Origin of the sequence: Streptomyces sp. NPDC001796 (assembly GCF_042892355.1) — a bacterium.
Taxonomy (GTDB): Bacteria; Actinomycetota; Actinomycetes; order Streptomycetales; family Streptomycetaceae; genus Streptomyces.
This window is the reverse complement of record NZ_JBIAUC010000013.1, coordinates 1-56,470: the sequence shown is the minus strand read 5'-3', so window position 1 is coordinate 56,470 and position 56,470 is coordinate 1. Positions and strand designations below refer to the sequence as shown.

General features: G+C 69.9%; 48 protein-coding genes, 1 tRNA gene and 5 pseudogenes (1 of these 54 cut by a window edge). 18 read left to right on the top strand and 36 right to left on the bottom strand.

Going from position 1 to position 56,470, the window contains the following annotated elements:
* Positions 1-424, top strand: the 3' end of a protein-coding gene (locus tag ACFYZE_RS24485) for an Ig-like domain-containing protein (protein ID WP_388998206.1). Its footprint begins 800 nt before the window's first position; the window shows 424 of its 1,224 coding nt (coding positions 801-1,224); the start codon falls outside the window, past its left edge; it ends in the stop codon at positions 422-424.
* Between the two features lie 191 nt (positions 425-615).
* Positions 616-1,389, top strand: coding sequence for a DUF6227 family protein (locus tag ACFYZE_RS24480; RefSeq protein ID WP_388997884.1), 774 nt, complete (start codon positions 616-618; stop codon positions 1,387-1,389).
* A gap of 212 nt (positions 1,390-1,601) precedes the next feature.
* On the opposite strand, the gene ACFYZE_RS24475 is transcribed toward ACFYZE_RS24480, so the two are convergent.
* The 5 genes from ACFYZE_RS24475 to ACFYZE_RS24455 all read right to left on the bottom strand — a co-directional run bounded on the left by ACFYZE_RS24475 (position 1,602) and on the right by ACFYZE_RS24455 (position 7,691).
* Complete coding sequence (locus tag ACFYZE_RS24475; RefSeq protein WP_388997881.1) at positions 1,602-1,868, bottom strand: hypothetical protein; 267 nt, start codon at positions 1,866-1,868, stop codon at positions 1,602-1,604.
* 199 nt (positions 1,869-2,067) lie between these two features.
* On the bottom strand, positions 2,068-4,116 hold the full coding sequence (locus ACFYZE_RS24470; protein ID WP_388997878.1) for a fructose-specific PTS transporter subunit EIIC: 2,049 nt from the start codon (positions 4,114-4,116) through the stop codon (positions 2,068-2,070).
* Between the two features lie 166 nt (positions 4,117-4,282).
* Positions 4,283-5,236 carry a 1-phosphofructokinase gene (gene pfkB, locus ACFYZE_RS24465; RefSeq protein WP_388997875.1) on the bottom strand — a complete coding sequence of 318 codons (954 nt, stop codon included), beginning with the start codon at positions 5,234-5,236 and terminating at the stop codon, positions 4,283-4,285.
* Positions 5,233-5,994 carry a DeoR/GlpR family DNA-binding transcription regulator gene (locus tag ACFYZE_RS24460; RefSeq protein ID WP_388997872.1) on the bottom strand — a complete coding sequence of 254 codons (762 nt, stop codon included), beginning with the start codon at positions 5,992-5,994 and terminating at the stop codon, positions 5,233-5,235. The genes pfkB and ACFYZE_RS24460 overlap by 4 nt, the downstream gene beginning before the upstream one ends.
* 137 nt (positions 5,995-6,131) lie before the next feature.
* Complete coding sequence (locus ACFYZE_RS24455) at positions 6,132-7,691, bottom strand: MFS transporter (RefSeq protein WP_388997869.1); 1,560 nt, start codon at positions 7,689-7,691, stop codon at positions 6,132-6,134.
* A gap of 61 nt (positions 7,692-7,752) precedes the next feature.
* Here ACFYZE_RS24455 and ACFYZE_RS24450 point away from each other — a divergent pair, with 61 nt between their 5' ends.
* On the top strand, positions 7,753-8,715 hold the full coding sequence (locus tag ACFYZE_RS24450; RefSeq protein WP_388997866.1) for a helix-turn-helix transcriptional regulator: 963 nt from the start codon (positions 7,753-7,755) through the stop codon (positions 8,713-8,715).
* Between the two features lie 37 nt (positions 8,716-8,752).
* On the opposite strand, the gene ACFYZE_RS24445 is transcribed toward ACFYZE_RS24450, so the two are convergent.
* Positions 8,753-9,349 (bottom strand): TetR/AcrR family transcriptional regulator, encoded by a 597-nt coding sequence (locus tag ACFYZE_RS24445; protein ID WP_388998203.1) that lies wholly within the window; start codon positions 9,347-9,349, stop codon positions 8,753-8,755.
* A 338-nt stretch (positions 9,350-9,687) separates the two neighbouring features.
* Positions 9,688-10,686 (bottom strand): RNA polymerase sigma factor RpoD/SigA, encoded by a 999-nt coding sequence (locus tag ACFYZE_RS24440; protein ID WP_388997863.1) that lies wholly within the window; start codon positions 10,684-10,686, stop codon positions 9,688-9,690.
* 174 nt (positions 10,687-10,860) lie between these two features.
* Between ACFYZE_RS24440 and ACFYZE_RS24435 the strand changes: the two genes are divergently transcribed.
* A complete protein-coding gene (locus ACFYZE_RS24435) occupies positions 10,861-11,400 on the top strand; it encodes a GNAT family N-acetyltransferase (RefSeq protein WP_388997860.1) in 540 nt (179 codons plus the stop codon).
* A 13-nt stretch (positions 11,401-11,413) separates the two neighbouring features.
* Here ACFYZE_RS24435 and ACFYZE_RS24430 read toward each other — a convergent pair whose 3' ends face one another.
* Positions 11,414-12,220 (bottom strand): dioxygenase, encoded by an 807-nt coding sequence (locus tag ACFYZE_RS24430; RefSeq protein WP_388997857.1) that lies wholly within the window; start codon positions 12,218-12,220, stop codon positions 11,414-11,416.
* Positions 12,221-12,353: 133 nt separating this feature from the next.
* On the opposite strand from ACFYZE_RS24430, the gene ACFYZE_RS24425 reads away from it, so the two are divergent.
* The gene (locus ACFYZE_RS24425; protein WP_388997854.1) at positions 12,354-12,857 is read left to right on the top strand and encodes a MarR family winged helix-turn-helix transcriptional regulator; all 504 of its coding nucleotides are present in this window, start codon (positions 12,354-12,356) and stop codon (positions 12,855-12,857) included.
* Positions 12,858-13,059: 202 nt separating this feature from the next.
* On the opposite strand, the gene ACFYZE_RS24420 is transcribed toward ACFYZE_RS24425, so the two are convergent.
* Both ACFYZE_RS24420 and ACFYZE_RS24415 read right to left on the bottom strand, forming a co-directional pair.
* Positions 13,060-14,586, bottom strand: coding sequence for an MFS transporter (locus ACFYZE_RS24420; RefSeq protein WP_388997851.1), 1,527 nt, complete (start codon positions 14,584-14,586; stop codon positions 13,060-13,062).
* Positions 14,587-14,717: 131 nt separating this feature from the next.
* Entirely contained in the window at positions 14,718-15,362 is a 645-nt protein-coding gene (locus ACFYZE_RS24415; RefSeq protein WP_388997848.1) for a TetR/AcrR family transcriptional regulator, read from the bottom strand.
* Between the two features lie 310 nt (positions 15,363-15,672).
* Between ACFYZE_RS24415 and ACFYZE_RS24410 the strand changes: the two genes are divergently transcribed.
* The gene (locus ACFYZE_RS24410) at positions 15,673-16,944 is read left to right on the top strand and encodes a M6 family metalloprotease domain-containing protein (RefSeq protein ID WP_388997845.1); all 1,272 of its coding nucleotides are present in this window, start codon (positions 15,673-15,675) and stop codon (positions 16,942-16,944) included.
* Between the two features lie 99 nt (positions 16,945-17,043).
* Complete coding sequence (locus tag ACFYZE_RS24405) at positions 17,044-18,708, top strand: IclR family transcriptional regulator C-terminal domain-containing protein (RefSeq protein WP_388997842.1); 1,665 nt, start codon at positions 17,044-17,046, stop codon at positions 18,706-18,708.
* Positions 18,709-18,831: 123 nt separating this feature from the next.
* On the opposite strand, the gene ACFYZE_RS24400 is transcribed toward ACFYZE_RS24405, so the two are convergent.
* The 3 genes from ACFYZE_RS24400 to ACFYZE_RS24390 form a co-directional block, all read right to left on the bottom strand.
* Positions 18,832-19,464: a ScbR family autoregulator-binding transcription factor gene (locus tag ACFYZE_RS24400; RefSeq protein ID WP_388997839.1), complete on the bottom strand. Its 633-nt coding sequence runs from the start codon at positions 19,462-19,464 to the stop codon at positions 18,832-18,834.
* Between the two features lie 133 nt (positions 19,465-19,597).
* Complete coding sequence (locus tag ACFYZE_RS24395; protein ID WP_388997836.1) at positions 19,598-20,830, bottom strand: cytochrome P450; 1,233 nt, start codon at positions 20,828-20,830, stop codon at positions 19,598-19,600.
* A gap of 67 nt (positions 20,831-20,897) precedes the next feature.
* A complete protein-coding gene (locus ACFYZE_RS24390) occupies positions 20,898-21,599 on the bottom strand; it encodes a ScbR family autoregulator-binding transcription factor (protein ID WP_388998200.1) in 702 nt (233 codons plus the stop codon).
* A gap of 242 nt (positions 21,600-21,841) precedes the next feature.
* Here ACFYZE_RS24390 and ACFYZE_RS24385 point away from each other — a divergent pair, with 242 nt between their 5' ends.
* On the top strand, positions 21,842-23,689 hold the full coding sequence (locus tag ACFYZE_RS24385) for an acyl-CoA dehydrogenase (RefSeq protein ID WP_388997833.1): 1,848 nt from the start codon (positions 21,842-21,844) through the stop codon (positions 23,687-23,689).
* Positions 23,690-23,921: 232 nt separating this feature from the next.
* Positions 23,922-23,997, top strand: a tRNA-Arg gene (locus ACFYZE_RS24380).
* Between the two features lie 68 nt (positions 23,998-24,065).
* Here the strand turns inward: ACFYZE_RS24380 and ACFYZE_RS24375 are convergent.
* From ACFYZE_RS24375 to ACFYZE_RS24365, 3 genes and pseudogenes are all read right to left on the bottom strand, one after another.
* Positions 24,066-25,040: pseudogene (locus ACFYZE_RS24375) on the bottom strand (tyrosine-type recombinase/integrase); the annotation flags it as partial.
* Between the two features lie 237 nt (positions 25,041-25,277).
* On the bottom strand, positions 25,278-25,511 hold the full coding sequence (locus tag ACFYZE_RS24370; RefSeq protein ID WP_388997830.1) for a cold shock domain-containing protein: 234 nt from the start codon (positions 25,509-25,511) through the stop codon (positions 25,278-25,280).
* Between the two features lie 43 nt (positions 25,512-25,554).
* Positions 25,555-25,770: a hypothetical protein gene (locus tag ACFYZE_RS24365; protein ID WP_388997827.1), complete on the bottom strand. Its 216-nt coding sequence runs from the start codon at positions 25,768-25,770 to the stop codon at positions 25,555-25,557.
* Between the two features lie 1,223 nt (positions 25,771-26,993).
* Between ACFYZE_RS24365 and ACFYZE_RS24360 the strand changes: the two genes are divergently transcribed.
* On the top strand, positions 26,994-27,161 hold the full coding sequence (locus tag ACFYZE_RS24360; protein WP_388997824.1) for a hypothetical protein: 168 nt from the start codon (positions 26,994-26,996) through the stop codon (positions 27,159-27,161).
* A gap of 2 nt (positions 27,162-27,163) precedes the next feature.
* Here ACFYZE_RS24360 and ACFYZE_RS24355 read toward each other — a convergent pair.
* A pseudogene (locus ACFYZE_RS24355) lies at positions 27,164-27,583 on the bottom strand (transposase family protein); the annotation flags it as partial.
* Positions 27,584-28,105: 522 nt separating this feature from the next.
* Here ACFYZE_RS24355 and ACFYZE_RS24350 point away from each other — a divergent pair.
* Positions 28,106-29,791 (top strand): FAD-binding oxidoreductase, encoded by a 1,686-nt coding sequence (locus ACFYZE_RS24350; RefSeq protein WP_388573953.1) that lies wholly within the window; start codon positions 28,106-28,108, stop codon positions 29,789-29,791.
* Here the strand turns inward: ACFYZE_RS24350 and ACFYZE_RS24345 are convergent.
* Positions 29,770-29,991 (bottom strand): hypothetical protein, encoded by a 222-nt coding sequence (locus ACFYZE_RS24345; RefSeq protein ID WP_388997821.1) that lies wholly within the window; start codon positions 29,989-29,991, stop codon positions 29,770-29,772. The two genes, ACFYZE_RS24350 and ACFYZE_RS24345, sit on opposite strands and share 22 nt — an antisense overlap.
* A gap of 519 nt (positions 29,992-30,510) precedes the next feature.
* Here ACFYZE_RS24345 and ACFYZE_RS24340 point away from each other — a divergent pair.
* Positions 30,511-32,097, top strand: coding sequence for an FG-GAP repeat domain-containing protein (locus tag ACFYZE_RS24340; protein ID WP_388997818.1), 1,587 nt, complete (start codon positions 30,511-30,513; stop codon positions 32,095-32,097).
* A 296-nt stretch (positions 32,098-32,393) separates the two neighbouring features.
* Positions 32,394-32,618, top strand: a pseudogene (locus tag ACFYZE_RS24335) (cold-shock protein).
* Positions 32,619-32,972: 354 nt separating this feature from the next.
* Here the strand turns inward: ACFYZE_RS24335 and ACFYZE_RS24330 are convergent.
* The 4 genes from ACFYZE_RS24330 to ACFYZE_RS24315 form a co-directional block, all read right to left on the bottom strand.
* Positions 32,973-33,548, bottom strand: coding sequence for a pentapeptide repeat-containing protein (locus tag ACFYZE_RS24330; RefSeq protein ID WP_388998197.1), 576 nt, complete (start codon positions 33,546-33,548; stop codon positions 32,973-32,975).
* A gap of 980 nt (positions 33,549-34,528) precedes the next feature.
* Positions 34,529-34,756 (bottom strand): hypothetical protein, encoded by a 228-nt coding sequence (locus ACFYZE_RS24325; protein WP_388997815.1) that lies wholly within the window; start codon positions 34,754-34,756, stop codon positions 34,529-34,531.
* A gap of 119 nt (positions 34,757-34,875) precedes the next feature.
* On the bottom strand, positions 34,876-35,463 hold the full coding sequence (locus ACFYZE_RS24320; protein WP_388997812.1) for a hypothetical protein: 588 nt from the start codon (positions 35,461-35,463) through the stop codon (positions 34,876-34,878).
* 41 nt (positions 35,464-35,504) lie between these two features.
* Positions 35,505-37,211, bottom strand: a complete 1,707-nt coding sequence (locus ACFYZE_RS24315) for a PHP domain-containing protein (protein WP_388997809.1) — start codon at positions 37,209-37,211, stop codon at positions 35,505-35,507.
* A 394-nt stretch (positions 37,212-37,605) separates the two neighbouring features.
* Here ACFYZE_RS24315 and ACFYZE_RS24310 point away from each other — a divergent pair.
* The 3 genes and pseudogenes from ACFYZE_RS24310 to ACFYZE_RS24300 form a co-directional block, all read left to right on the top strand.
* A pseudogene (locus ACFYZE_RS24310) lies at positions 37,606-37,770 on the top strand (transposase); the annotation flags it as partial.
* 189 nt (positions 37,771-37,959) lie between these two features.
* Positions 37,960-39,099: an MFS transporter gene (locus ACFYZE_RS24305; protein WP_388997806.1), complete on the top strand. Its 1,140-nt coding sequence runs from the start codon at positions 37,960-37,962 to the stop codon at positions 39,097-39,099.
* Between the two features lie 146 nt (positions 39,100-39,245).
* Positions 39,246-39,572: an ATP-binding protein gene (locus tag ACFYZE_RS24300; RefSeq protein WP_388997803.1), complete on the top strand. Its 327-nt coding sequence runs from the start codon at positions 39,246-39,248 to the stop codon at positions 39,570-39,572.
* Positions 39,573-39,587: 15 nt separating this feature from the next.
* Here ACFYZE_RS24300 and ACFYZE_RS24295 read toward each other — a convergent pair whose 3' ends face one another.
* The 9 genes and pseudogenes from ACFYZE_RS24295 to ACFYZE_RS24255 form a co-directional block, all read right to left on the bottom strand.
* Positions 39,588-40,229, bottom strand: a complete 642-nt coding sequence (locus ACFYZE_RS24295; protein WP_388997800.1) for a hypothetical protein — start codon at positions 40,227-40,229, stop codon at positions 39,588-39,590.
* Positions 40,230-40,302: 73 nt separating this feature from the next.
* Positions 40,303-40,560: a ferredoxin gene (locus ACFYZE_RS24290; RefSeq protein ID WP_388997797.1), complete on the bottom strand. Its 258-nt coding sequence runs from the start codon at positions 40,558-40,560 to the stop codon at positions 40,303-40,305.
* Positions 40,557-41,900 carry an NADH-ubiquinone oxidoreductase-F iron-sulfur binding region domain-containing protein gene (locus ACFYZE_RS24285; RefSeq protein ID WP_388997794.1) on the bottom strand — a complete coding sequence of 448 codons (1,344 nt, stop codon included), beginning with the start codon at positions 41,898-41,900 and terminating at the stop codon, positions 40,557-40,559. Before ACFYZE_RS24285 ends, ACFYZE_RS24290 begins: the two co-directional genes overlap by 4 nt.
* Positions 41,897-42,634, bottom strand: coding sequence for a ferric reductase-like transmembrane domain-containing protein (locus ACFYZE_RS24280; RefSeq protein WP_388997791.1), 738 nt, complete (start codon positions 42,632-42,634; stop codon positions 41,897-41,899). Before ACFYZE_RS24280 ends, ACFYZE_RS24285 begins: the two co-directional genes overlap by 4 nt.
* Positions 42,635-42,636: 2 nt before the next feature.
* On the bottom strand, positions 42,637-43,578 hold the full coding sequence (locus ACFYZE_RS24275; RefSeq protein WP_388997788.1) for an FAD:protein FMN transferase: 942 nt from the start codon (positions 43,576-43,578) through the stop codon (positions 42,637-42,639).
* Positions 43,575-43,943, bottom strand: a complete 369-nt coding sequence (locus ACFYZE_RS24270; RefSeq protein ID WP_388997785.1) for a hypothetical protein — start codon at positions 43,941-43,943, stop codon at positions 43,575-43,577. The genes ACFYZE_RS24275 and ACFYZE_RS24270 overlap by 4 nt, the downstream gene beginning before the upstream one ends.
* A 209-nt stretch (positions 43,944-44,152) precedes the next feature.
* Positions 44,153-45,550, bottom strand: coding sequence for an ATP-binding protein (locus ACFYZE_RS24265; RefSeq protein WP_388997782.1), 1,398 nt, complete (start codon positions 45,548-45,550; stop codon positions 44,153-44,155).
* On the bottom strand, positions 45,547-46,266 hold the full coding sequence (locus tag ACFYZE_RS24260; RefSeq protein WP_388997779.1) for a response regulator transcription factor: 720 nt from the start codon (positions 46,264-46,266) through the stop codon (positions 45,547-45,549). The genes ACFYZE_RS24265 and ACFYZE_RS24260 overlap by 4 nt, the downstream gene beginning before the upstream one ends.
* 223 nt (positions 46,267-46,489) lie before the next feature.
* Positions 46,490-46,812: pseudogene (locus ACFYZE_RS24255) on the bottom strand (site-specific integrase); the annotation flags it as partial.
* Positions 46,813-46,913: 101 nt separating this feature from the next.
* On the opposite strand from ACFYZE_RS24255, the gene ACFYZE_RS24250 reads away from it, so the two are divergent.
* Positions 46,914-48,731, top strand: a complete 1,818-nt coding sequence (locus ACFYZE_RS24250; protein WP_388997777.1) for an alpha-keto acid decarboxylase family protein — start codon at positions 46,914-46,916, stop codon at positions 48,729-48,731.
* Between the two features lie 76 nt (positions 48,732-48,807).
* Here the strand turns inward: ACFYZE_RS24250 and ACFYZE_RS24245 are convergent, their stop codons facing one another.
* From ACFYZE_RS24245 to ACFYZE_RS24230, 4 genes are all read right to left on the bottom strand, one after another.
* A complete protein-coding gene (locus ACFYZE_RS24245; protein ID WP_388997774.1) occupies positions 48,808-50,016 on the bottom strand; it encodes a cytochrome P450 in 1,209 nt (402 codons plus the stop codon).
* 39 nt (positions 50,017-50,055) lie between these two features.
* Complete coding sequence (locus ACFYZE_RS24240) at positions 50,056-51,450, bottom strand: NAD(P)/FAD-dependent oxidoreductase (protein ID WP_388997771.1); 1,395 nt, start codon at positions 51,448-51,450, stop codon at positions 50,056-50,058.
* Positions 51,440-51,667 (bottom strand): ferredoxin, encoded by a 228-nt coding sequence (locus ACFYZE_RS24235; protein ID WP_200420786.1) that lies wholly within the window; start codon positions 51,665-51,667, stop codon positions 51,440-51,442. The genes ACFYZE_RS24240 and ACFYZE_RS24235 overlap by 11 nt, the downstream gene beginning before the upstream one ends.
* Before the next feature lie 361 nt (positions 51,668-52,028).
* Positions 52,029-54,110: a SpoIIE family protein phosphatase gene (locus ACFYZE_RS24230; protein ID WP_388997768.1), complete on the bottom strand. Its 2,082-nt coding sequence runs from the start codon at positions 54,108-54,110 to the stop codon at positions 52,029-52,031.
* 126 nt (positions 54,111-54,236) lie between these two features.
* On the opposite strand from ACFYZE_RS24230, the gene ACFYZE_RS24225 reads away from it, so the two are divergent.
* Positions 54,237-54,566 (top strand): hypothetical protein, encoded by a 330-nt coding sequence (locus ACFYZE_RS24225; protein ID WP_388997765.1) that lies wholly within the window; start codon positions 54,237-54,239, stop codon positions 54,564-54,566.
* Positions 54,567-54,840: 274 nt separating this feature from the next.
* On the opposite strand, the gene ACFYZE_RS24220 is transcribed toward ACFYZE_RS24225, so the two are convergent.
* The coding region (locus ACFYZE_RS24220) for a hypothetical protein (RefSeq protein WP_388997762.1) at positions 54,841-56,470 on the bottom strand (1,630 nt) is incomplete at its 5' end.

Genomic DNA, 56,470 nt, shown 5'->3' with positions numbered 1-56,470 from the left:
GACGATTCCGGTGTCGACCGGCAGCCCGCAGCACACGACGTACAACGGGCGGATGGTGATCTCGGAGAAGTTCCCGCAGACACGGATGAACAGCCGGACGGTCGGCCTCGGCGGCGAGTACGACATCCCGGACGTGCCGCACGCGATGCGGCTGACGACCTCCGGGACCTTCATCCACGGCAATTACTGGTACAACCAGGGCAATCCGCCCTTCGGTCGCGAGGGCACCAGCCACGGCTGCGTCGGCATGGAGGACGTGCAGGGCGCACGGGGGAACACGATCGCCAAGTGGTTCTACGACAACTCGCTCATCGGTGACGTCGTGATCGTCGAGAACTCCCCCGACACGACGGTCGCACCGGACAACGGCCTCAACGGCTGGAACATGCCGTGGAGCGAGTGGACCGCCGGGAGCACGGTGTGACCGGCCGCCCGACCGGCCCCTGAGCGGCCCTTACGCCAAGGGCATATGACAGCGGATCAGGCCGCGGGGGAACCTGCCGTGCGGCCCGTCCGTTTTCCCACCGTGGGTTTTCCCGGTTCTCAGGCACATGTCCGAGCGAGGGGCTACGGTATGCACCCACAAGGTGACATGCAGCAACGCCGGGAGAAACCTTGAGCGTTCCGTACAAGACGGCAGCGTACGAGCCGGCCGGGTCGCCGGAGTCCCCTGAGGAGCACCTCGCGCGGCTCCTCGGCCGCGCCCTGAACTCCTTCGAGCTGCCCGACGAGACGATCGGGCGCCTGGACTGCGCGCTGGCGCACGACAGTTCACTGCACTCCGCGCACCACAGCGCGGGGCTGCACCGGGAGACGTACCGGCACACCTGGCTGCTCGCGGACGGCACGGCGGTCACCCTGTGGGAGCTCGTCCACAACACGGCGCCGGGCGGCCATCTCGAGCACGAGGTGTACGTGGACGCGGAGGAGCTGCGGACCGCCACGACCCGGCTCCCGCTGCCGTCGGACGCACCGGACTTCGAACTGCCGGTGCCGGCGCAGCTGTCCTTGGTCCCCGAGCCGCGTCACGCGTATGTGCTCGACGACTCGGCGGACCACGCGCGCCGGCTGCTGCGCCGGGCGGAGAACCCGGACCGGCCGGGCGCGGACCTGTCGACGTTACTGCTGGACTCGGCCTTCGCGCACGAGATCACGCAGGCGTTCGGGCGGCCTTGCCGGGCCGGTCAGGCGGGGGCGACGCTGTGCTTCTCGCTGTACGAGCACGCGTTCCTGCTGCGTGACGGCCGGGAGCTGTCCCTGTGGGAGGTCGAGCACACGGCGACACCGGACGGCCGGCACATGTGCGAGGTCTACGCGACCGAGGAGGCGGCCCGGGAGGCGATGGAGCGCCGCGCGGCGACGCTGGGCCAGCCCGCGGACACCGTTTAGTGCCTGTGGCGGCACCAGGGTCTTTCGTTTGGATCAGGCCGGATAAGGGAGCGGGTTCCTGGTGCGTGCAGTTGCAAGGCGGAGGAGGGAGTCAACGCGATGGGGGTCCCCCCGCGCGAGCGTGTTCGAGCGTGGGGAGTCGGCGACCGACGACAACGCCGCAGATGTGCGTGCCAGGCCCCGCGCGCCCGGCCTGATCCGAACAAAAGGCCCTAGCTTCCGGAGTGTCCCTGGGAGCGGCCGTCGCGGAAGCGCCGTACCAGGTTGGCGAAGGCGTCCCGTTCGGCAGGGGTGAGGTGGACCGAGTCCCAGTGGGGGGCCGTCCGTCGCTGCCGGGGCACGCCCCGGAGGGTTCCGCGCCGGATCACGCCCTTGCGGTACTGGCGGTGCATCTGGAACAGGCCGATCACCCAGAGGCCGGTCGCTACGGCGGCGACGACCACGGCGACCACCAGAGGGATCGACTCGTGCGCGGACATGCCCCCAGTAGACACCACCAACCGGGCTTCCAGCACCGGACCGTGACCAATCTCGCAGGTGCGACCACTGTGATGAGTACGACGAGTACGGCGAGTCGAGGCGAAGAAGGGCAAAGAACGAGGTAAGCGCGCCGAGAACGCGGTTGGGCCGCGCCCCTGTTGAGGGGCGCGGCCCAACCGCGTTGTCACTACCGCCGGATCAGGCGGCGACGGGCTGCTTGGAGTCACGGGCCGACACCGACGCTCCCTCGGCCTCCTTCGCGGAGCCCTCGGGGCTCTGCTTGCGCATACCCTTCAGGATCACCACCAGAGCCGTGGTCACACACACGCCGGCGACGAGGGCGATCAGGTAGAGGAACGGGTTGCCGATCAGCGGGACCACGAAGATGCCGCCGTGCGGGGCGCGCAGCGTGGCGCCGAAGCCCATTGACAGTGCGCCGGTGATGGCGCCGCCGACCATGGACGAGGGGATGACGCGCAGCGGGTCGGCTGCAGCGAACGGGATCGCACCCTCGGAGATGAAGGAGGCGCCGAGCACCCAGGCGGCCTTGCCGTTCTCGCGCTCGGTGTGCGTGAACAGCTTGCCGCGCACGGTGGTGGCCAGCGCCATCGCCAGCGGCGGGACCATACCGGCGGCCATCACCGCGGCCATGATCTTCATCGCGGAGTCACTCGGGTTGGAGACCGCGATACCGGCGGTGGCGAAGGTGTACGCGACCTTGTTGACCGGGCCGCCGAGGTCGAAGCACATCATCACACCGAGCAGGGCGCCGAGCAGGATGGCATTGGTGCCGGACAGGCCGTTCAGCCAGTCGGTGAGGCCCTTCTGCGCGGAGGCGATGGGCTTGCCGATCACGACGAACATCAGGAATCCGACGACCGCCGAGGAGATCAGCGGTATCACCACCACCGGCATGATGCCGCGCAGCGCCTGAGGGATGTCGATCTTCTGGATCGCCATCACCACGCCACCGGCGAGGAGACCGGCCACCAGGCCGCCGAGGAAGCCCGCGTTGATGGTGAGGGCGATCGAACCGCCGACGAAGCCGGGCACCAGACCGGGGCGGTCCGCCATGCCGTACGCGATGTAGCCGGCCAGGACGGGAACGAGGAAGCCGAAGGACACGGCGCCGATCTGGAAGAGCAGCGCGGCCCAGCTGTCGCCCTGGGTCCACACGAAGTGGTCCATGACCGAAGGCGCCTTGTTGATCTTGTAGCCGCCGATCGCGAAGCCGAGGGCGATGAGCAGACCACCCGCGGCGACGAACGGAACCATGTAGCTCACACCGGACATCAGCCACTTGCGCAGCTTGGTGCCGTAGCCCTCGCCGGACTCGCCGGCGCGCTCCACGGGCGTACCGCCGGAGGCCGGAGCGGTCACCTCGCCGCGCTCGGCCTTCGCGCGCACCTCGGCGATCAGCTCGGCGGGCCGGTTGATGCCCGCCTTCACGCCGACGTCGACGGTCGGCTTGCCGGCGAAGCGGTCCTTCTCCCGCACGGGGACGTCATGGGCGAAGATCACCGCGTCCGCCGCCGTGATGACGGCCGGGTCGAGCCGGGTGAAGCCGGCCGAGCCCTGCGTCTCGACGACGAGTTCGACACCCGCCTCGCGGCCCGCGTTCTCCAGCGACTCGGCGGCCATGTAGGTGTGGGCGATACCGGTCGGGCAGGAGGTGACGGCGACGATACGGAACGGGCGCCCGTCCGCCTCCTCACCGGCCGCCTCCGAGGAAGCGGCGGAGGTGGCGGGCTCCTCGACCGCCGCCGGGGTCTCGGCCGCCGCCGGAGCCTGAGCCGCCGCGGGAGCCTCGTCGCCGCGGATGAGCGCGGCCGCGGCCGCCGCGTCCTTCACGGACCGCAGCGCGGAGGTGAACTCGGTGTTCATCAGCTGGCGGGCCAGCGATGACAGGATCGTCAGGTGTGCGTCGTCCGCGCCCGCCGGGGCGGCGATCAGGAAGATCAGGTCGGCCGGGCCGTCCGCGGCGCCGAAGTCGATGCCCCGGGCGCTGCGCCCGAAGCCGAGGGTCGGCTCGGTGACGTGCTCGCTGCGGCAGTGCGGTATGCCGATGCCGCCGTCGAGGCCGGTCGGCATCTGTGCCTCGCGGGCGGCCACGTCGGCGAGGAAGCCCTCCAGGTCGGTCACCCGGCCCTGGGACACCATCCGCTCGGCGAGGGCACGGGCCGCCGCTTCCTTGGTCTCGGCGGACAGGTCGAGGTCGACCAGGTCCGCGGTGATCATCTCGCTCATCGCGGGCTCCTTCGCACGCGTATCGCCCGGGGGTTGTCGTGGGCGGTGGTGGGGACGGGGGTGAGGTGAGGTGCTACGGGGAGGGAGGGGGCGGCGGGGCCGGGGGAATCCCGCCTCCTGGTGGCCGCGGCGGGTGCGACCGCCTTCCGCCGCGTCGGGTGCGCGCTCATGAGACGGGCTCCGTCAACACGCGGTCCACGGGTACCTCCGACGTGACGGTGACGGCGGAGAGGTCGAGGTCGGCGGGGGTCGGCATCACGCTGCCGGGCAGCTGGACCGCCGCGGCGCCATGGGCGACGGCCGAGGCAAGGGCCTCCGGGCCGCTGCCGCCCGCGATCAGGAAACCGGCGAGAGAGGAGTCGCCGGCCCCGACGTTGGAGCGTACGGCATCGACACGGGCGCTGCCGAACCATGTGCCGGCGGCGTTGACCAGCAGTTGTCCGTCCGCGCCGAGGCTCGCGAGCACGGCGCCCGCGCCCATCGCGCGCAGCTCCTCGGCCGCCTTGGCCGCGTCGCCCACCGTGACGAGGGGGCGCCCGACGGCCTCCGCGAGTTCCTCGGCGTTCGGCTTGACCACGTCGGGACGCTCGCGCAGCGCCTCGAGAAGCGCGGGACCGGAGGTGTCGAGCACGATCCGGGCGCCCGCGGCGTGGGCACGGGCCACCAGGTCGGCGTACCAGGACGGGGCGAGGCCGCGCGGAAGGCTGCCGCAGCAGGTGATCCAGGTGATGTCGGCCGCCTGGTACTGCGCGCGGACCGTCTCCAGGAGGAGTTCGGCCTCGGCGGGGGAGAGCTCCGGTCCGGGCGCGTTGATCTTGGTGAGGGTGCCGTCGGGTTCGGCGACCGCGATGTTGGAGCGGGTGGCTCCGGCGATCGGGACCGGTGCGACGTCGATGCCCTGGGCGTGCAGCAGATCGGCGACGAGCGCTCCCGGGGCACCGCCGAGGGGCAGGACGGCGACCGTGCGCTGCCCGGCCGCGGCGACCGCGCGCGAGACGTTCACGCCCTTGCCGCCCGGGTCCACCTGTTCGCCGGTGGCCCGGATGACCTCGCCGCGGTCCAGGGAGGGGACCTCGTACGTGCGGTCGAGGGAGGGGTTCGGGGTGACGGTGAGAATCATGCGCGCACTACTTCCGTGCCGCCGCGCTCGATCGCGGTGGCGTCCTCGGGGCTCAGCCCGCTGTCGGTGATCAGCAGGTCCACATCACCGAGGTCGCCGAAACGGGCGAAGTGCTCCTGGCCGTGCTTGGAGGAGTCGGCGAGCAGCACCACCCGGCGCGCGGCGCGGATCGCCGCGCGCTTGACGGCGGCCTCGGCGAGGTCGGGCGTGGTCAGTCCGTGGTCGGCGGAGAAGCCGTTGGCGGCGATGAACACGGCGTCGGCGCGGATCTCTCCGTAGGCGCGCAGCGCCCAGGCGTCCACGGCGGCGCGCGTACGGTGCCGGACGCGCCCGCCGACCAGATGGAGCTGGATGCCGGGGTGGTCCGCGAGGCGTGCCGCGGTGGGCAGGCTGTGCGTGACGACGGTGAGCTGCGCGTCGAGCGGGATGGCCCCCGCCAGCCGGGCGACCGTCGAACCGGCGTCGAGGATCATCGTGCCCCCGCTCGGCAGCTCCGCGAGGGCAGCCTTGGCGATCCGGTCCTTCTCGTCGGCCGCGGTGGACTCCCGTTCAGCCAGGTCCGGCTCGAAGTCGAGGCGCCCGGCGGGGATGGCACCCCCGTGCACCCGGCGCAGGAGGCCCGCGCGATCGAGGGCCTTGAGGTCGCGGCGGATCGTCTCGGCCGTGACCTGGAACTCCTCGGCCAGCGAGACGACATCGACCCGGCCGCCGTCACGGGCGAGCCGGAGGATCTCCTGCTGGCGCTCCGGCGCGTACATGTCTGTTCACCTCCGACCATGCCCGAACGTGTGGTTTCAGGTCGGAGGCTACGTCCGAATTTCCGGAAAGTAAACAGGTTGGTGCTACAGAACGGACACGAACGGGCGCTGTGTGCTGCGCCGGCTTGCGGGCTCGGCTACCGGGCTGCCCCGACGGGTTGCACGCCGTCCGCGGGGTGTGTGCGGTTGCTCGCGCCGTTCCCCACGCCGCTGTCGGGGCGCTCAGCGGCACCGCCCTCGGCATGCTGCGCCGGCCGCTTGGGCAGCGCGAACATCAGCAGGAAGATCACGATCATCACCGCTGCCACCCACCCGAGCGCGTGCTGGAAGGCGTGCACGAAGGCCGGGCCCACCTGTGCGGGGGTCAGCCGGTCACCGATCTCGCCGAAGAAGACCACCGACACGAGCCCGAGGCCGAGCGCGTTGCCCATCTGCTGCACCGTGTTGATCAGACCGGACGCCGATCCGGAGTGCTCGCGGGGCACCTCGGACAGGATCGCGTCCGTCAGCGGGGCGACGATCAGCCCCATGCCCACGCCCATGACCACCAGCGGCAGCGCCATCTGCCATGAGGCGATCGACTGGCCGTACCGGTGGGCCTCCGCCATGTAGAGAAGGACGCCCGCCGCCATCACCAGCGCACCCGCCTGCAGCACCCTGCGGCCGAAGCGCGGGACCAGCTTCTGCACCGACATCCCGGCCGCGGTGGAGACCGCGATCGAGAACGGCACGCCCGTCAGTCCGGCGCGCAGCGCGCTCCAGCCGAGGCCCACCTGCATGTACAGCGTCCAGACCAGGAAGAAGACGCCGAGGCCGACGCCGAACACCGTCTGCACCGCGATGCCCGCCGCGAAGCTCTTCACCCGGAACAGGGACAGTTCGACCAGCGGGGAACCGTCGCGCTCGGTCTTGCGCTTCTCGTACGCCACCAGCGCCCCGAAGACGACGAGCGCGCCCGCCATCGACGCGTATCCCCACAGCGGCCAGCCCAGTTCCCGGCCGCGGGTGAGCGGGTAGAGCAGCATCAGCAGACCGAGCGTGACCAGGGTGACTCCGACGAGGTCGAGGCGCAGCGCCCGCGGAGCCTTCGACTCGGTGATGAAGCGCCGGCCGAGGACGTACGCGGCGACGCCGACCGGCAGGTTGATCAGGAAGATGGGCCGCCACTGAAGCCCGAACAGGTTCCACTCGGTCAGCAGCGCGCCCAGGAGCGGCCCGGAGACGGCACCCAGCCCGACGATCGCGCCGAACAGGCCGAAGACCTTGCCCCGCTCGTGCGCCGGGAAGGTGGCGTGCACGATCGACAGCACCTGCGGCACCATCATCGCGGCCATCGCGCCCTGCAGGATCCGGGAGGCGACGAGCATCTCCGGGTTCGCGGCGAACCCGCACAGCGCCGAGGCGAGCGTGAAGCCGCCGATGCCGATCAGGAAGAGGCGTCTGCGGCCGTGGATGTCGCCGAGTCGGCCCCCGGTGATGAGTCCCGCGGCGAAGGCGAGGGCGTAACCGGCGGTGATCCACTGGATCTGGCTGAACGAGGCGCCCGCATCCCGCTGGATCGACGGGATGGCGATGTTGACGATCGTGACGTCGACGAGGTCCATGAAGGCCGCGGTCATCACGATCGCGAGCGCGAACCAGCGTCGGCGGTCGCCCGCGCCGGCCGTACTGCTGCTGAGTGTCTGGGTGGAGGTCATGTCCGGAAGCTAGGAGTGCATTAGGTCAGATCACGTCCTAGTTCTCCGGCATCCTCGACACATGACAACCGACACTCCGGCCCGGCTCCTCCAGCTGCTCTCCCTCCTGCAGACACCGCGCGAGTGGCCCGGCGGCGAGCTCGCCGAACGGCTCGGGGTGTCCCGGCGCACCGTGCGGCGGGACATCGACCGGCTGCGCGAGCTGGGCTACCCCGTGGAGGCCAGCAAGGGTGCCGACGGCGGTTACCGGCTGGTCGCCGGGAAGGCGATGCCGCCGCTGGTTCTGGACGACGAGGAGGCCGTGGCGATCGCCGTCGGGCTGCGGGCGGGCGCCGGGCACGCGGTGGAGGGCGTGGAGGAGGCCTCGGTACGGGCCCTGGCCAAGCTGGAGCAGGTGCTGCCGAGCCGGCTGCGCCACCGCGTCACCACGCTCCAGGCCGCCACCACCGCTCTGGCCAGCGGCGACGGGGCGAGCATCGCACCGGAGACGCTCACCGTGATGGCCTCGGCGATCGCGGGCCGGGAGCGGCTGCGGTTCGCGTACCGCTCCGGGGACGGCACACCGTCGCGGCGCCTGTCGGAGCCGTACCGGCTGGTGTCGACGGGGCGCCGCTGGTACCTGGTCGCCTACGACCTCGAGCGTGAGGACTGGCGGACGTTCCGGGTGGACCGGGTCGCCGAGCCGTTCGCGACAGGTGCCCGGTTCGCCCCGCGGGAGCTGCCGACCGGGAGTGCGGCGGAGTACTTGAGGCAGTCGGTGTACCGGCGGCAGGAGACCTACGAGTTCGAGGCGACGTTCGCCGCCCCCGCCGACTTCGTCGCCGCACGCACACCCCGGTGGGTCGGCGCCCCCGAGCCGCTCGACGAGCACAGTTGCCGACTGCGGGGTGTGGCGAGCGACTCGGTGGAGTGGCTGGCGGTACGGCTCGCACTGGTGGACTGCGAGTTCACGGTGCACCGCCCGGCCGACCTCGTCGCTGCGGTACGGGACCTGGGGGCGCGGCTGAGCCGGGCGGCCGGGTGAGGCGACGGCCGGGTGAGACTGCGGCTGAGCCGCTCTCTCACGGGGAGTTCGGCTCAGCTGTCCACGGGAAGTCCCGCAGGGCGTCCAGGTTGCGCACGGCGAGTGCGGCGGGCCCGCCCGGGCCGCCGGCCGGTGCGTCGCCCGCGGCCCAGCTCTCCACCGCCACGCGCACGGCGGCACTGGCGACGGCCGCAGCGAACCGGAGGGACGGGGTGACCTGACCCGACGTCCCGTCGCCCGCCCGCGCCGCGAGCACCTCCGCCAGCTCCCGCTCGGCCGCCTGACAGATCTCCGCCCACACCTTGGTCAGCGCGGGGTGGGACTCGGTGAGGCGCAGCAGCGTGCGGATCCACTCCAGGGACGTGGCGGACACACCGGTGCCCGGAGTGAGGGTGTGCCGCACCGCGTGGTGCAGGGCGTCGGCGACGGCGAGGCCGGCGGGGGCGTCGCGGACGGCGTCGGTCCACCGGTGGGCGCCCGATGTGAAGAGCGGCGCGAGCGCTTCCTCCTTGGTCGCGAAGTAGCGGTAGAAGGTGCGCGGGGCGATCCCGGCGGCGCGGGCGATGTCCTCGGCGCGGGTGGCACGCAGACCGTTCGCCATGAACAGTCCCGCGGCGGCCCGGGCGATCTCCATACGGGTCGCCGTCTTGCGCCGCTCGGTCAGGGACGCGCCTGGTGCGGTACTGCTCACCTACGGCAGGTTATGCCGCTGTGGCACAATCTGCCATCCGGGCCGCCCCGGGGTTCAGGTCCGGGGCGGCCCGTCGACGTGCCCCCAGCCGTGGCCGGACATACGAAGAGCCGGACCCCGGCGCCGGGGGGGAGTGGCGCCGGGGCCCGGCCCGGGGAGAGTCCCGGCGCCGGGGGGAGTGCGTCGGGACTCGGCTCTGTGGATGCGAACCGTGCGGTCGCGGGACCCGGAGGTCTTGTGCCCCGGACCCGCGTGTTCGATGCGGGGCAACTGCACCGTCGTTACGCAGCCGCGTCGAAGCCGGTCTGGCGGGCCAGCTTCTTCAGCTCGAGCAGGGCGTGCTTCTCGATCTGGCGGATGCGCTCACGGGTCAGGCCGTGCTCCTTGCCGACCTCCGTCAGCGTGCGCTCCCGGCCGTCCTCGATGCCGTACCGCATCTTGATGATCGAGGCCGTGCGGTCGTCGAGCCGGCCGATCAGGTCGTCCAGCTCCTCGCTGCGCAGCAGCGTGAGCACCGACTGCTCCGGCGACACCGCGGAGGTGTCCTCGAGCAGGTCGCCGAACTGGGTCTCGCCCTCGTCGTCCACCGACATGTTCAGCGAGACGGGGTCACGCGCCCAGTCGAGGACGTCGCTGATGCGCTCCGCCGACGAGTCGAGCTCGGCCGCGATCTCGGCGGGCTCGGGGTCCCGGCCGTTCTCACGGTTGAACTCGCGCTGGACACGGCGGATGCGTCCCAGCTCCTCGACCAGGTGGACGGGCAGCCGGATGGTGCGCGACTGGTCGGCTATCGACCGCGTGATCGCCTGACGGATCCACCAGGTGGCGTAGGTGGAGAACTTGAAGCCCTTGCGGTAGTCGAACTTCTCGACGGCGCGCACCAGGCCCGCGTTCCCCTCCTGGACCAGGTCGAGCAGCGGCAGGCCACTGCGCGGATAGCGGCGCGCGACGGCGACGACCAGTCGGAGGTTGGAGCGGATGAAGATCTCCTTGGCCCGCTCCCCCTCGGCGACCAGGGCCTCGAGCTCCGCACGGGTGGCATCCGCCTTGGCCTCCTCCTCGCCGTCGAGGATCTGCCGTGCGAACACGCCCGCCTCGATGATCTGTGAGAGCTCGACCTCCTTGGCGGCGTCGAGGAGGGGCGTACGCGCGATCTCGTCGAGGTACATACCGACCAGGTCGCGGTCGGCTATGTCGCCCTGGGCGCGAACACTGCTTGCCGCGGCGTCGATGGTTTCGCCCTCGGCGGCCTGGCGACGGGCGACGGCACGGGTTGCCATGCGTGCTCCCTTGCGATGGTGGGCTAGCGGATGGTCTGGTAACGATTCGGCCACCCTTCCGGGTGCCCGGCATCCGAAGGAAACAACGACTGGAATCCGGACAGAATTCCCAACCCGCCCCTCATTTTTTCTGATCATGCAGTACCCTGTCTCGCCACACTGAGAGGCGGGGCAATGGCAGAGCGTAGGCGCCTGCAGGTCAGGCCGGGAGCCGAGGGCGATCTCCAAGCTCTCACGGACATCTACAACCACTACGTGCGTGAGACGCCGATCACATTCGACACCATGCCCTTCACGGCCGAGGACCGCCGCCCCTGGCTCCTCTCCCACCCTGAAGACGGGCCGCACCGGCTGATGGTTGCCGCGGACGCCGAGTCACAGGAGATCCTGGGGTACGCCACATCCAGCGCCTTCCGCCCGAAGCCGGCGTACGCGACCTCGGTGGAGGTCACGATCTACCTCGCCCCGCACGCGACCGGCCGCGGCGTGGGCGGGCGCCTCTACAGCGCGCTCTTCGAAGCCCTGGCGGGCGAGGACCTGCACCGCGCGTACGCGGGCATCGCCCAGCCCAACGAAGCGTCCGTGCGTCTGCACGAACGCCTCGGCTTCCGCCACGTCGGCACCTACCGGGAGGTGGGCCGCAAGTTCGGGCGGTACTGGGACGTGGCCTGGTACGAGAAGGACCTCCAGCAGGGCCTCGATCAGGACGCCTAGTCCCCGGCCACCGTCATCCGAACTGCACCGACCGCTTCGCCATTCCCATCCAGAAGCCGTCGATCACGGACCGCTGGGCGTCGAGCTCACCGCCGGCCTCCGCCGCACCCATGGTCACGAACAGCGGGGCGAAGTGCTCGGTGCGCGGGTGGGCGTACCGGCCGGCCGGGGCCTTGTCCAGGAAGTCCAGCAGGGCGTCCCAGTCGCGCGCCTCCAGGGCGCGGCGGCCCCAGTCGTCGAACTCCGAGGACCAGGTGGGCACTCCCCCGCCCGCGTGCCGCAGGGCTGCCAGGTTGTGGGTGAAGAAGCCGGAGCCGACGATCAGGACGCCCTCGTCGCACAGCGGGGCCAGCTTGCGGCCGATCTCCATCAGCTTCACCGGGTCCAGTGTCGGCATGGAGATCTGCAGGACCGGGATGTCGGCCTCGGGGAACATCTCGACGAGCGGGACGTACGCGCCGTGGTCCAGGCCGCGGTCCGGGATGTCCTGGACGGGGGTGCCGGGGGCGCGCAGCAGCTTGCGGACGGCGTCGGCTAGCTGCGGGGCGCCCGGGGCCTCGTACCGCACGCGGTAGTAGTGCTCGGGGAAGCCCCAGAAGTCGTAGACCAGCGGGACGGTGCGCGTCGCGCCGAGGGCGAGCGGGGCCTCCTCCCAGTGGGCGGAGACCATCAGGATCGCCTTGGGGCGCGGCAGGTCGGCGGACCAGGCGGCGAGCTGGCCGGGCCAGATCGGGTCGTCGGCCAGCGGGGGCGCACCGTGGCTCAGATAGAGGGCGGGCATGCGCTGGGGCGCGATGCGCTCCTCGACGGCGGCGGACATGACGGCGGCTCCCTTCGTGCGGCAACGGTGCGACGTGCCCCTGAAGACTGATTGCTTGAAATCTCAAGCTGTCTGCGACGAGGTTACGCTCCGCTTGTTTAAATTTCAAGAAGGCGCCTCGTACAGTGGAGTCATGAAGACGGCACCCGCTGAGGACACCCGCTGGCTCACCGATGAGGAACAGCGCACCTGGCGTGCGTACATGCACGCCGTCACCCTTCTCGAGGACCACCTCGACCGCCAGCTGCAGCGCGACGCGGGCATGCCGCACGTCTACTACGGACTGCTCGTCCAGCTCGCCGAGGCACCGCGGCGGCGGCTGCGGATGACCGAGCTGGCCATGCGGGCGAAGATCACGCGCTCCCGGCTCTCGCACGCCGTCGCGCGCCTGGAGAAGAGCGGCTGGGTGCGGCGCGAGGAGTGCCCCTCCGACAAGCGCGGGCAGCTCGCGGTCCTCACGGACGAGGGGTACGAGGTGCTGGCACGCACCGCGCCCGGCCATGTGGCGGCCGTGCGCCAGGCCCTGTTCGACCGGCTCACCCCCGAGCAGCAGAAGTCCCTGGGCGACATCATGGCGATCATCGCGGAGGGGCTGCAGCCCAAGGAGGCGGGGGCGGACCTGCCCTGGCTCCGCTGAGCCGCGGGGCGGACACTCGCAGACGGGCCCGCCCCGCCGACACCGGACACGGGTCCGCCCCGACCCCCGGACACGGGTCCGCCCCGGCCCCACCGGATCGGCGGAGCCGGGGCGGACCCCCTTCAGACGTACGGCCGAGACGTCCCCTTCCTCGTCCGTACCTTTGTGCTCGGTTCTCTACGGGTACCCCTGCGCAGGCGCCTCAGTGGGCGACCACCGGGACGGCCACCTCGTCCTCGACGCCCTCACCGGAGGCGACCGGACCGGAGTCCGGGCGGCCGGCGTTGACGAAGGTGACGACGATGACGGCAGCGAGCACCAGCATCCCGACGGCGAACCAGATCGCGTTGGTGTAGCCGTGCACCATGCCCTCCATCTGGACCAGCTGCTGCTGCGGCTTGGAGGTGGCCGTGGCGATGTGGTCCTTGATGTACGAGGTCGTCGCGGAGGCGGCGATCGTGTTCAGCAGGGCGGTGCCGATCGCGCCGCCCACCTGCTGCGAGGTGTTGACCATCGCGGAGGCGACACCGGCGTCCCGGGGCTCGACGCCCAAGGTCGCCAGGGACATGGCCGGCATGAACGCCGTACCCATGCCGAGGCCGAGCAGCAGCATCGACGGCAGGACGGTCGAGGCGTACGACGAGCCGATCTCCAGCTGCGTCAGCAGCAGCATGCCGGACGCGGCGACCAGGAACCCGGGGCCCATCAGCAGCCGGGCCGGGACACGGGTCATCAGGCGCGTGCCGATCTGGGTCGAGCCGACCATCATGCCCGCGATCATCGGCAGGAAGGCGAAGCCCGTCTTGATCGGCGAGTAGCCCTTGATGACCTGCAGGTAGTAGGTCAGGAAGAGGAACGTGCCGAACATCGCGATGATGGCGATGCCGAGCGAGAGGTAGATGCCGCCGCGGTTGCGGTCGGTGACCACGCGCAGGGGCAGCAGCGGGGCCTTGACCTTGGCCTCGGTGATGACGAAGGCCAGCAGGAAGACGGCCGACGCGACGAACAGGGAGACGGTCGTCGAGTCGCCCCAGCCGTCGGACTCGGCGCGGGTGAAGCCGTAGACCAGCGAGACCAGACCCAGGGTGGACAGGACGACGCCGGGGATGTCGAGCGGGGAGCGGTTGCGGCCGCCCTCCGGCTCACGGATGACGAAGTACGCGCCCAGCGCGGCGACCACGGCGAACGGAATGTTGACGAAGAACGTCCAGCGCCAGTCCAGGTACTCGGTCAGCACACCGCCGAGGATGAAGCCGACGGCGCCGCCGCCACCGGCGATCGCGCCGTAGATGCCGAACGCCTTGGCACGCTCCTTGGCGTCCGTGAACATCACGGCGAGCAGGGAGAGCGCGGCCGGGGCGAGCATGGCGCCGAAGACACCCTGGAGGGCGCGGGCGCCGAACATCATCGCGCCCGTGGTCGCCGCGCCGCCGAGCGCGGAGGCGGCGGCGAAGCCGGTCAGGCCTATGACGAAGGCCCGCTTGCGGCCCCACAGGTCGGCGATCCGGCCGCCGAAGAGAAGGAGGCCACCGAAGGCGAGGGCGTAGGCGGTGACGACCCACTGCCGGTTGCCGTCGGATATCCCGAGGTCCTGCTGGGCGGACGGAAGGGCGATGTTCACGATGGTGGCGTCGAGGACGACCATCAGCTGGGCGAGCGCGATGAAGACGAGCGCCCTCCAGCGGTTGGCGTCAGGGACGCCTGGGGCCGTTGAGGCAGTTTGAGACATGGGGGTACCCACTCCGGGACGTCGTAGAGGAAAAAGGTGACGGTTGGTGACGGCTCGTCGTCGTTGACGGCCGGAAGCTCTGCTGTGAGGGATGACTTGGGTGGAGCGCGGAACTAATCGCTACGGATCGCTCAGGACTGGCGCAGCTCCTCCATGGTCACGGCCGTGCCCGGCAGCGTGGAGCGGGCCGGCGCCCGCAGACCGTCCAGGAACAGCTGAAGATGGCGGTGGACGAAACGGTCGGCACTGAAGCACACGGTGCCGGCCGGGGGCCGGCTGAGCTGGGCCACGGCGACCATCAGGTCACCGACGCCCACGTCGGGGCGGAGCGTGCCGGCCGCCTTGGCGCGGTCCATGACCTCCTGGACGAGCCGCTCGATGCGCTCGCGGGCCGCTTCCAGGTCCGGGTGGTGCTTGTCGAACGTGTCGGAGAGCATCGGGCACAGCGCGCTGACCCGCTCGTCGGCGGCGGAGTGCGCGAACTTCTCCAGAGCCTCGAACGGGTCGGTGTCCTCGGCCAGCGCCTGTTCCGCCACCTCGGAGGTGCGGTCCATGACCGAGCAGACGACCTCGCGGACAAGGGCGTCGCGGTCGGGGAAGTTGCGGTACACCGTGGCGTTGCCGACACCGGCCCGACGGGCGATCTCGTCGAACGGCACGTCGGGGCCGAACTCGACGAACATCTCCCGGGCGGCGGTGACGATCCGCTCCCGGTTGCGCAGGGCATCGGCTCGGGGCCGGGACGCCCGTCGCTGCACGGGGGTGGCGGTCTGCACGGCGTACTCCTGGGTGAGTGGATGAGTGATCGCGATCCGGGGATTCAGTCCCCGCTTCGCGCGGACACAGGACTAAACGGGGAATCGGTCCCCGGTTATTTCGCCAACACGGGCCGATTTCATGTGACCTGCGTCACACTGTATCGACGCCGGGTGACCCCACACCTCCCCGCTTCCACCGTCACCCCTCCCCCACCTCCCAACCCCTCGTTCGGCCTCTCCCAGCGCGCGTGCCAGCACCCCGCAGCACAGGGTGATCGCAAGGGTGCAGCCGGTGAGGCGCGGCTGCCTTGGAGCGAAGGGCCACCGCATGCAGTCGTCCCGCCGCCGGATACGCCCGGGCCGCGCCGCCTCGCTCGCCTCGGTCACCGTCCTGACGCTGGCGGTCTCCACCTCCGCCGGCCCGGCACATCTGACGACGGGCTCCGCGGCGGGTCCCATAGCCCCGGCCCGATCCTCGACGCTACGCCCCTGCATGCTCCACGGTCACAACCGCGTGCTGATGCCGGAGAGCATCCCCAGCCCCTCCGGCTACGCCCGCTCCACCGGAACCGTCCACGCCCTGAACCTGATGGTCGACTTCTCCGACGCGCCCGGCCAGGGCAGCGCCCTCGACCGGCTCGCGGAGTTCGTCCCGCAGACCCGTCAGTGGTTCGCCACCAGTTCCTACGGCCGCCTCGACTACCGCACCGACGCCCCGATACGCCACTGGCTGCGCATGCCCAAGCCGTTCAGGGCGTACGGCATACAGCGCGGCGCCCCCTTCGACCCCGGCTACCGCGAACTGGTGCAGGACATCGTGACCGCCGCCGACCCCGAGGTCGACTTCCGCCACTACGACCTGGTGAACGTGCTCGTCACCCCGAACGCCGGCCCCTCCGCCCTGGACACCGTCCTGTCGGTGACCTTCGCAGGCAACGCCGAGGCCCCGGTCGCCGACGGCGTCCCCGTCTCCAACGCGTCCTTCATCTACAGCCGCCAGGACGACGGCTCCGGCTCCTACTCGCAGACCGGCTTCCGGGTCCTGCCCCACGAGAACGGCCACATCTTCGGGCTGCCCGACCTCTACACCCAGGAGGGCGGCGCCGCCGTCGGGCACTGGGACATCATGAGCGAGGACTGGGGCGCCGACAACGACATGCTCGCCTGGCACAAGTGGAAGCTCGGCTGGCTCGACGACTCCCAGATCGCCTGTGTGGCCGCGCGCGGCTCCGGGCAGTACACGCTGACCCCGCTGGCCCGCGCCGGCGGGGTCAAACTGGTCTTCCTGCCGCTCAGCTCCAGGGCCGGCTACGCCCTGGAGCTGCGCACCCGAGAAGGCAACGACGCGGCGGTGTGCCGGCCCGGCATCCTCGTCTACCGCGTCGACGCGGACGTCGACACCGGCAACGGCCCCATCCAGGTCTACGACTCCACACGCGACAGCGGCGGCTGCACCCGCAGCCCGAACGTGCACGCCGAGCTGTCCGACGCGCCGTTCGTACCCGGGCAGAGCTTCGCGGACCCCAAGGAGGGAATAGTCATCACCGTCGAGGCGAAGGACCCGTCCGGCGACTACCGGGTCCGGGTGACCCGGCGCTGACGCACCCGGAAGGGTCCACCGAAGGCATACGGGGGTCGGGACGCCCTGCGCCGTATGTGAACACGGCGCAGGCGGCCGGCCCCGCATTACCGTGACCCCATGCTCCCGAACGTCACTCCGGCCCCGGACACCACCGCCCCCGCCGAAGCCGTCGCCCCCCTCATGCGCGGCCTCAAGGTGCTGCGGCGGCTCACCGACGCCGACGGCAGCTGCAGCCTCAGCGCCCTGGAGCGGGCCAGCGGGCTCGCCCGGTCCACGGTCGACCGGATCACGGGGACGCTCGCCCGTATGGAGTACGTCCGGCTGGACGGCCGGGACGTCGTGCTCGCGCCGCGGCTGATGGAGCTGGGCAACGCCTACCTGGCGGCGCTGCGGCTGCCGAAGCTGCTGGACGCGCACGCGGACGCGCTGGCCGACGAGCTGGACGAGTCGGTGTCGCTCGCGGTCGCCGACCTGGACGGCATCCGATTCATCCATCAGGCGACCCGGCGCCGCGCGATGTCGCTGAGCTTCCGCATCGGCGATCTGCTTCCCGCGGAACGCACCGCTCCGGGCCCGCTGTTCGCGACCGAGTGGGACGAGGAGGACTGGGCGCGATGGCACGCGCGGCGGGCGGCGGACCCCGAGGACCGCCACTTTCCTGCGGTGCCGGCGCGCAGCCGCCCGCTCGACGGCTCGGACCACTCGGTGGGCGACGACTTCAAGGAACGCACCGGGCAGGCGCGGGTCCAGGGATGGGCGCTGGACGACCAGTTGATCGAGCCGGGCCTGGTGGCGCTGTCCCTGCCCGTGCGGGAGGAGGACGGCAGGATCGCCTGCGTGATGAGCGTGGTGAGCCACACCAGCCGACACACGGCGGACGATCTGCGCCGGTCACTGCTGCCGCGGCTGCGCACGGCGGTCGCGGCGATGGAGCGGGAGCTGCGCGAGGCGCCGCCCGCCGTACCCACCGCGCCCTCCGGGCTCGCGGCCTGGACGGGGGCGTCGAAGCAGGAGCTGGGACGCGAGTTCGTGGAGTCACTGGCCCGCGGGCTGACGGTGATCACGTCGTTCGGGGAGGGCCGCTCCGAGCTGACGCTGACGGAGGTGGCCGAGGCCACGGGGCTGGCACGGGCCACGGCACGGCGGGCGCTCATCACGTTGGAGCACCTGGGTTACGTCACCGTGCACGGCCGCTTCTTCCGGCTCACCCCGCGTGTACTGGGACTCGGCTTCCCACCGCTGTCGCGGACGACCCTGTCGGACATCGCGACCCCGCATCTGACCGCCCTGTCGGACCGGGTGCACGAGTCGACGTCATTGGCGGTGCTGACCGGCGACGACATCCAGTACACGGCCCGGGTGGCCCCGAACCGCATCATGACCGTCAACATCACGGTCGGCGCCCGGCTGCCGGCCTACGCGACCTCGCTGGGCCGGGTGATGCTGGCGGACCTGCCTGAGCCGCCGCTGCCCGAGCCGGCCCCGATGACGCGGCTGACGGTCACGGACCCGGCCGAGCTGACGGAGGTGCTGGAGCGCGTACGGCGAGACGGATTCGCCCTGGTCGACGGGGAACTGGAGGAGGGGCTGCGGTCGATCGCGGTCCCGGTGCGGGAGCGCGGGGGCCGGGTGGTGGCGGCGGTCAACGTGGCCATGCACAGCAGCCGCCGTACGCCCGAGGAGTGCGTGACGGACATCCTGCCGCAGCTGCACGCGACGGCGGCGCGGATCGAGGCGGACCTGCGGGTGGCGGGGCGGTTCCGGAGGGTGCCGAGCACCTGACGGGGTGGGGTGTGCGACCCTGCGCCCTCCCGCACTCGGGCGTCGCGTCCTCGTGCCCCTCGCGTCCTCGTGCCCCTCGCGTCCTCGTACCTTCGCGTCCTCGCGGCGGAACGGGGGAACCGATCAGACGACCTCCGCCTGTCTCCCTGTGGCGACCACCCTGCGCTGGGTCGGCGCCGTGGCGATGCGCGGCAGGAGCAGCGACCAGAAGCGGGTGAGCGTGATACGTGACAGCCAGCGCACGTCGTGCCCGCCCAGCTCGGCGAAACCGACCGTCGCGCCGACCACCGTGGCGACGAGGTCCCGGGGTGCGACGTCGGAGAGCAGCCCCTCCCGCGCGCACCGGGCGACGATGTCCTCCACCCAGGCGTGCCACCGCTCATGGAGGCTCACTCCGCGACCGGCGTCCTCCGCGACACCGTCGAGGCAGAACCCCGCGCGCAGCACGAGGTCCTGACGCAGGCTAAGCAGCAGAGCGTGACTCGTGTCGACCAGCGCCTGCAACGAACCGCCGAGCTGGGGCGGCGGCCGCTCAGCGGAGACGATCCGGTCGAACCGCTCGGCCGCCGCGCCCCGCACCGCCGCGGCGAGGGCGGCCTTGCTGGGGAAGTGGAAGTGCAGCGCGCCGTTGCTGACCCCGGCCCTGGCGCTGATCGCCGCCAGCGAGACCACCTCGTAGCCATCGCGGCTGAACAGTTCGGCAGCGGACTCGATCAGGGCGTTGCGCGTGCGGACAGCACGTTCCTGCTTGGCCATCAGACGCTCCGTTGCTGCGCGGGTACCCTCAGGATAGCAAACCGTCCGTGCGGTTTTCTGCGCGTTCGGCTCGACCGGCTCGGCGGGCCCGACTCTCCACCAGCTCGGCGGGCCCGACTCTCCACCGGCTCGGTCAGTTGGGGCGGAGCACGACGGGCAGGGACCCGTATCCATGGACGATGAAGGACCGCACCGGTTCGACCCCGTCGAGCGGTATCGCCGCATCCAGGTCAGGGAAGCGGGTGAAGAGCGCCGCCAGGGCGGACGTCGCCTCCAACCGGGCAAGAGGTGCCCCCAGGCAACGGTGGACACCGTGCCCGAAGGCCAGGTCGTCCCTCCGGCCGGGCCGCAGTACGTCGAAGACGCCCACGTCGTCCCCGTACGCCTCGGGGTCCGAGGCCGCACCCGCGAAGGAGACCAGAATCGGATCGCCCTTCCTGATGAGCACCCCGTCGAGCTCGATGTCCTCGACGGCGAAGCGCATCGGCGAGTACGCGGCGGGCGCGTGCGTACGCAGTGTCTCGGCCACCACGTCGGCCCAGTCCGCGCGCCCCTGAAGGACGTGCGCCCGCTGCTCCGGGTGGGCGCACAGCGCGCCGACGGCGTTCGTGATGAGCGTGCAGGTCGTCTCCTGGCCCGCGGCGATCATCAGGTAGAGCGTGCCGAGGAGTTCCTGCTCGGTCAGCCGGCCGTCGTCGCTGTCACGGACCTCGATCAGCGCGGTCGTCAGATCGTCGCCGGGCCTGGCCCGTTTCCCCGCGACCAGCTCGCCGAGCATCCCGAAGACCCTTACCTGCGCCGCAGCCATCTCGGCCCCGGGCACGGCCGTGCCGAACACCAACTCCAGGTCGGCGCAGAGCGGTTCGCGTGCCTCCTCGGCGACGCCGAACAGCTCGCAGATCACTCGCATCGGCAGCACCTTGGCGAACCGCTCCCGCAGGTCGACCACTTCGCCGTCCGGCAGCGCCTCCAGCTCGTCGAGCAGTTCTTCGGTGAGCTGCTCGACGCGGGGCCGCAGCGCCTCGGTACGGCGGACGGTGAAGGCGGCGGCGACCAGCCGGCGCAGCCGCGCATGGCTGTCACCGTAGGCGAAGAGCATGTTCTCGTTCGCCACCCACGGGTACAGCGGCCAGTCCTCACCTATGCGGCCGGCGACGAAGTCGGGCCAGTGCCGGCGGGCGTCCTTCGAGACCCGGGGATCCGTCAGGAGCCGCTTGACGTACTTCTGCCGTACGACGGCCCAGGCGCGCACCCCGCCCGGCAGCTCCACCTCGACGGCGGGTCCCTGCGACCGTAACCGCGCGGTCTCGCCCGCCAGGTCACGTCCGGTCACGTCAAGGGCGTACGGGCACGCGGTCATGTCCATGAGGGTGCACTCCGTTCGATCGGTGGGTCGGCCCTTCGGCTTTCGACGCGGTGCGCCGGCGGAGGCATCACCCGCGTTTTTCTTCTTCGTGTTCTTGTTCGAGTTCTTCCGCGCGACGTCTCATCGCGGCTTCGAACACCTTCGGCCCCCGCTCGGCAGAGAAGTCCAGGCGGACCAGGATCCCCGGCACGGCCACGGACGGCATCAGGAACCGGTAGAGATCGGCCACCCGCTCGGCCAGGTCCACCCGCCCGGTCATGATCCGCGAAAGGACCTGGACCCCGGTGAACGCGCCGACGAACAGCTTGGCGAGCGCGGCGACGTCGACATGCGGGAGGAGTTCGCCCCTCTGCTTGGCCTCCTCGAAGAGGGCCTGCGTGTGCTCGGTCCACTCCTGCATCGGCACCCGGCGGTTGAGGCGGTCCTTGGGCGACCCCTGATCCACGGTCAGGCGCACGCTTCCCTGGACGATCGGATCACCGGTGTCGCCGCGAAGCAGGTACGACAGCAGCAGCGCCTCGTCCAGCGACTCCTGCAGCTTCAGCTCCTGCTCGGGGACGCGCGGCAGCGAGGAGACCTGCTCGGCGAGCACCGCCTGGGCCAGCTCTTCCTTGGAGGCGAAGTGGAAGTACAGGGCGCCTTTGGTGACCCCCGACCTGTTCAGTACGTCGGAGATCGTCGCCGCCTCGTACCCGACCTCGTCGAACACCTGGGCCGCGGCGACCAGGATCGCCCGCCGCGTGCGAATAGCCCGCTCCTGCCGCGCCACAAGCAGTCCCCTCTCCCGTCGCACCGGACAATAAAACCAGCCAAACGGTTTGACAACCCTGGTGCACTACTCCAATAAACGGACACTTGGGAGCGAAAAGGGGCTGGCCAGTGCCAGGGAGAGCCCAGCGAGACCGGTGGAGGGGTTGAAAAGAAAACCGGTTGGTACGTATCTTCGGTCCTGCTTCGCGTCTGACTCGAGACCCAGACCCGCACCAGGGACCCACACCAGGGGAAAGCTCCATGACTGTCATGACGTCCGAGAGGTTAGGGACGGAAGCAACGTCAGGAACGGAAGCCGGGGACCAGGCACACCCGGTGGCCGACGATCTGGCGCACCTTCTCTTCGAGGGCTCGCGTCGCGATCGTACCCACGGCGTCTGGCGCAGGGTGATCTCCGGCCGGGCGTTCGCGTACCGGCCCGGCCTGTCCGCCGCCGAGCGGACCGCTCTTTCCTACGACCGTCTGCGGCTCCTCAACGACACCCTCGACGATCCACTGCGGTTCGCGGCCGACCCGCACCGGCTGGCCGCGCTGCACGAGTGGATCGGCCCGGTGGACGGCGGGCTGACCACCCTCGCGAGCATCCACTACAACCTCTTCCTCGGCAGCCTCGTCGACCACGACCACGGGGACCGCGACCTGTCCGCGTTCAGCTCGCTCCGCAACACAGGAACGTTTCTGTGTACCGAGCTGGAGCACGGCAACGACGTGGCCGCGATGGAGACCGTCGCCGTCTTCGACCGCCCGAGCGGCGGCTTCCACCTGCACACGCCGACGCCGGGCGCGCAGAAGTTCATGCCCAACACGAGCCTGACGGGCGGCCCCAAGACGGCGGTCGTCGCCGCCCGGCTCCTCGTGGACGGCGAGGACCGGGGCGTGTTCCTCTTCCTCACCCCGCTCAGCGACGGGACCGGGCACCTGCCCGGGGTGACGGTCCGCAGACTGCCGGAGCGCACCGGCACCCCGGTCGACCACGCGCTCACATCCTTCGACCACGTGTGGCTGCCGCGCGAGGCGCTCCTCGAGGCCGACCACGGCCGCCTCGCCCCCGACGGCACGCTGACCAGCAACCTCGGCAACAAGCGCAAACGGCTCCTGCGCTCCATCAACCGCGTCACCATGGGCAAGCTCTGCATGAGCGCCGGCACCCTGGGCATGGCCCGTGCCGCGCTCGCCATCACCGTCCGCCACGCCCACAGCCGCCTGATCGCCGGCCCGAGGGCCGGTGAGCGCATACCGGTCGCCGCCCACCGCAGCCACCACGGCCGACTGCTCGACGGCCTGGCGACGGCGTACGCGATGACGTTCCTGCAGCGCACCGTGGTGGACCGGTTCGCCGCCCACACCGAGGAGGACCGCGAGGAGGTCGAACGACTCGCGGCGATCACCAAGGGCTGGATCACCTGGCAGGCACGCGAGATCACCATCGAGTGCCGCGAACGGTGCGGCGCGCAGGGCCTGTTCCCCGCCAACGGCATCTCGGAGCTGCCCGGCAACATCGAGGGAGGCATCACCGCCGAGGGCGACAACCTGGTGATCTGGCTGAAGGCCGCCTCCGAGATGGTCTTCGGCCACGACGCGAGCCCCCCGCAGACACCACCGGCCGACGCAGACCTGACAGACCTCGCCTTCCTACGGGGCCTGCTCGCCCGGGTCGAGGCCATCTGGCAGCAACGGGCTCGCACGGCCCTGCGCGAGGGCCCGTCCGGCGACCCGGTCGGCCGCTGGAACGCCACCTCGGAAGCCGCCCTGGAGATGGTCTCGGCCCACGCCCAACTGCAGGCGGCGAACGCCTTCGCCACAGCCTCCGAACGGCCGGCGGACCCGAGGACCCGGCGTCTGCTGCGCAACCTGTGCCGCCTGTTCCTGCTCCGCCACCTGCGCGCCCACACCGGGGACCTGCTCGCGGAGGGCCACCTGTCCCCGGACCACGTACGAGCGCTGCCCAAGGCACGGGACACGCTCATCGCCGAGCTGGCCCCGCAGATGATGCGATTGGCCGACGCGTTCGACCTCCCACCGGAGATGCTGTCGCGAATACCTATCGCGGGCGGGGGGTCGGTAGAGCCGCTGGACTCGGCCGAGTAGCCGCGGCCGACAGAAGCGGGGGCACCTTCGGACGCCAGACATTACCGTGGATCATCACATAGTTACCTTCTGTAGGCACCAGACGTACCGCCTCTGGGAGTGGCCGCGGCCAGGACGGCCTCAGGCTCGGGCGCGGCCCCCTGAGGACACGACTGCGGCGGAACGCGGACGACCACGAGGGAGCGCATCCGCTACGCTGTGAGCGGTCGAGCGTTCTGACGCCTTCGACCTTGCCTTCGTAGCTCAGGGGATAGAGCACCGCTCTCCTAAAGCGGGTGTCGCAGGTTCGAATCCTGCCGGGGGCACCAGCGCAAAGGCCCCGGACCGATCTTGGTCCGGGGCCTTTGACATCCACTTTTGACATCAACGCCGGTGATTACTGGCGACCGGGGCGCCTCCTGAGCAGGCGGTCCATGTGGCTCATGGCTTCGCGCTGGGTGTCCTGGACGACGTGGGTGTAGACGTCCATGGTGATGCTGATCTGGGAGTGGCCGAGGATCTCCATCACGACGCGGGGAGCGACTCCCGCCGCCGTGAGGAGCGTCGCCGTGCCGTGACGGGCGTCGTGCAGCCGGATGACGCGGAGGCCGGCGGAGTGGGCGATGCGGGTGAAGGAGCGGTACAGGTTGCGCGGCTCGACCGGGCGGCCGGTCCGGGTCGTGAAGACGTAGGCGGACTCCTGCCACTTCTCCCCCGCTTTAGCCCGAGCCGCTGCCTGCCTCATGCGGTGCCAACGCAGGGGAGCGATGCAGAGGGCGGGCAGCGGGACGGCACGGCGACGACGGCTCTTCGGGTCGTCGTCGTAGAGGACGCCACGGCGGCGCTGGGTCTGCTGGCGGACGTAGAGGACGCCACGGCGGCGCTGGGTCTGCTGGCGGACGTAGAGGACGCGGTTGTCCAGGTCGATGTCAGACCAGCGCAGGCCGACGATCTCTCCCCGGCGTAGGCCCATGGCGATGGCGAGCACGAAGGCCGCGTATAGCGGGTCCTTACGGGAGGCGGCCAGGAAGTCGAGCGTCTCGTCCAGGGTCCACGGCTTCAGCTCGCGGTTGTCGGTGCGAGGAGGCTCGACGAGCTTGGCGACGTTGCGCGTGATCAGTTCCTCACGGCATGCCGAGGAGAGAGCCGATCGCAGAACTCGGTGCGACTCCTTGGCGGTTGCCGCCGTGGTCTCCTTCTCCAGGCGCACGACGAACCGGCGTACGTCAGCGACGCTCAGGGATTCCAGCCGCTTCGCGCCGAGCAACGGCACCACGTAAAGCCGCACGTGTGCCTCGTACTTGTCGTACGTGTTGAGCTTGCGCCGAGGCTTGATCACGTTGTCCAGCCAGTACGGCAGCCCTCCCGCCAGAAGACCCTATGCCGCTTCGATTCCTCATGATCGTCAGTCGGGCCGCTTGGCCATGACGACCAGACCGGGCCCGCTGTAATCCGTCGGGGGGAGTCGCAGTTCGGCGACCGGGTTTAGGCCGGCCTGCTCGATGGGACGGATCCACCTCATTGTGTTAGCCCTTTTTAAGCGCATAGCAACGGGCAGCAGGGTTGTTGCTTTTCTGTAGCGGCGACCCTGCTGCCCGGAATTGATCGTTCAGCCTTCGGGTTCGTCCTGGGATGGAATTACCCGAAGGGCCACGTACTTAAAACCGTCCTGATCCTCAACCGCCTCCCATTCCAAGGTGACCGAATCACCGGCCGTAAGGGAGCGGAAGCCCGGCATCTCGATCACGGAGAAACTCGCCCAGCAGCCTCCAGGGGTTTCCTCGGAATCGATGACCCCCCAGCCTTCCTCTGCGTTCCACAGGCGTACTGTTGCTGCAGTCATGCTCGGATCCTAGCAACTTGGAATTACTGCTGGCGCTCTGCGGTCAGACCAGGGTCACGATGAAGGGGAATTCCACGTCGATGGTCCGTGTTCCGCGCCCCATCGGGAACGTTTCATGGATCTTCAGATCCCAGTTGCATCGGGTCATGCTGCTGCCCATGGGTGCAGACATGTGGAGCCAGTACCGGGCGCCGACGGCAGGGTGACTGTCGTGCGCGACCCTTCGGCCGTTGCACGTGAGATCGGCGGTCTCCGTCATGGGACCTGTGGCAGGGGCAGCGGTGGCTGCGTTCAACCGTCAGCTCATCTGATACCTGGCGGTGTCGTACTTGATCTGCGAGGTGAAATCACCTCGCAGATCGTCCCCCACATAGGAGGGATGCTGGGGGGTAAAGGTCCAAGGGGCCGCATTGGCCTCTGCCACACCCAGACCAAGGGCAGTTAATGCAGCTGCCACGGCGACGGCCGACCGCTTTACTGCGCGGGAAGACATCGGACTCCTCATCAAAGGCATTTTCGTCCTTCCGCAAAGGAAGACGGGGCCCGAGCCTCCAAGTTTCGACCGACAAGTAAAGGTAGATCAAAGTGACGAAGCGTAACGAGATGGATGTCACAGTTTGAACCGGCACAGCAATGTTTTACAGTGCTCTTTCTTTCGTGAATCAGGAATCCCAATTTCGGCGCGATTTTCCGCGATCACCCTCTGCAACAATGGACAATTCGGCTGATCGCTCCTGGAATGAGATTTTCCGCCCAGTGCTGGAGCACCTCGGCCGTGAGATACCGTGCGTTCGCAGTCTCCTGGGACGCGGCGGTAGCCGTCCGGGACGGCCTCCCGCGTGCGCACCGGCCCCGTCGGCGCCGCGGCGAGCACGGCGCCGGGCATTAACGCCACGCCGTTCTTCACGGCCCGGCTGACCTCGTGAGGGCGTATGCCGTACAGCAGCGAAGTACAGCAACCCCAGCAACCGGCAGCGCCCAACACGAACTCTCACAGCCCTTCCGGCAGCCTGTATGACCTTGGATGACCGATCTATGTAGAGCTACGGATCAGAAGTTGGCCGTGCCCCACCCGTGCCCGATCGTGTGGGAAACCCCGGGGAACCACGGGGACGAGCGGGCACCGCACAGCACAACGGCCCCCGACCGTATTACCTGGTCAGAGGCCGTTCTTGCTGGCGGTGGGTGTGGGATTTGAACCCCCGGTGGCTTGCGCCACGACGGTTTTCAAGATCGCTGTCAATCGGATGGACTGCTAGAGCGACTGGCCGGACGACAGTCTCACCGATTCCCAATGAGCGCGTTTCATCTTGAAGTTGCAGGTCATGGGGCTGGCGTGGGTCGTAGATGGGGTACTCGCGCCGATCAGTTCCCTGATCACTAGCAGGTGATCATCGGGCGCGTTGGTGATTCACACGGCAGTTCGAGACCGAGAACGGCCCAGGTGAGGCGTATCTGCACGAGGACGGTACCTGCCTGTACATGGATGTCTGGGAGGAGGACGCGATCTGGTTGGCGATCGTCTTTCGCAGGCTGACGCCCGTGGACCTTGACGTGGTGTTCTGTGATGAGGGTTACACCTTCGACGTTCGTCTGCGGGCGGAAATGACAGAGGCCGAATTGACGGACCTGGTGACTGCTGCGGGTTGATCTCAGTCCGCGGCGGCGAGCTGGAGGACCAGCACGGCTTGGACGAGGCTCGTGATCCGGGTCGTCGAGCAGCGGAGTTTGCGGAGGAGGCGCCAGGATTTGACGGTGGCGACGGCCCGCTCGACCAGTGCGCGGATCTTTGCGTGGGACCCGTTGACGGCCTGCTGGCCGGCGGAGAGGCTGTCCCATCGGCCGCGGTAAGGGAGACGGACCGTGCCGCCTGCGCCCTGGTAGCCCTTGTCTGCCCAGCAGGTGATGCCGGCCTCGGCGAGTGCCTCGATGAGGCCGTGCTCGCGCGCAGCACGGACGTCGTGGACGGCGCCGGCCAAGGCAGGTGAGGCCCACATCAGGCGCCCCTGCGGATCGGCTATGACCTGCACGTTCATGCCGTGCTTCTTGTGTTTGCCCGAGTAGAAGGGCTCTGGCTGCGGTGCTCGGTCCGGGTGCCCCCCAGGTCGTCCCGGCGCTGGCGCTGCCCGCCACGGCGGCGGTGCGCGCGGCCGCACTGGCCGGCACCGCACCAGCCGTCATCAGCGAACTGGCCGTCGAGGACGATCTGGCCACAGGCCAGCTCGTGACGGTGCGGACCGGAGCTCGACCTGCGCAGGACTCTGCGCGTCATCTGGGACGGCGCCTCCACTCCGCCGAGCGGTGTGGCACGGGACCTGATCGCTCACATCACCCGCCGCGATCAAGCTTGGCGGACACGCAGGCCGGCATCCTGCCCGCAGCCGGCAACCGGCGCCGGCATCCCCCGCCGTTCTGCCTCCTGACCTCGCCGGACTCGCACCACGCGTTGTCTGCGAGCGTGTGCGGTCGCCGGCCTGCCCCCAGTGCAAAGGCCCCGGGCCCCAGGAGCATGGTCCGGGGCCTTGCCCCGAGAGCGACAACTCATCGTCAGCCATATGGTGGGAAAAGGTATCAATCGTCATGAGGGCGATCCCATGACCACAGTCGAACTGACCCGATTCCGGATGAACCCCGCCCGAGTCGATGATCTCCTCGCTACTCACTCCAAGATGCTGGCGGACTTCGCCGATGACCTGGCCGGACTTCTCGAGGCGCGCCTCGTGCGTCTGTCGGAGAACGAGTGGCTGGACGTGCTCATCTGGGACACGCCGGAAGACCTTGCCGCCTCTCACACAAAGGGGCGCAATCCTCCCATTGTCGCCTTCCTCGCCACGATCGGCGAAGTCGTCAGCGACGAGTACGGCGAACTGAGCACGCAGACGGAAGCAGCCGCCCTTGCCGTGCCCCGCAGCGAGGCCGCGGAACTGGCACGGCACATCGACGGCCCGGTGTTCTTGCCGGATGACGAGGGCTACGCCAAAGAATGTGCCGCCTACAATCGGAACCGTGTGATGGAGCCCGCACTTGCGGTGGGTGCGACCTGCGAGGGCGATGTGCGCTCCGCGATTCGCTTCGCCGCGGAGCGCCGCATGCCGGTGGCGGTGATGTCGACCGGACACCAGGTGGTCCTGCCCGCCTGCGGCGCCTTGCTGATCACCACGCGTCGGATGACCGGCGTCACCGTGGACCCGGAGCACCGAATCGCGCGGATCGAGGCCGGGGCACGCGCGCGCGATGTGCTCCACGCGGCGGCAGTTCATGGTCTCGCCCCGGCAAGCGGGTCCTCACCGACCGTCGGAGTGGTGGGTTTCACACTCGGAGGCGGACAAAGTCCGCTGCTCGGCCGCACTCTCGGATATGCCGCAGACCACGTGCGCGAACTGCGGTTCGTTTCAGCTGAAGGCATGTCGCGGACCGTGACCGCTGACAGCGAGCCCGACCTGTTCTGGGCGCTGCGAGGCGGTAAGGGCAATTTCGGTGTCGTCACCTCGATCGACGTCGAGTTGTTCCCGGTGGCCCGGTTCTATGGCGGGGGATTGTGGTATCCCGGCGATCAGGTGGCCGACGTACTACACACCTGGCGTCAATGGGTGCCCGAACTACCCGAGGAGTTGACCTCGTCGGTCGCGGTACAACGGCTTCCGCTCCGGCCCGAGCTCCCGGAAGCGCTGCGCGGAGCCTTCGTGGTGCATCTGCGGATTGGCTGTCTCAAGGAGGCGGAGGACACCGAACGGCTGATCGCTCCGCTGCGGCACCTGGGATCACCGCTCTGCGACACGATCGGGGAAAAGCGCTACTCCGCAGTAACCGAGATCCACATGGACCCGCAGGACCCGCTGCCGTACTACGACCGGACGACCTGTCTGCGTGAGCTGCCCGAAGAGGCGGCGAATGTACTCGTCGAGCTCACCGGCCCGGAGTCGCAGTGCCCGCTCGCGAACGTCGAGATCCGTGCTCTCGGCGGAGCGTTCGACCGCGAGCCCTCCGCGCCCAACGCGGTCTCGACCCGGGGCATTCCGTTCGTCATGTTCGGCTTCGGCGTGGGCGGTCCGGAACAGGGCGAGACAATGCGCAGCCACCTCGCCGGAGTCATGGGCGGGCTAGAGCCTTGGGCGACCGATCGGCGCATGCTGAACTTCATGTCCGGTGACGAGGCGACCACCAGGGAAGAGGTACGGCGGGCCTACGGCGCCGACCGTTACAACCGTCTGGCGCGGGTGAAGCGCATCTACGATCCATCCAATATGTTCCGGATGAATCACAACATCCGCCCTGTGTGAGGCCCGGCACGCCGTATCCGCCGCCGACCGGCCACTCGAAGCGGACGAACCGCCTCCGGGATTTCCACAAGCCCTTCCCCGGCGGGCGGGGTGAAGGCGTCGGACACGTCACCCTGCACCACGAACGACCCCGCGGCCGTGCGGTATACGTTCGGGCAGTCCTTCTCTCCGCACTCGCCGTTGCCATTGAGAGGTTTCAACCTGAAGTTGCAGGTCGCGGGGCTGTGAGCTGACCCCGGATCTGGGCAGACCCGCACCCCCCACCAGGCGCTTACGCCGCCGCTATGTGTACTTCCTTTGAGGAACGCAGCACTAGACACGCCCCTCATCTGGTGGAACCCGCCGTCTCGACCAGGCGGGAGACCTCAGCCGCCACAGCGCTCATGGTCCACGAAGAAGCCGTGCCAGTCGCGTGCCAGATCGTGCGGGGAACCACGGGGAACAGCGGGGAATCAACGGACCCGCCCATCTGGCGTAGGCAACCTCCGCCGCAGGTCAGTGGGGCACTCAACCCTAGATCACCTTAGCTTCCCAAACTAAGAGCGCTGCACATCAGTCAAGGCCGATGCCGCTCCCGGCTGACCGCGCTCTCCCTTCGCTTGCGATCGTCTTTACCGAACACGGGATCGATCATCACTGTGTGATCGCACTATCCTCCTCTCGATCACATGGATCACCGGTCTGGCGCATCGTCAGCGCACCGGTTCCAGGGAGGCAACTTGTTCCCCATACGCACGCGTCGGGCCGTGAAACGGCTCGTCGCCCTGGCCACGGGCACCGCCCTTGGCCTCAGCGCCCTCACGCTCACGGTCTCGACCGCCAACACCGCAGCAGCGGCGACCGCCTGGGCCGAACCCAGCGGCGTGACCGTGCAGCAGTACAGCATGTCGGTGAGCGCCGTGAACGGCCAGGGCTTGTCGGAGCTTGTTCCCATGGGCGGAGCAGAGTTCCGACAACTACTGGATGTCGGCCACATCAGCGGCGGCAGCGACGACGACTACCTCGGCGTCACCGCCTCCGGCCAGCTGCGCCTGTACCCCAGCAGCTACGCCCGGCCCAGCGCGAAGTACATCTCCATCGGCAGCGGGTGGCAGACCTACAACCAGGTCACCGTCGTCGGCGACTCCAGCGGTGACGGCCGGGCCGATCTGATGGCCCGGGACACACACGGCCGGCTCTGGTACTACGCCAGCCAGAACAGTCTCAGCCAGCCGTTCCGGCCGCGGATGCAGGTCGGCACCAACTGGAACGTCTACGACCAGCTCATCGGTGCGGCGAACTTCGACACCACCGCCCGCGGCTCGCTGCTCGCGCGCGACCTGTCCGGCCGACTGTGGCTGTACGACGCCGCCTCGAACGGTTCGCTCTCCGGCCGACGGCAGATCGGCACCGGCTGGAACATGTACAACCAGCTCATCGGCCTGGACCGGAACGGCGACGGCCACGGCGACATCATGGGCCGCACCGAGGCGGGAACGCTGTACGCCTACTACGCGAACGGAGTCGGAGGCTACGCCGGTCGGGCCCAGGTCGCGACCGGCTTGGCGAGTTACAACGCCATTGCCAACGAAGGCCACCAGCCGGACTTCGGCAAGGGGCAGATCATCGCCCGGGACGCCAAGGGCAACGTGTACGTGTACACGGGGTGGGAGAACGGCACCATCCGCGCACGCCAGCAGCTCGGGAACGGCTTCACACTCGCCGACTATCCCCTGATGACCTCCACTGTCGCCCCCGACGACAACGGCCAGTGCGGACTCGTCGTCTCCGACAGCAGCGGTGTGCTGTCCAACCTCGCGGCGACCGGCACCGGAGGCTTCCAGGCGGAGCACTACTCGGTGGTGGCCGGCCCCGGCGACCTCAACGGCGACGGCCACGCGGACCTGATCACCCGCGACACGGGCGGCTACCTGTGGCTCATCGCGGGGGTCAAGGGCGGCGCGGTCACCGGCAAACCCGTCTTCATGGGCGGCGGGTGGAACATCTACAACCGGATCGTCGGCGCCGAAGACCTCACCGGCGACGGCATCCCGGACATCGTCGCCACCACACCCGGCGGGTCCATGTACCTGTACCCGGGCCTGGGGAACGGCACGTTCGGCAGCCGCACGTACATCGGCTACGGCTGGCAGGGCTACACCAAACTCGCCGCACCGGGCGACCTCACCGGGGACGGCAAGGGCGACCTGGCCGCCGTCGACTCCGCCGGCCGCCTCTGGCTCTACCCGGGCCTGGGCAATGGCCGCTTCGGTACCCGCACCGAGATCGGGACCGGCGGCTGGAACGGCTACCACGACATCTCCTGAACACCATCACCCCGGGCGCTCCGGTGCGCGAACGGCACGCGTGCCGGAGTCGGGGCGCACACCAGCCAAGCCAGCCCGTGCCTCCGCGCCGGCTCGGAACATCACGGGTGGCCGACCACAACCGCACCAGAACGGACGGGGAACAGCGAGGAGCCCCAGTGAAAGCAGCCGAGCCCGATGGGGCCGCGGCCAGACCGTTCGCTCAGGTCAGCGCCCGATCCAGCCGCAAATGCTCGCAGCTTCCCAAGCTGAGGCGCCGGGCGCGTCGGCGCAGAGGAAGCCGTAAGGTACCGTCCATGGTCACCGCGACTGTCCGCGAGTGGGACGACGAGGAAGGGTGGGGCGTTCTCGACTCCCCGGATACCCCCGGCGGCTGATTCGGCCATTACTCCAACATCCAGGCGACCGGCTTCCGCACGCTGTCGCCCGGACAGCAGGTCGACCTCACGTGGGAAGCCCCTGGCTTCAAGCAGGACGGGTACGACTACCGCGCGGTGAGCATCGTGCCTGGGCCTGCCTGACATCCACAGCTGACATCAACGACGGCTTACGCCCACGGTCCCCAGCGGTCCGCTACGCCACCGCACCCTTTACCGCAGCACGCTGTAGCGCCCGGTTGATCGAACTCCTGAAGCGGGTGTCGCAGGTTCGAATCCTGCCGGGGGCACAGAGAGAAGGGCCAGCTCAGGGGCGCGATTCCCTCGAACTGGCCCCTTTCTATGATCACGACCGTGCCACACACGTGCCACAAGGTTCGCTACGGGCTCGTATCACGCGCTCTGGCCGCAGGGGGCGTGCTGCGGCCCGTCCTGGTCATCAGCTCGCGCAGGGGCACGCCTGACACGGGGCCGCGGAGGACGCGACTGTGGCGGTGCTCACTCCGAGCGCCCTGGAGGTCTCGGCGTCGGTGGCGGGGGCGGCTCATTCGCGGCGTGCTGCTCTCGCCACGCCTGGCAGTCCGCCACCCTAGCCATGACCCAGGGATCGGTGGCGAGCTCCGAGGGCAGCCGGGATGTCTCGTCGATGAAAGCGCCTGACAACTGCTCAGCAGACAGTGAGTGGGTGTCCCTCAGATCTGCACCATCGAGGTACGCGCCGAGCAGGATAGTGCCGTCCAGGCGCGCGCCCCGCAGATCGGCGTCGCTGAGCTGGGCGTGGTTGAGGCGGGTAGACCCGAGCCAAGCATGGCAGAGCTGAGCACCATTGAGGATCGCTCGGGTCAAGTCAGCGCCCCGAAGATCAGCGCGTCTCAGATCGGCCCAGGTGAGAAACACCCTCGACAGGCGAGGTGGGGCATTGAACTCAAAGCCCCTCAAAGCAAGCCCCGCAAGGGTAGTTGAGCGAAGGTCGATGCGACGTGGTTCACGCCTTTCAGGTCGACGAGCTAGAACGTCGATTGCTGCTCGGATGTCTGCGGGAGGTTCGGTTGCCCAGGTCGGCAGGTCTCGCATCCCGTCCGGAGGTCCCTCTCCGTGACTCGGTAGACCATCCTGCTTGGTGTTTTCACGAATGAACGATGCAAGCACTGCCACGACTGTGTTGTGCTCTTCGGACGACTCAGCCATGACGTGCTCCAGGCTGTAGATGGCCCCCAAACGCTCCGCAAGCTTGTCCGACGCCAGATGACCGATAGCTGACCTGAATCGCTCCGTCACCTGCCCGCGCCGAGACAGACGATAAGTACGGGCCGTGAACCCGACGCCGGTCAGCACGGAAGTACCTGCCACAGCAGCCAACACTGTCTGACGCACTGCTGTGAGTGCGTCTGCCCGTTCCTTGCCGTGAAGTGCGCGGACCGTGTCCCCAGCTATCAGCCATGACAGAGGCCCCAGCACCAGATAGATCGCTCCTAGGAGCGACAACGCTCCTAGGGCGGCAAGAGCAACACGATTGCCGCGAACTCGGCGAATGCTGTTCCCCAGGGCAGTTCTGGCACGCATGCCTCGTAAGTTCATCGCACTTGGAGGCCAGTCCGCTAGGGGGTTCCGCTTCCTTCAGCCGAGACCTGAAGAGACATACAGCGGGTGTCGCAGGTTCGAATCCTGCCGGGGGCACAACGCATTACGGCTCTGAGCTGGCGTTTCTCTCCCAGGGAGGGGTCCTACTCGGCCTCGGACGTCTCGTCCGAGGCCGTTTGCGTGAGCGGTGCGTGAGCGGTGCGTGAGCGGACGGATCGCCAGGCCCCGAAATCTCCCCGGACGGATCAGCACCATCCGGCACGGACGCTTCAGTCTTGTCGGGCTCGTGCGCCGCTGCCGAAGCCGGGGTCCGGGAGGTAGCGCGGGCGCGCGGTACGAGCCGGGCTGCGGCCTCGGCGACAGCCAGGTCGGCCTCGGGGAGCAGTCCACGTCACCGTCCCCGGCACCTGGGCCGTCGTGCGCGCCTCGGGCCCCACCGAAGACCTGCCGACCGCCGGCACCCGGCCACCCGATCACACCACCCGCAGCATCACCGTGGCGGTCAGCCAGGCCACCGCGGCCCTGACCCTGCACGGGTCGGACTTCACGTCCCGGGACGGGCAGGGCAAAAGCATCCGCTTGGGCCCCGTGGGCGCTGCCACCGTCACCGCCGCCCCCGGCCATCCCGCCACCATCACCCTGAAGGGCACCTTCCAGGCCGGAGCCGCCCAACTCACCTGGCGCAACGCTGGCAAGGTCATCGGCATCCGGGACTTCAACATCGAACTCGACCAGGACGAACCGTCCGGCAACCGCAAGCCACGTCGTGCCGCGACCGGCCAACGGGCCTCACGTGTTGCGAGCCGGCCGCCCTGTTGCCTCAGCTGTGGTCGGCGCAGCACGGCGTGGGGTTGGGCACCTCGAACGGCGCGAGCATGCCCCCTGCCGCAGGTTGCAGGGTCAGTACGAGCTGCCCGTCGTGCCATTCGGGCCGCACGTGGTCACGGGTCACCACTTGGGCATCGCCGTCCGGCCCGGCGGCGTCGGGCGGAGCGCCGAGCACCACGATACGGTCGATCGCGGTGTGGGTGAGTACCTCCCCAACGGTGACCGTGCTGGTCAAGCGCTCAACGCCGGGAAAGACCACGGCGCGGCCGCCTTGCCTACGCTCGTGCTCGGCGGCTGCCTGGGCCGCGCAGGCCACGGCCCCTGCCGGGCCGTGCTCACGTTCGCCCAGTACGGCGCCTGCCGTCGCCCGGTCCGGGCCGGCGAGCAGCGCGACCAGTCGCTTCCACGCCGCATCAGCGGTGGCCGCGTCGGGCAGAGCGAGGGAGACAACCGTGCTCCGACGGTCGGTACCGCGTATCAGGTGAGTGCAGGCGGCGGTGCCCGACGGAAGGCCGAGGACATCCACCAGGTGATGGATCAGGTGGTCGGCCTCGCGAAGGCCCGCCGTGCCGGCGTCCACACCGATGACGGTGCGGGCGCCGGACAAGCTGTGGAATGCCGTCATGCGGGCAGGACCCACATCGGGTTGGAGTAGAACCACAGGTCCTTCCACGGGTCCGCGTCACCGAGGACGTCCATGGCCGGCCCCACCGGGTCGACGGCGGTACCGCGCAGTCCCACCGCCTTGCGGTTGCCGTCGGTGCCGCGCAGCCGCACGTACACCGGCCTGTCCACCTGGCCCAGGGAGTACGTCAGGCGCACAGAGCCGGTGGACTTGTTCACCTCGAAGGACTTGACCACCTTCGTGTTCGGCGTGGTGAACGTGTCCTTGTCGGAGACCGGGCCGGTGACGTCGCCCTGGATGACGTCGACGCGGGCCAGCGCGGGGATGAACTGCGCCCAGTTGGGGCCGTTGGCGAGGCTGATCTCGATCACCAGGTCGACCTGGCTGCCGCGGCGCACCTGCAGCATTCCGCCCAGGGTGACGGCCCGGCTGCCGGAGCGCAGTTGGGCGTTGAGACCGCTGATGAGTCCCCCGTGGTCGACCCAGACGCGGCCGGCCCGGATTCCGTCCATGACCGCCTGGTACGAGAAGGAGGCGGCACCGACGTGGGTGCGGGAGTACTGGCCGGGCCAGAAGTCGGTATCGGCAAGGTTGAGACCGCCGCCGTACACGGGGTCGTTGTAGCGGCCGTTGGTGTTGAAGTCGCTGTTCGGACCACGCACGGCGGTGTCCGCGTAGACGTTGTGGGAGTCGGAGTTGGCGGTGATCCACCAGGGCTTGCCCTCGGCGAGCAGGCTGTCCCACAGGCCGCCGACGGTGGCGGTCATCCAGTCGAAGCCGCCCCAGGTGCGGTAGCTCTCCAGCGGGTAGCCGGCGAAGGAGTCCGCGCTCGGGCTGTTGTCGTAGATGCCGCGTGCGGAGCCCGGGCCCTGCGGCGCCGGCAGGCCGCCGGCCTGGTGGCCGGGGGCACCCTCCATGCCGACCGCGATGGTCGGCTGGGCGTCGCGCCATGCGCGGATCTCGTGCGGGGAGTCGATGCCCTTGCGGGCCGGGTGGTTGGCCAGGAACAGGGCGTCCTTCACCTTGCGACGCTGTACCTGCTCGGCGAGGAAGTTGACGCCCGCGATGGCCAACGCCTCGTTCGCGGGGGTGCCGGCGGTGGCCTTCTTCACGGAGCCGTCGAAGGAGTTCTCGAACTCCTTCAGCACCGCGACCTCGTTCTTGCCGGGGTGCACGAAGACGGTGCCGTGCTCGGCGGCCGGGATGTTCCACTCCAGGCCCTGGAAGACGAGAGTGTCGTCGATCTGCTCGCGGGCCGCGACGATGTCCGGATTGACCTTCTCCACGCCGATCTTGGCGTGCGTCTCACTGCCATGGTCGGTGATGACCATCCAGTCCAGGCCGTGGGCGTTCGCCTGGCGCACGTGGTCGATGACCCGGTACTTGGCGTCCGAGCTGTACTGGGTGTGGATGTGATGGTCGCCGCTCAGCCACAGGTAGCCGCCGGAACGCGAATCCGCCGACGCGGAGACCTGCGCGGACGACGCGGCTGCCGCACCCGCGCCACCGAGCACACTCCCCGCTGCAAGCCCCGCGCCGAGCAGGCCCGTGCGGCGCAGCATGGAGCGCCGTGAGAGCTGGCCGGGGGTCAGTTCTTCGTCCGGTATCGACGTGTCGAGTGCGGGCGGCAGCGAGGATGCGTCGCCGCTTCCGTGGTGGTGATGGTGGTGGTGACCGTGGTCATGTCTGTGACCGTGGCTCATGTTCAACTCCCACTGGCGACGAGGACACATGCTGGGGGGGCGTGCCGATAGTGCAAAGCCTCGGTAAACAGAGGGAGTCAGGGTAATGATCCGACCAAGAAGGACGGATGTGCAGCGCGAGTCACCATGGCGAGGAGAGCCGGTGATGCTTGCCGTATCTCCCGGGCGTCGATGGTCGAGCGATGCCCTCCTGGCCGGAGCGAAGCTCTCGCCGCTTCGTGGGCGACGTTACCCAGATGCCTCTGGCAACGCCCGGGTCACAGCCCCTCCGTGCGCGCACGAGGCTTGAGCGGACTGCTCAGCACGGGCCGTCACGAGCCGGATGAAGTACCAAGCCGCGCTGTGCTGACCAGGCAAGACAACACCACGCGGCAGCGTCGGGCACCCCCGGGCACGGATGGGTCGTCGCAGGTGGGTGATCGAGCGGACGATGTCGTGGCTGTCCGGCTACCGCCGACTCAGCCCCCGATACGAGCGGGGTCCCCGCAACTACCTGGCCTTTCTCGGCCTCGCCGCAGCCCTGTGCTGCTACAAGCGACTCGTCCGCCTCACCACGTAGGACACGGCCTTAGGCCGGTGTGCGTGCCCGGGGACACGGCGAGCCAGCAGGCAAGGCCCGAATAGCTGACACGCCCGAGCCGAGCCTTGCGTGCCATCCGCTGCCGAATGGTTACGGTGAGGTGTGGCCAGTTGCGACACCGAACGCCGTGGACGGGTTGGTCGGCCGGGGTACGGGGCCGCAGCGGGCGTGTTCGCTGTCGGGATGATGGGCACCACCCTGCCGACGCCGCTGTATGAGCTGTACCGGCGGCAGATCGGGTTCTCCGAGCTGATCGTGACCGTGGTGTTCGCCGTCTACGCCGTGGGCGTGATTGCCGCCCTGCTGGTCGCCGGTGACTTCTCCGACGTGCTGGGGCGGCGCCCGATGCTGTGGTGCGCGCTCGGGCTGTCCGCGCTGAGCGCGGTGTGCTTCCTGTGTGAGGGCGGGCTGCCGCTACTGTACGCAGGACGGGTCCTGTCGGGTTTCTCCGCCGGTCTGTTCAGTGGCACCGGTACCGCTGCGGTCCTGGAACTGGCGCCGGCCGAGCGCCGCGCACGCGCCGCGCTCGCGGCGACCGCCGCCAACATGGGCGGCCTCGGATTCGGCCCCCTCTTCTCCGGTCTCCTCGCTCAGTACGCGCCATGGCCGCTGAAGCTGCCTTTCCTTGTCCATCTGGTCCTGTTGGGGCTGTCTGCCGCCGTCACCTGCCTGCTCCCGGAAACCGCGCGTCCGAGCAGCCCTCGGCTCCCGCTGCGGCCGCAGGGCATGTCGGTCCCGCCCGAGGTGCGCGGCGTGTTCGCACCCTGCGCCCTCGCGGCGTTCGCCGGCTTCTCGCTGCTGGGCCTGTTCACCGCGGTCGCCCCGGACTTCCTCGTCCGGACGCTGAGCGAGCACAATCTGGCGGTGGTCGGCGCTGTCGTCTTCTGCGTGTTCTGTGCCTCCACCGGCGGGCAGCTCCTCATGGGCTGGGTCGGCGTGCGCAAGGCTCTGCCATGGGGATGCCTGGTGCTCGTCGCGGGCCTCCTGCTCGTGGGAGCCTCCCTGCTGTTGGCGTCGCTGCCACTACTTCTCCTGGGCGCCGTCACCGGCGGCGTGGGGCAGGGCATGGCGTTCCGCGCGGGCCTGACCGAGGTGGGCTCTGCGGCACCGGACGCCCGCCGGGGCGCCACCATCTCGGCGTTCTTCGTGGTCGCGTATGTGGGGATCTCGCTGCCCGTGGTCGGGATCGGTGCCCTGGGGGTGGTACTCGGGGTACGGGACGCCGGCGTGATCTTCACGGGGTGCGCGGTTCTCGTCGTCTCGGCAGTGGGCACCCGTCTGTGGCGGCGGCCACTCACAGCTCTGTGAAACCGCAGCGCTCTACTCCCCAGCAGTGCCATCGCCCTGCGCAGATCCAGCCTCAACAGCCACGCACACACGCAACTTGACGGCCGGTGGTCGCCTGACGCTTCCACCGATCGTCCCCCACCACCACCGCCCACGGCGTCCGCGGCGTGCCGCCCGCGCAGCTGGCCCTTCACGGTTCAGGCGTTACGGCTACGCAGGCGCTGCTGCCGCTGTTCAGACCTTTCCCCCGGCCGAGTCGGCCCGTGGTCGACGTGGCGGACGCCGGCATCGGTTTCGCCCGATCCCGGGCCGACCACGGGAGCGGCCAACCACAGTCGTCGGGTCGCACGGGCACCGGGCTCGGCCTGGCCATCGTGCGCGCCATCGTCGAGTGCCATGGCGGAGGCCTCACCGTGGTGTCCGAACGGCCGGGCGGCTCGTTGCTCCGGACGGAGCTGCCGCTGCACCCGCCGGCGGCCGAGCCGAGGTCGTGAGCGGTCGGGCTGCGGCTACCACTGAGCGGCCAGCGGCGCGCCGAGGAGCGCCAGGACGAACCCGACGCCCAGGGCCGCGGCCAGCAGCGCCCAGCGGGCCCGGGCGCCGGGCACGCGCCGCCCGCCGTGCCGGGCCGAACCGCGCCGCAGGTCGGCGGCGATGAGCCGGGGCAGCCGCCAGACGTGTGCCAGGACATGGACGGTCATCACCGCCGCCCAGCAGAAGAAGCTCGCCTTGTGCAGCAGCAGGACCGGGAAGGGCCCCACGGTCCGGCCGACCAGGGCCAGTGCGACTCCGGTTGCCAGTACGGCCACGCTGGTGGCGACCACCAGGGGCCCGAGCGCCCGCAGCAGCGGGGCGGGCGGGCCTTTGCGGCGGTAGACCAGGTGGCCGGTGTAGTAGCGGATGACGCGGTGGCCGGTGGTGCCGATCTTGAGGGCGACCGGGCCTATCAACAGCAGGCCTATGAAGAAGTGCCAGTACAGCAGCGTGTGCATGGACAGGAGGGTGATGCCCTGGGCGGCGAAGAGCAGCAGCAGGACGGCGCCGGTCAGCGCGGTCAGCCGCTCATTGCCCTCCGGGCCGTCGGCCTCAGGGGCGGCGCCCTGCGAATGTGCTTGCGGGTCGGTGGGCTCCGCGAGGTGGGTCAAGGCCACGGAGTGTCCTTCCATTCGCGCTTGGGGGCAGACCGCAGTTTGCCCGGACGGTTGCAAAGATCTCGTTCAGAGATCAGCCGGCCCGGGCCGTGCCGGTCGCGGCGGTGTCATCGGTTGGGGGGCGTTCCACACGGTCGAGGCGCAGTGCGAGCACCGGGCAGGCGGCCACGGCCCGCTTGGCGTGGGTGAACAGTTGGTCGGGGACGGTCGGGTCCGGGATGATCGGGTAGCCCCATTCGTCCAGGTCGACGAGTTCGTGGAGGAGTTCGCCGCACAGGCCGCGGCCTTCGCAGGCGATGCGGTCGATGCCCAGGATGTGCTGATGGCTCACTGCCAGCCCTCCTGCTCGGGTCCGGGGGCCTCGGGTACGTGGAGCAGCGGGGTCCTCTGGGCGCCGGGGCAGCCGCGGTGGGTCAGGTGGCGGTGGACCTCGTCGGCGAAGACCTCCAGCGCGGTCGCGGCCAAGCGTGAGGCCCCATCGGGGTGGCGGCAGGCGCCGCGGCCGGCGAGGAGGCCGGCGCGCTGCCGCAGTCGCGCGACCAGTGCGGCGTCCGGCCTGCCCCAGGCCAGCGTGGCGAAGTCGCCTGCCACAGCGGGCAGGCCGAACCGGCAGGGGCCGCACTGCTGGGCGCTCTGCCTGGCGAGGTAGCCGAGTACCCGTGCCGTCTCGGACAGGCCGCAGCCGTTGTCCGGCAGGGCGAACAGCACGCCGGCGCCCGGTCCGGCGCCCGCGGTGGCCAGATCGGGTTTGGTGTACGGCAGGTTCTGGACCTGGTCGGCCGGGAGCCAGCTGCCGAAGTAGCCGCCGACCAGCAGGGCCCGCAGCGGCCGGGTGGCGCCGCCGGCGGTCTGCACCATGGCGGCGAGCGTCGTGCCCAGCGGGATCTCGTAGACGCCCGGTGTGCGCACCGCTCCCGAGAGGGTGACCAGGGTGGTGCCCGGCGCGTCGGGACGGCCGGCGCTGCGGAACCAGTGGGGCCCGTAGCGGACGATCAGTGCGAGGTGGGCGAGTGTCTCCACGTTGTCGATCAGTGTGGGGCGGCCGTCCACGCCCTTCTCGAACGGCCGGGGCGGAGTGGGCAGGGGACGAGCCTGGCCGCCGTTGAGCCAGTTCACCAGGGAGGTCTCCTCGCTGGAGACGTAATGGTGGGGCAGGCCGTGCAACCTGATCGGTACCGGGTCGAGCCCGGCCCGGTCGCGCTCGGCGACCGCGGCGTCGAGGTCACGCAACTGGGTCTCGCGGGTGCGGGCCAGGCACAGGTGGATCTCGTCGGCGCCGACGGCCGCGGCGGCCAGCGAGGCGCCGTCCAGCACGAGATGCGGCGCGAGGTCGAGTAGCGTGGAGTCCTTGCGGCTGGCGGCCTCGCTCTCCATGCCGTTGGCGATGACGACGGCGGTGCCCCGGGCTTCGGCGACGGTGCGCAGCTTGCGGCCGGTGGGGAAGGCGGCGCCGCCCCGGCCGGTGAGCCCGGCCTCGTCCACCGCGCGGATCAGGGCCTTGGCCGGGCGGCCGGGCTGCGGCAGCGGAGGGGGCCCGTAGCTGGCGAGGTGTTCGGTCAGGCCGGCCCGGGCACCGGTGGTGAACCAGCCGCTGAGAAGGCGACTGCCATGCGGGCCGGTCCTCTGCTCGCCGAGCCGTAGCGCCGGGTCGGCTTCCCGTTCGCGGTTCATGCGGTCACCCCCCTGTCTGTGGCGTCAGCGGATGCGGGCTGATGGGTGGTCGGCGCGGCGTGGGGTGCCGCACCACTGGCGCGCTGTGCCCAGTCGGGCTGCAGCGGACCGGTGGTCAGGAAGGCGATCAGCACCACCGGGACGAGGGCGCTGGCGGCGCCCATGGCAAGGCGCATGCCCAGCCGCCCGGGGCCGGCCCGGTACAGCCGCCACCACACCGCGGCCAGGACGACCAGCAGGCAGGCCGCGTACAGCAGCAGTTGCAGTGACACCTTGGTGTCGGTTCCGGTGCCTGCGGCGTGGAAGAGGGCCACCGGCCAGCTCGCGTACCCAAGCCAGTGCACGGTCTTCCACCGCCGCACGCCCAGGCGCAGCCGGACGGCGGTGGTGAGCAGCACGGCGAGCAGCAGATCGAAGGCGACCGTGCCCAGCCCCAGCCACAGCGTCCGGTAGGAGGAGGCGAAGGGCAGCACCACGTCCAGCAGCGTGACGTTCACATAGGTGTCCGCGACGGTGGTCAGGACGTGCAGGACGAGGAACGCCAGCGTGAGCAGCGAGAGGTTGCGGTGCAGCGCGCTGATCTCGAACCTGGCGATCCGTTTCGGCGCGTACTGCCCGCCGACGGTGATGCCCAGCACCACGGTCGCCGTGAGCAGGATGAGGGCGATGGTGCCGCCCGCCCGCGTGGCGAACCACAGGGGGCTGGGGCCCGCGGCGAGAAAGGTCGGGTGCATGCTCAGTCTCCGGGTTCGGGATCGGGCGGCCAGCCGCCGAGGGTGAGCACGCTGCCGTCGGTCCGTACCAGCCGGGCGGGCAGCCGGTGGTGGCGCAGCCAGTCGGGCGCCGCCTGCGCGCGGACGATCGCGGCGGTGGCCGCGGTGTTGGCGTCCACGCAGCTGGCCGCGGCGACGCTGACGGTGCGCCAGACGGGCGGTGGGACGTCGCCGGTGGCCGGATCGACGAGGTGGTGCAGGGTACGGCCGCCGCGCCGCCAGGTACGGGTGGTAACACCGGAGGTGGCCAGGCCGCCGTCTCGTACGGCGACGACCGGCGCGTCCGGATGCCAGGGCCCGGCGTGGTCGTCGGCGATCCCCACCTGCCAGCCCTGCTCCGGGGGTTCACCCGCCACCGACAGGTCTCCGCCCAGGCTGACCAGCACACCGCAGCCGACGGCGCGGGCGGCACGCGCCGCGGCGCGGTCCGCGCACAGCGCCTTGGCCGTCGCGCCCAGGTCGAGGCCGGCCCCGACGGGAAGCCGAAGCCGCCGCTCGCCCGGATCCCACTGGACGCTGCGCCAGCCGGCCGGCCGGACCACGGCCGCCGGCCGGACGTCCTCGGGGCGCACACTTGCGAAGGTCCGGTCGTAGCCGAGGGCCGACATCGCGGGCCCCACGGTGGGATCGACTGTGCCATCGGAGAGTTCGGCGGCGCGGAAGGCCGTCTGAAGCGCCTCGGCGAACAACAGGCTCACGGTCACCTCGCGGCCCGCAGCGGCGTTGGCCCGCGACAGCTCGGAGTCGTCGCGGAAGCGGCTACAGGCCAGATCGATCGCGGCCAGCTCGGTCTCCAGCACTCGCCGCGCGTTGTCCAGCGCGGCGGGATCAGTGACCAGCAGCACCGCGGTCGTGCCCAGGGCCGGGAAGCTGACCGTCGCCGGAGCGGCGGCGGTGACGGTCATGAGTTGCCGGAGGTGACGGGCGGTGCGGCCGGCGCGGGCTGGGCAGGCACGGCGGTGGGGGGCTGCGCGGGCCGGCGCAGCTTGTGGGGCGAGGTGCCCTGCCGGGTGTCGTCGGAGTTCGGGTCGGCCGAGCGTGCCGACGGCTGCTGCGCGCCGTCGTCCCCGGTCGTTGGCGAGGTGGCGGCGGGACGCTGGGCCGGGACGCTCGCCGCGGTCGGCACCGACTGGGCGTAGCCGGTGCCCAGGGCGAGGGAGCCGGCGGCGGCCGCGACCGAGACGCCGATGGTGGCGAGACCGACGCGCCGCAGGCCTTGGCTTCGCTTGTGCTCGGCGCGGACCCCGGATACTCGCTCGTGCTGCGACATGCGTGGTGCTCCTTCGGAAGGGCATCAAGGGGACCTGTCTGCACACCAGCGTCCGGCATGGCCCGTCGAGGACCCGTTCAGAAAGTCTTCAAAACCAGTAAAGGCATGCATCGCCCCAGGTGGGGGCCATATCCGGGTACGAACGAGGAGCCCACGGACCCACCGGGCCCACACATCGCGGGCGTACAAAAAGGGCAATCCGGATGTGGCTACTGAGCCTGCCCGTTGCCGCGGGTATGGGCGCGGCGGAACGGGGGCAGTTCCACGACGACGGTCAGACCGCCTCCCGGCGTCTCCGCCAGCTGGACGGATCCGCCGTTCGCGGTGACCAGGCGGTGAACGATGGCCAGCCCGAGACCGCTCCCCTTCGCCTCCGGATTGCCGAAACGGCGGAACGCCGCCGCGCGTGCCGCCGTACTCATGCCGGGCCCGTCGTCGATCACGCTGATCCGCACCATGGTGCGCTGTCCGGCCGAGCCGGGCGCGGTGGTGCCCTCGATGCGCACCCGGCCGCCGACGGGGACGGCGTCCACGGCATTGGCGATGAGGTTGTCCAGTACCTGCTCCAGATCCCCGGCGCCGACGAAGGCACTCAGGCCCGGGCCGCACCGGGTGGTCAGTGCCACCCGGCGCTCGCGGGCCACCGGCTCCCACGCCCCGCGCCGCTCGGCCACCACCTCGTCCACCCGGACCCGCACGGGCCGGGGTACCGCGCTCTCCGCGCGGGCCACCGCGAGCAGCCCGTCCACCAGCCGGGACAGCCGAGCGATCTCCTCCTGCGCACCGGCCAACTCCGCGGCCGTCTCGACGTCCTCGGTCTCCTCGGCCAGCACGTCCAGGCGCAGCCGCAGCGCGGCCAGCGGGGTGCGCAGCTGATGCGAGACATCGGCGATCACCGTGCGGTGACCGTGCACGAGTCCCTCCATCCGGCCCGCCATCGTGTTGAAGGACGCCGCCAGCCGGCGCACTTCCTGCGGCCCGCGTCCCACCGGCGCGCGCACCTCCAACGAGCCCTCACCCAGTCGCTGAGCGGTCTCGTCCACCGCCTTCAACGGGCTCCCCACCCAGCGGGCCAGCCGGACCGAGACGAACGCCCCCGCCGCGAGTACCACGGCGGCGGTTCCGGCCAGCCAGCCCCACACGGCGAGGATGCGGTCGTGGAGCGGGTCGAGGGAGCGGCTCAGCACCACCGCGCCCGCGGGGGCGTCGGTGTCGCCGACGGACGTGCCCACCACCAGCCGGTCCGCCGCCTTGGCCACATGGGTGCCGGGATCGGCGAGCGATTCCCGGATCAGGGAAGCCACCTCGTGGGCGGGGACCGCGACAGGGCACGAGGTCGTGGCGATCACCCGGCCCGCGGAGTCGTAGACCGCCGCGCACTCCCTGTGCTGATCGGCCTCGTGGAGCTGACGGTCCATCGAACCCGTCGGCTTTCTGTCGGAAATGTGCTCCTCCGCAGCGGCGGACACGGAGCGCGAACTGGCCTCCAGGGCGCTCCTGAACGAGTCGTCCTCCCGGTCCGTCAGCAGCACGCCCAGCGGCACCACGGCGCTCACCAGCAGTACGGTGATCAGCGCCAGGACAGTCAGCGCGATACGGCGGGTCACGCTCGGTCGACCCCACCGGCCGGCTCACCGAGCCGGAACCCGCGCCCGTAGACCGTCTCCACCAAACCCGGCACGCCCAGCTTGCGGCGCAGCGCGGCGACGTGCACGTCCAGCACCTTCGTCGGGCCGTACCAATGCGCGTCCCACACCCGTTCCAGGATCTGCTGGCGGGTGATCACCCGGCCCGGGTCAGTGGCCAGGCACTCCAGGATGTCGAACTCTTTGGGTGTGAGCGTGACGTCTACGCCGTCGACCGTGACCTTGCGGGTCCGCAGATCGACAGCGAGCGGGCCGTGCTGCAGCACCTCGGGCGCGGCCGGCCGGGTGCGGCGCAGCACCGCCCGCATGCGTGCCATCAGCTCCGCGAGTCCGAACGGCTTGACCAGATAGTCGTCGGCGCCCTCGTCCAGCGCCGAGACCCGGTCGCCTTCCTCACCGCGGGCCGTGATGACGATGATGGCCACGTCGGAGCGCCGACGCAGGGCCCGGCAGACCTCTACACCGTCCGTGTCCGGCAGTCCGAGGTCCAGCAGGACGACGTCCGGCACCGGCTCGGCGGCGAGCGCCCCGCTGCCGGTGTCCACGCCGGCGGCAGCGTATCCAGCCCGCGTCAGCCCGCGCATCAAGGAGCGGGCGATACCAGGGTCGTCCTCGACCACGAGCACCCGCACGGCATCGCCGCCTGGTTCCCCGTCGCCTATCGCCTCTGTCCGCATGACCTCAGCGTAACGGCGCGGCGCTCAGGCACGGCCGGTCAGCGAGCCGGCGCACCAGGGGGTGTGCCCGGCATCACCGCCCGACGGGACCGCCGCGCCCATGGGAACGCCATGGGAACGGAAGGCCGGGTAAAGGCAGGGAACGATCAGGCAGGGACGGAAGACTGCAACCCGCTGAACGGCAGGAACGGGGAAGTCAGGGAAAGGCCGCGCGCGCCCGCGCCGCCTCACCGCGTCGCAGCCCGCGGAAGGCAATCAGGTGCAACAGCGCGTACAGGCGGTCCTCCGCAACGTGGTCAAGGAAGAGACCGGTGTGCTCCGGCGTCCGGACCATCACCGGCGAGGGCTTCTCGCCGGTGCGCTTCCAGTGGAGGATGCGCTCGCCCGTCCACACCAGTGCCTTGGGCCTCTTGCCCGCCTGCAACTCGACGTGGGCCGCCGGGTTGAAGGTGATGAGCTGCTGGGCGATCGCAGCGTTCAGCGCGGCTCGCAGCGTAGGACGCGCTGGCGGGTAGCCGGGCCCACGATGCGGCGGTAGGGCTCCAGTCGAGGCCGGTACCTCAACAGTGAGCTTTCGCCGGCCGTGGCGACCACCGCCACGGGGACCGGGGTACGAGAGCGCCCGCGATTCCCTGGTTGATCCGCCCGTGCGTGGGAGCACGAGCCCCCAGAGGCCTCCAACCATCTCTCACCGCAAAATGGACATAAGCTGCTCCCCTCCCGGAGGAGACGACACCGGCGATGCGGAGGCACAGGTGATGTCCACCATCCCGAGCCGATGGATGACGATCGGCGACTTCCTGCTCCGGCGTCTGGAGGAGGCCGACGTCGGCCACCTCTTCGGCGTCCCCGGTGACTTCAACCTCGAACTGCTGCAGCAGCTTCAGGACGCGGGCACGCTGGAATGGGTCGGTAACTGCAGTGAGCTGAACGCGTCCTATGCAGCGGACGGCTATGCCCGCCTGAACGGTATGGGCGCGCTCCTCGTGACGAACGCCGTCGGCGCCCTGAGCGCGATCAACGGGGTCGCCGGCTCCTACAGCGAGCACGTGCCGGTGGTCTGTATCTGCGGGTCGATACCGCTCAAGTCCATCGATCGCGGCCTGGGGATGCACCACACGATGGCCGACGGCACATGGGACCGCTTCCTCGGCGCCTACGCGCAGGTGACCGCCGCGCAGGCACGACTCACCCCGCACAACGCGGTCACCGAGATCGACAGGCTGATCCTCACCGCGTGGCGGGAAAAGCTCCCGGTGTACGTGGAGTTGCCTTCCGACATCGCCTATCTCGACATCGAGGTTCCGCAAGCTCCGCTGGTGCTCGCGCAACCGCCCAGCGACCCGGAACGGCTGCGGTCGTGCGTCACCGCAATCGCAGCCCACCTGTCCGCCGCCGAGTCACCGGCGGTCCTGGTGGATCTGGACGCGGACCGCTTCGGCGTGGCAGCCGACGTCATGGGACTGGCCGAGAAAATGCGGCTCCCCGTGGCAGTGATCAGCACAGCCAAGGCGGTCATCGACGAAACCTTCCCCTATTACGTCGGCATCTACAACGGTCAGGCAAGCGAGCCGCACACGCGCGCGGCGATCGAGTCCAGTGACTGCCTGCTCTCCATCGGCTACCGGCCGATCGAGGTGACGACGGGCGACTTCACCGCTTCGCTGCCCGCCGACACGATCCAAGCCCGCAGCCACTCGGTGGACATCGGCGATGACAACTATCAGGCGGTGACGCTCCAGGAAGTCATCCGCGGCGTACTGGACACCGTCCCGCACGGCACGGGCCGCGCTGCACCACAGCGGGGGGCTACGGCGGCAAAGACCCCCGCAGGCGGCTCCACCAACCTGACGCAGGCCGCGTACTGGCAGGCAATCCAGGGCTACCTCCGGGCCGGGGACGTGCTCCTCCTCGACAACGGCACGTCGTACGCCCTCCTCGGCCTGCAGCTGCCACCGGACTGCACCTTCGTCGGATCGATCAACTGGGGCTCGATCGGCTACTCGGTCGCAGCTCTGCTCGGCACGCTGACCGCAGCGCCAGACCGTCGCCACCTGCTGTTCCTGGGTGACGGCTCATTCCAGCTGACCGCGCAGGAGCTGTCGACCATCCTGCGGCACGACCACAAGCCGGTGATCTTCCTGATCAACAACGGCGGATACACCATCGAACGCGGTTACCTCGGCAGAACCGAGCAGTACAACGACATCGCGACCTGGGCCTACGCGGATCTACCGAGAGTGCTCCGCCCGGACACCACGGCGCGATCGTTCGTCGTCAAGAGCACCGCGGACCTGGCAGAGGCCCTCAGCGCGCCCAACGACACGCTGATCTTCATCGAAGCCGTCATGGATCCCTACGACGCTCCCGCCGCGGTCATGGCCAGCAGCAACACCGGCGCGGACATCGACTACGGGCCTCGCGGCCCGCAGCACCGCGACAACGTACAGCTCAGGCCGACCTGACTCCCCTGCCAACACGAAACAGCGGCGCGGCCACGAGACGCAGCTGGACCAGCTCCCCCAGCCCCTGCGGCGGTGCTCAGGCCGCGAAGCCCTCGATCGCCACGGGAAGGTGGCGAGGGCCGCGCAGTACGGCGTTGGCACGGTACGGCGGCGGGTCCTCGAGCAGCCCGGAGAACCTGACCCGGCGGAAGAGCTCGGGCACCGCCACATGGAGTTCTATCCGGGCGAGGGGGGCGCCGAAGCAGTAGTGGATGCCAGTGTAGAAGCCCAGGTGTTCGTTGTCCTTGCGGTCGGGGTCGAAACGGTCGGGGTCCTTGAAGCGTGTGGGGTCGCGGTTCGCAGCGGCGAGCATGAGCCAGACCGGGGAGCCCTTGGGGATGGTGGTGCCGGCGACGTCGATGTCGGCCAGGGCGGTGGTCCACGGGACGAACTGGACCGGGGGCTCGTAGCGCAGCACTTCCTCGATGAGCGGGACGGCCAAGCCCGGATCCTTCTGGAACCGGTCAAGGACGTCGGGGTGGCGCAGCAGGGTGAGGGTCGTGTTGGTGATCGCGTTGACGGTGGTCTCGTGGCCGGCGACCAGGAGCAGCACCGCGGTGGCCTCCAGGTCTGCCGGAGTCATGTCGGGGGCGAGCGCGCTGAGGATTCCGGGGCCGGGGTGACGGCGTTTGGTCTCGATCAGGTCGGCCAGGTAGGCGCCCAGGTCCTGGCGTGCCCGCTGTGCCTTCTCCTGGACGTCGGCGCCGCCGGCCTGGGGATCGAGTGACGACGCCAGGGCGTCGGCCCAGCCGTGGAAGCGCGGTTCGTCCTCGCGCGGCACGCCCAGGACCTTGCAGATGGCCGTGACGGGAAGGGGATAGGAGAACTCCTCGACGATGTCGACCTGGTCCTTGCCTTCGAAGGCGTCGAGCAGCTCGGTGACGACCTTGGCCAGCTCTCCGCGCAGGCCGTCGAGGAACCTGGGGCTGTGCGGGGGACCGAACGGCCGGTTGATGGTGTCACGCAGCCGGTCGTGCACGGGCGGGTCGGTGAAGATGAAGCTGGGCGGCAGACCGGTCTCCGGGTCCGGTTGCCCGACGCGGGCGTAGCCGGACGGGCGGTTGCTCGTGTCGTTGCTCAGCCGCGGGTCATTGGCCAGGCTCCGCACCTCGTAGTAGGTGCTGACCAGGTAGGAGCCGTCGTCCTCCCGCCTGACCGGTTGCTTGCGCAGCTCGGCGTAGAGCGGGTACGGATCGGCCCGATTGGCGTAGTCGGTGATCTGCGAGACGAGGGTGCCGGACGTCATGGTGACTCCTGAGGGCTCCGGGCGGTGCAGGGCCGGTGATCAGGCATGCGCCGGAACGAACGAGACACGCCGCTCGCTCGGCGCGTGCCCCGTCAGCGTGACCGTGGCCCCGTGGGTGGGCAGATGGGGATCGGGGAAGGCCGGGTCGACCGGATCCAGCGTCTCGGTCCGGCGGTCGACCGTGCGGTACTCCGGCGGGAACGGCGCGCCGGACGCGATCTGCTGCTCGTAGAACCCCAGCCACTTGGCTCCGTCGAAGGATGCCGCGGCGATGACGCGGCCCCGGTAGCCGTACACCGCGACGAACCGCTCCTCGGCCAGCGCCCCCTGGGCGACGACCAGCTGGTCGCCCAGCGACGGCACCCCCACCGACTTGATGTTCACGCCGAACTGGGAGGACCAGAACATCGGCAGCCACAGGTGCGGACGGCGATCCGGACCCGCACAGATCATGTTGTGGGCGGCGATCTCGGCCTGTTCGACCGCGTTGCCCCAGTGCTCCAGAGCCAGGAACTGGTAGTCGAACAGCGGGTGGGGGCTGCGGGCGACGTCACCTGCGGCGTAGATGTCGTCGGTGACGATGCCGTTGACGTCGAACACCCGACACCCGGCGTCGCACGCGATCCCCCGAGGCCCCGCGGCCACCCCCGAGCCGGCGAGCCATTCCGTGTTCCGCATGGCACCCAGCGAGACGACCGCCACCTCCACGTCCATCGCCGAACCGTCGGACAGATGGGCGCGCCTGAGTCGCCCCATGTCGTCACCCTCCAGGGCGGTGACGCTGACACCGCAGCGCAGGTCGACTCCGTGCTTGCGCTGCAGCCGATCCGCGACCGCGCCGATCACTCCACCGAGCGCGCCCACCAGCGGCGCCGGGCCGCGCTCGGCGACCGTGACCTGAAGGCCCAGCTCCCGGCAGGCGGACGCGACCTCCGAGCCCGTGAAACCGGCGCCGATCACCAGCACCCGGGACACGCCCCCGGTCAGCTTCCGGTACAGGAGTGCGGAGTCGTCGCGGGTACGCAGCACGAACACCCCGTCCAGCGCGGCCTCTTCCGGGTGGAACCAGGGCCGTGCTCTGGTCCCGGTGGTGATCAGCAGGCGGTCGTAGGGGACGGTGTCGCCGTTCGCCAGGCGTACCTGCTTGGAGTCCCGGTCCAGCCTCTCGGCGGCGACGCCCAGACGCCATTCGGCGTCGATGTCGCGCCGCCGTGGCAGTGCGGTGTCCTCGGGCCGTGCCCGCCCGAGCAACGCCTGCTTGGACAGCGGCGGCCGGTCATAGGGCTCATACGGCTCGTCGCCGATCATGGTCAGCGATCCGGTGAAGCCCTGCTCGCGCAGGGTCTCCGCCGCGCGCAGACCGGCCAGCGAGGCGCCGACCACGACGATACGGCCCTGGCGCCGCAGGGCCTGGACGTCCGTGTCAGCCGACATGGGGCTCGACCCGCCTCGTCGGCTCGTCGGAGTAGTCCACGAGGATGGCCTGGACCGGACAGGCGGCAGCGGCCTTCTCCACCCGGTCACGTTGTGCCTCGTCGAAGCGAGGGGAGAACAGCAGCGCTTCTTCCCCGTGGAGGGAGAAGACGTCCGGGGCGAGAAAGACGCACTGTGCGAATCCCTGGCACCGGTTGAGATCGACGACAAGCCTCATCAGGAACCCGCTCCCTGCGCGGGCCGCGGTCCCCGCAAGTTCCGCAGCCGTCTGCGCTCGGTCCATACGGTGGCCGGCATGCCTTTTTCAGGATGGGCCTGTGCGCAGGGCGCTCGCAAGGCGAAGGCTGCCGGGCAGGCCGATGCGCACCCGACCGGTCAACCGCAAGGGAGACGAGGCACTATCGGCCGCCTGAACACCGGACGGACGGGGACGCGACTCGGGCGGCTGTATGCGCTGGCTCCCCTCAGGACCGCCGCGACGGGCAGGCTTGGGGCCCGGTAGACCGGCAATCTGAGTCGGGCGGTCGGCAGGAACTCCGGACAGGCGCCGAACGATGCGTGTCGTGACGAACAGGCTGCTACTGAAGACGGGCTGTGGTTGCGGGCGAGAGGCTCTGCTCGGCCCAGACGGTCTTGCCGTCGAGCGTGTAGCGGACGCCCCAGTTCTGTGCGAGTTGGGCGATGATGAACAAGCCGCGCCCGCCTTCGTCGATGGTCTTCGCGTGGCGCAGCCGTGGCGCGAGGGAATTGCCGTCGTGGACTTCGCAGGTGAGGGTGCGGTCCTTGATGAGCTGCAACTGGACAGGCGGGGTGCCGTAACGGACGGCGTTGGTGACCAGTTCGCTGACGATCATTTCGGTGGTGTAGGCGGTTTCCTCATCGACTCCCCAAAGGACGAGCTGGTGGCGGGCGTGGGTGCGCGCCGCAGCAACGGCTTGGGGGTGGTGGTCGAGATGCCAGGCGGCGACCTGGTCGGCGGGGAATGGGTGGGTGCGTGCGAGGAGGAGGACGACGTCGCTGTGGCCGATGTCGTTCCGCAGCCGGTAGAGCACGTCATCGCATAGATCCTGCAGTGGCCGCTCAGAATGGGCCAGCACCCGTCGGAGAGTGTCCGGTGACGATGCGTCGCCTAGTAGTGACGCAGTGTAGAGGGCGAGGACGCTGCCTTCGGCGACGGAGATCGTGGTGGCGGCGAAGGGGGGTCCCTCGGCTGTCCCCAGAGGAGGTCCGGCGGGCAGGTCGGGCATCTCGGTGGTCCCGTCGGGATGGGCGATGACGGGTGGGGGATGGCCTGCCAGGGCGATGGTGCAAGTCTGGGCGAGCGGGTCGTGGACCGCGTACACGCAGCTTGCCGTGAGTGGCATGGGATCGCCGGGCGGCAGAGCTGCGCGTTCCTCGGCGAGGCTTATGGCGGTGTCGTTGAGGCGGGCGAGGAGCTCGTCGGGCTCCAGGTCAAGAGCAGCCAGGGAGCGGGCGGCGGTCCCTATCTGTCCCATGGTGGTGGCCGCATGGATGCCTTGTCCGGCGACTTCGCCGACGACCAGTGCGGTGCGGGCGCCGGACAGGGCGAAGGTGTCGAACCCACTGCCTCCCCCCGCCTCGGACGGCACGTGCAGGTGCGCGGTTTCCAGGGTGGTCCGCGGGTCAGGGTGGGACAGCAGCAGGTGACGCTGGACCGTCAGAGCGATGGTGTGTTCGCGGGTGTAGCGGCGGGCGTTGTCGACGCACAGCGCGGTGTGTGCGGCCACTGCGAGGGCGAGGGTGACATCGCCCTTGTCGTACACGTCGACCTGGTCGGTGCGGTACAGGCTCAGCAGTCCCAGCACGGTTCCACGCAGCGTCAAAGGTGCCGTGATGAGAAGGCGGGCACCGGATGCGCGGATCGCCTCGGCGCGTGGCGGGTCGGCTCCCAGCCAGGGCGTGTCGGGGCCCAGGGGGACGAGACGGGGCTTGAGGTCGGCCAGTGTCTGGGCGTAAGGCGTCGAGAACGGCAGGGCGCGCACGTCGCCCACCGGATGTGCCTGGATCTGCTCCTCTCCGCCGCTGTGGGCGAAGGCGGCACGGCGCAGTGGCACCTCCGGTCCCAGAGGGCTCGATGGAGGTTCCTCACCGCGCACCACGGCGTCCACCACTTCCACCACGGCGATGTCGGCGAGGTCCGGCACCACTGCCTGCACGAGTTCCTCGCAGGTGGCCACCACGTCGAGGGTCCGTCCCACGTTCTCGCGCACGGAGCTGAGGACACGTATGCGGGCACCCACCTTTTCGCGTTCGGTGACATCGAGCATCTCCGTCAGCACTCCCCAGATCCTCCCCTGCGAGTCCTCCAGCCGAGATGCTGAGACGGAGAACAGGTACTCCGGCCCCGGTGCACCCTTCGGACGCACCGCCACGAGGCGTCCCTCTTCGTGGGCGCCGCTCTCCAGCACGCCGTGCAGCATCGCCTCCACCTCGCCGGGTGCGGAGAGGTCATACACGTCGGTGACGAGTCGGCCCACGATCTGTTCCGTAGGTGCCTCGTGCAGAGCCGGCCTGTTGAGATTGATCCGCAGGATGCGCAGCTCCGTGTCCAAGATCAGCAGGCCGATGGGCGACCGGTGGAACAGAGCTTCCAGTACTGCAGCGCCCTCACCCGGCGAGACGGCTTCGTTTTGTGCCACGGCGACCCACCTCCACCATCCAGCCTGCACCTGGCCCCTATACGCCGCTCCCCGTCTCCCGAGACGTCTCGGACGCAGCGCCGTCGTTGCGGCCCAGCCCGCGATCGTCGAACGCTCGGCGGCGCATTGCCGCAGGGCAGGCTGCGGGTCGGCATCGCGGACGGCCGGGTGGAGACCCTGGTCCAGGACGCGGGCTCCGCCCCCGACGGGATCGTCATCGAGGCCGGTGTCGTCTACTGGACCACCATGGGCACACCGACGCACGATCCGGCCGAGGGCTCCGGGGAGGCGGCCCAGGACTTCTCCCGGCGCAATGGCGGTGTGCACGCGGTGCGCGGGCCGTCTCTGGGCCGTGCGAGGACGCCCGACACCGGCCAACAACGACAGAAGCCCACAGCACCTGAACTGGTCAGAGCCGTGGGCTTCTTCTGTCCTGCTGGTCAGCAGGGCCGGTGATCAGTAGACCGACAACTGAAGGGGCAATGCCGCGTAGGCGCCCCTCATCCTTGCAGGGTGACCTCCCTACCCGCCGGCCGAGGCAGCGACGGTACCCGTTCATTGACCGCCTCTCAGGATCTTGCACAGCTGACCTGCGTCGGCTTGAGTTGGGCCACTCCCCCACCCTCCCGGGTCACGGCCCCAGCCGATCGGCGATCACGTGGTCACGGTCGCCTGTCATGTACTGATGAATCTGCGGTTTCGGTTGTTGCGATTCCTGCGCGTCGTCAGGTCACCTGGCGGTCACGGGGGTGGTGACGTCGAAGGTGACCGGTCCGCCGGGCATCGGCTGGCTGCCGCTGCCCGGCAGGCCGTAGCTCACGGTCTTGTAGGCCTGGTCCTGGAGCCTGAAGCCGATGGTGTAGGTGCCGGGTGCGGTGCCCTGCGGCAGGGTGAAGTACTGGTCCAACGGGCCGGAGAAGGTCGTGGGCACACCGCCGGACTCGATCGGGTAGGCGTGCCCCGAGGCGTCGACCAGGTACAGGTCGAGTACGTTCACCCCGGCGGTCGAGGCGGACACGTCGATCGTCAGCTTGATCCATGTCTGGGTGTCGTCGGCCGGGACCGTACCCGGAGTGACCGTGACCGCGTCCACCGTGGGCAACACGGTGTCAGGGATGTTGGTCAGTGTGGCATCGATGTCCGGGGCGCCCAGTGACGAACCGTAGGCGGCCTGGTCGCCGTGACCGTCGGTGATGATCAAACCGGTGAGCCGGCAGCTGAACTGGCCCCGCAGCCCGCGTACCGGCACGGTGACCGTGCCGTCCGCCTGCACGGTCGGGGTGGTGGACAACTGCTGGCACTGGGTGGCGTTGTCTCCCCAGTTGGTCAGCTGTACGGAGCTGACCCCGCCCACAGCGCCGGAAGGCCGCAGCGAGAGCCGTGCGGTCGGGACGGGCGAGTGCCAGCTGTCGATCTGGCTCGGGGTGAACGCGAAGCCGCTCGCCGAAAGCACGCTGTCAGAGGTCACGTGCACCGCCGCTTCGGACAGCCCGGTGTAGGCGTGGGTGACCCCGGCGTTGCTGGTCAGATCCACCTCGGTGACCTTCCAGTCGCCCTCCGGCAGGCCGGCCGGCAGCGACACGGTCACGGTGCAGTCGAGAACCTGGCGCTGCATCCAGCCGATGTTGCCGCAGCCCTGGTAGCCCTCGCTCCAGTCCCAGCCGATGGCGGACGATCCGCGCACCGTGCGGCCGCCCGGACCGGTGACCACGACCGTTCCGCCGTACACGCCGGACTTGTTCTCCTGGCTGTCGAGCTGGTACCGCAGCGTGGCACCTTGTCCCGGGGCTTCGTAGACGGTGGCCTGCGCCCCCTGCGCGAGGGCGATCCGGTCGAGGCTCGGGTAACCCTGGTCCACGGTGGTCCGGGCGGAGAAGGTGCGTGGGAAAGCGGCCAGTTGGGGCGCGGTCCAGTCGATCGAGTCGCCGGCGCCGTCGCCACCGTGGATCTCCGAGACCGCCCACGTGGTCTTCGTCGTGGCTCCGTACTGGGGGACGGGGACGGTCCATGTGTACGTGGTCGAGGCGGGGGTGGCTCCGGGCTTGACGGTGACGTCGCCGGACAGTGAACCTCGGGAGTCGAAGCCGGCGGCGAGTTCGGTGCCGATGTAGGCGCCGGTCTTCGGATTCATCCTGCGTATGTGGATGTCACCCCCGAAGCCGGAGGCGTTCGGGTTGGAGGAGGTCATCGTCCAGTTCAGTTCGATGGTGGCCGACCCTGAGGTGGCGTCGACCGACTTGGTGCTGAACGACAGTGCCGAAACGCTGAGCTGACCCCGGATTCGTGGAGTCCCTGAAACCAGGCTTATGATCCTGGCCCGAAGGAGAACCACGAGCAGTGCCAGCACCACGCAAATACCC

What these genes read in the sequence shown, in the direction of transcription:
- ACFYZE_RS24475 (WP_388997881.1), bottom strand. Translation starts at nt 1,868, where the DNA reads ATGTCCGCGCACGAGTCGATCCCTCTGGTGGTCGCCGTGGTCGTCGCC.
- ACFYZE_RS24470 (WP_388997878.1), bottom strand. Translation starts at nt 4,116, where the DNA reads ATGAGCGAGATGATCACCGCGGACCTGGTCGACCTCGACCTGTCCGCC.
- pfkB (WP_388997875.1), bottom strand. Translation starts at nt 5,236, where the DNA reads ATGATTCTCACCGTCACCCCGAACCCCTCCCTCGACCGCACGTACGAG.
- ACFYZE_RS24460 (WP_388997872.1), bottom strand. Translation starts at nt 5,994, where the DNA reads ATGTACGCGCCGGAGCGCCAGCAGGAGATCCTCCGGCTCGCCCGTGAC.
- ACFYZE_RS24455 (WP_388997869.1), bottom strand. Translation starts at nt 7,691, where the DNA reads ATGACCTCCACCCAGACACTCAGCAGCAGTACGGCCGGCGCGGGCGAC.
- ACFYZE_RS24450 (WP_388997866.1), top strand. Translation starts at nt 7,753, where the DNA reads ATGACAACCGACACTCCGGCCCGGCTCCTCCAGCTGCTCTCCCTCCTG.
- ACFYZE_RS24445 (WP_388998203.1), bottom strand. Translation starts at nt 9,349, where the DNA reads ATGGAGATCGCCCGGGCCGCCGCGGGACTGTTCATGGCGAACGGTCTG.
- ACFYZE_RS24440 (WP_388997863.1), bottom strand. Translation starts at nt 10,686, where the DNA reads ATGGCAACCCGTGCCGTCGCCCGTCGCCAGGCCGCCGAGGGCGAAACC.
- ACFYZE_RS24435 (WP_388997860.1), top strand. Translation starts at nt 10,861, where the DNA reads ATGGCAGAGCGTAGGCGCCTGCAGGTCAGGCCGGGAGCCGAGGGCGAT.
- ACFYZE_RS24430 (WP_388997857.1), bottom strand. Translation starts at nt 12,220, where the DNA reads ATGTCCGCCGCCGTCGAGGAGCGCATCGCGCCCCAGCGCATGCCCGCC.
- ACFYZE_RS24425 (WP_388997854.1), top strand. Translation starts at nt 12,354, where the DNA reads ATGAAGACGGCACCCGCTGAGGACACCCGCTGGCTCACCGATGAGGAA.
- ACFYZE_RS24420 (WP_388997851.1), bottom strand. Translation starts at nt 14,586, where the DNA reads ATGTCTCAAACTGCCTCAACGGCCCCAGGCGTCCCTGACGCCAACCGC.
- ACFYZE_RS24410 (WP_388997845.1), top strand. Translation starts at nt 15,673, where the DNA reads ATGCAGTCGTCCCGCCGCCGGATACGCCCGGGCCGCGCCGCCTCGCTC.
- ACFYZE_RS24405 (WP_388997842.1), top strand. Translation starts at nt 17,044, where the DNA reads ATGCTCCCGAACGTCACTCCGGCCCCGGACACCACCGCCCCCGCCGAA.
- ACFYZE_RS24400 (WP_388997839.1), bottom strand. Translation starts at nt 19,464, where the DNA reads ATGGCCAAGCAGGAACGTGCTGTCCGCACGCGCAACGCCCTGATCGAG.
- ACFYZE_RS24395 (WP_388997836.1), bottom strand. Translation starts at nt 20,830, where the DNA reads ATGGACATGACCGCGTGCCCGTACGCCCTTGACGTGACCGGACGTGAC.
- ACFYZE_RS24385 (WP_388997833.1), top strand. Translation starts at nt 21,842, where the DNA reads ATGACTGTCATGACGTCCGAGAGGTTAGGGACGGAAGCAACGTCAGGA.
- ACFYZE_RS24370 (WP_388997830.1), bottom strand. Translation starts at nt 25,511, where the DNA reads ATGACTGCAGCAACAGTACGCCTGTGGAACGCAGAGGAAGGCTGGGGG.
- ACFYZE_RS24365 (WP_388997827.1), bottom strand. Translation starts at nt 25,770, where the DNA reads ATGACGGAGACCGCCGATCTCACGTGCAACGGCCGAAGGGTCGCGCAC.
- ACFYZE_RS24360 (WP_388997824.1), top strand. Translation starts at nt 26,994, where the DNA reads ATGGATGTCTGGGAGGAGGACGCGATCTGGTTGGCGATCGTCTTTCGC.
- ACFYZE_RS24350 (WP_388573953.1), top strand. Translation starts at nt 28,106, where the DNA reads ATGACCACAGTCGAACTGACCCGATTCCGGATGAACCCCGCCCGAGTC.
- ACFYZE_RS24330 (WP_388998197.1), bottom strand. Translation starts at nt 33,548, where the DNA reads ATGCGAGACCTGCCGACCTGGGCAACCGAACCTCCCGCAGACATCCGA.
- ACFYZE_RS24325 (WP_388997815.1), bottom strand. Translation starts at nt 34,756, where the DNA reads ATGACCTTGCCAGCGTTGCGCCAGGTGAGTTGGGCGGCTCCGGCCTGG.
- ACFYZE_RS24315 (WP_388997809.1), bottom strand. Translation starts at nt 37,211, where the DNA reads ATGAGCCACGGTCACAGACATGACCACGGTCACCACCACCATCACCAC.
- ACFYZE_RS24285 (WP_388997794.1), bottom strand. Translation starts at nt 41,900, where the DNA reads ATGAACCGCGAACGGGAAGCCGACCCGGCGCTACGGCTCGGCGAGCAG.
- ACFYZE_RS24280 (WP_388997791.1), bottom strand. Translation starts at nt 42,634, where the DNA reads ATGCACCCGACCTTTCTCGCCGCGGGCCCCAGCCCCCTGTGGTTCGCC.
- ACFYZE_RS24275 (WP_388997788.1), bottom strand. Translation starts at nt 43,578, where the DNA reads ATGACCGTCACCGCCGCCGCTCCGGCGACGGTCAGCTTCCCGGCCCTG.
- ACFYZE_RS24270 (WP_388997785.1), bottom strand. Translation starts at nt 43,943, where the DNA reads ATGTCGCAGCACGAGCGAGTATCCGGGGTCCGCGCCGAGCACAAGCGA.
- ACFYZE_RS24260 (WP_388997779.1), bottom strand. Translation starts at nt 46,266, where the DNA reads ATGCGGACAGAGGCGATAGGCGACGGGGAACCAGGCGGCGATGCCGTG.
- ACFYZE_RS24245 (WP_388997774.1), bottom strand. Translation starts at nt 50,016, where the DNA reads ATGACGTCCGGCACCCTCGTCTCGCAGATCACCGACTACGCCAATCGG.
- ACFYZE_RS24240 (WP_388997771.1), bottom strand. Translation starts at nt 51,450, where the DNA reads ATGTCGGCTGACACGGACGTCCAGGCCCTGCGGCGCCAGGGCCGTATC.
- ACFYZE_RS24235 (WP_200420786.1), bottom strand. Translation starts at nt 51,667, where the DNA reads ATGAGGCTTGTCGTCGATCTCAACCGGTGCCAGGGATTCGCACAGTGC.